The sequence below is a fragment of the Lysobacter sp. CA199 genome (genome assembly GCF_052078715.1).
Lineage (GTDB): Bacteria > Pseudomonadota > Gammaproteobacteria > Xanthomonadales > Xanthomonadaceae > Lysobacter.
The window spans coordinates 56,323-112,149 of record NZ_JBQJIL010000017.1 but is presented as its reverse complement, the minus strand read 5'-3'; the positions used below and the strand labels follow the sequence as shown (position 1 = coordinate 112,149).

Sequence of the window (55,827 nt, the reverse complement as noted above, 5' to 3'; positions counted from 1 at the left end):
GCGAGTTCCTGCCCACGCTGAGCGACGCCGATCGCGGCCGTTTCATCGGCGTGGTCATGGAGAAGGACAAAGGCGCCCTGAACTCGTGGCTGCAAGGCGATCGCCTGAACGGTCTGGTCGACAAGGGCCGCATCAGCGCCGACGATCGCCAGCGAGTGCTCGACGGTGTCGCTCGCGGCTACGCCGACAACAATATCCCTAAGGACAAAGCTGCCGAGTTCATCGACACCGAGAAGGAGTACAAGCCGTCTGCGGGTGGCGACGGCGGCGGCGATCCTGCGGCTCCCGTCGATGCGCCCTCCGATGTGCTCAGTGATGGTTTCAAGCAAGTCGGCGCCGACGACACGTTCGTCTACAAGGACATCAAGAACGTTTCCTACCCGGGCGAGTACGAGGACGGTTGGCTGCGGTTCGAAACCAACGCGGGCGAAAAATATGCGGTCAACCAGAACAACACGCCGGACGTCTATGCCCAGGCCGAGCGCAAGTACCTGGACCTGGGTCAGCAGACCATCGACAACGCGCGCGACCGCGCCGGCCTGGATCCCACCGCCGAGACCGACCTGTTCTCGCTGGAGACTACCGAAGAAGTCGACGGCCACAAGCTGAAAGTCGGCGACGCGGCGATGAAGCTGATGATCGACGAGATCAAAGACAAGGACGATCTTTACGAAGGCAGCCCGCAAGCCGAGTTCCTGCGCATGATCGAAGCGCGCAGCGCGGTGACTAGCGGAAAGTTCATCCATCCGGTGTACGAGAACCGCCACATCAACGTGGGCGGGCGCACCAAGACCGAGACGGAGAATCTGCTCAAGCTCGAACCGGCGGACATGAAGGAGATGCTCGACGAAGGAGCCATCAACCAAGAGCTCGACCAGGTCATGCGCGACGAGCAGGTCTCCGCGCTCTACCAGAAGAGTCTGAAGGCCGCCATCGACAAGATACCGCAGGACCAGCGCAACGAGATGGCCGACAAACTGGCCAAGGTCGTCGAGAGCGCGGACTACGTGGTCGAAGCCAGCAAACTTCCGGCCCACGACAAACCGCGCGCGCAGGCCGACGTGGAAGACGCCGTTTCGCAACTGGCCTTGCTCGATCCGGAGCGGGCCAAGAAGGCCGGGCAGACCTTCGCCGTCAACGCGCTGGCGCGCGACGTCGATTCGGCGTTCGGCGATCCCGAGTCGATCAAGCCCGAAGCCGAAGTGGACGCGGTCGAGGCCGGCCTGGGGGCGATCACCAACGGCATGGAAAAAGCCCAGCTGCCGCTCGACGTGAAGAACGGCATCGAGGATTTTCTGAAGAACGGCGGCGACGAGGCCAAGAGCGATTTCGCCAAAGTGTCCGCGCAACTGCGCCAGGACGGCTACGCGCCGGAAGACATCGACAAGGCCTTCGCCAACGTCGACTTCTCCAGCGACAAGAAGGAAACCATCCGTGGCCTGGTCGATGGCCTGTCGTCCAACGGCGTGCTGCCTGCGATCACCGGCGCGATCGGCATCGCCTCGACCGTGCGCAGTCTGGTCAACGACGGCTTCGGCGAAACGCCCGAGGAAAAACTCGCCGTCGCCGGCGGCTTGATGGGCATGATCGGCTCGCTGCCCGATACCGCCAAGCTGCTGACCCACCTCAAGGGCATCGACGGTTCGGCCCTGGACTTGTTGGGGGTAGACAAGCAGATCAAGGACAACATGGGCGTGGAGACCCGCTACGGCAACCAGGCCGTATCGGCGATCGGCGACAACGTGGCCAAGACCGAGATTCCACCGACCGATATCGCCAACGCCGACAAGATCGCCGAAGGTCTGGGCAATGCCGCGGGCGAGCCGGCGCAAGGCAATCTGTCGCGCATCTCCAAGTCCACGTTGGCGGTGTTGTCCGACTACAACGGCAAGGCCGGCGGCGTGCTCGGCGTGGTGACCGGCGGCATGGGCGCGGCTTCCGCGTTGTCCGGCGACGGCTCGCCGGCCGAAAAGGCCGAGGCCGTACTCGGCGTGGTGTCGGGCGCGCTCGATCTGGCGCCGGACGTGATGAAAGGCGCCAGCAAGTTCATCTCCGCCGTGGGCGGCAACGCCGCCGGCGCCGTCGCCGAACGCGCGGTCGGCGCCATCACCCGCGGTCTGGGGCCGATCGGCATCGCCCTGAGCGTGGTGTCCGAACTGGTCTCGGTGTTCGTCAACAACGCCAAGGACAAGAAGGAAGCCAAGGAACAGTACGAGTGGTTCTCCAAACTCGCAGAAGACGGCGTGACTCAGGGCGACTGGAATCTCAAGTACGACTACGCGGTCACCACCCTCAACAGCTTCGGTAATGCACGCGACTACATCAAGAACCTGCGCGAACTGCGCGGCGCCGATTGGGGCGGTCGGCAGGCGCCGGGCGATCGCAGCATCTTCGACTTCCATCGCGAGGAATTCGCCGACTTCAAGAGCAAGTGGGAGAAAGATCGCGGCGCCGCGACGTACGTGGAGTTCCTGGATCCGGACAAACGCGAAGCGGACTTCAAGCGCGAGAAGGAGCATATGGACGAGGTGGACGCCTACATGGATGCCCATCCCACTTACTTCCCGGGTTACAACGACTGGGTACTGGACCTGTAGGTCGGCCGGTTCCGCCCTCGCCGGCATCGGCATGCGGCGAGGCGGCGGTTACCAGGGCCGCCGAGACCGGCGTGCGTGCGACCGATCCCGCACCACGTCTCAATCTTCGCGCGCGCCCCTGCATAGACTCCGCCACGGGCCATGGCCCGCGGAGCCGTCCGGACGGTCGGTCCGCAATCGCAAACCAATGGAGGGTTTATGCAAGCGAACAAACTGTACGCGCTGGGTGCCTTGCTGTCGGTGTTGGCGCTGTCGCACAGCCAGCCGGCGCGCGCCGGCGACATGAGCAACGCGGTGCTGACCTGCTACGTCGACACCTTCGCCTTCGACACGCCCCAGGCGCACTCGTGCACCTCGATCTGGACCCCGGGCACGGCGAACAACCCGAGCGTGGCCTACTTCGAACTGACCGGGCTGGCTCCGGGCCGTTACTCCTACGCGTGGCGCGATCTGGAAAACAACACCGTGCCCGCGGGCTGCGGCAACCAGCATTACTGTTCGAAATCGATCAGCACCGAAACCCGCGGCGACGGCGAAGCCACGCTAGGGGTGACCATCACCGACCTGGACACCGGCGCGACCAGGAACGTGCAAGCCACCGCCTATTACTGGGATGGTTGGACCTGAGCGATGGTGAGGCGATATCGGCCGATGCGGTAAAAACGAAGGGCGCCGCGAGGCGCCCTTCGTCTTGCCGCTCGCTCGCAAGCGCGCCGAGCCGCGCTCAAACCACCCAATCGGGTTTGAAGTAGCGGGTCTTGCCGTCGCTGTTCAACAGCGGCCGATGGTATTTGCAGCCTTCGAAATAGTAGTGGCTGACCTGACTGTGGCGAGTGCGGCTCAGGTCGTTGCGGCGCGAACCGCCGTGCAGCAGGTTGGCGGCCCATACGAAGGCCTGGCCCTTGCGGATCGTGGCGAGCGCCGGCGGGATGCCCATCTTGGGCAGCTGGCGCTGGATGAATTCCTCGTACAAGGTGTATTCCGCCGTTGTGTCGAGCAGCGGCCCCAGCCCTTTCAATCTGTGGCGCAACGCCTTGGGAGAGAGCGGCGGGTACAACGGCTTGGGACGGCGCGCGCCCAGATCGGGTTCGGCGAACACGTCGGCCATGTTCCACTCGCGCAGTTTGTGGCTGCCGGGGTAATAGATCACCGCGCCGTTGTTCTCGTCGATGTCTTCCAATGCCACCCACACGCCGCACATGTAGCCGGCTGGAGCGGCGTTGAAATGCACGGTGTCGGAGTGCTCTTTCTGCTGGGTGCCTACGCGGAAGTTCAAGGTCTGGAACGGCAGCGGCTTGCGGCCATAGAGCTCTTCGAGGATGGCCAGCACGGCCGGTGCCTTGGCGATCTGCCTGGCGCCGGCGTCGCGACGCCAAGCATCAGCGATGCGCTGCTGATCCGGACCGTCGCCCAGCAGCAAGCCGTTGCCGATCCGCTCGACGACGCCGTCGATCACCGCCGTATCGATCTGCGGATCGATGACGAGGTACCCCTGGTCATCGAACTGTTGCTTCTGCTCGGGAGTCAGCACGACGGTTTCCTTATGTCGAAGGGCGGCGGCGGTCGGGTTCGGATGCGCGCGAACGCGACCGTATCCGTGCGACCTGTCGGCAGGTATGCGGTGAGCCACCGCGGGAATGCCGCAGGGCGGGTTGCGCGCATTCTACGAACAAGTCGGCGGCTGGCAATGACGGCGGCGACGCCAGGTCAGCCGCCATTTCAGAACCCGGACCGAGCCCGTGCAGGCACTCATCAGCCGGACGATCCGGGACTCTCCTTGCCGCCGAAAATGATCCGCGCATGCCGTTGATAGGTGAAGTAAGCCCACGACCAGTTGAGCATCAAGATCAAGCGGTTGCGGAAGCCGATCAGGAAGAACACGTGCGCGGCCAGCCAGAACGCCCAGGCCGCAAAGCCTGAGAATTTGAATCCGCGCAGGTCCACCACCGCGGCGCGGCGGCCGATGGTCGCCAGATTGCCGTAGTCGACGTAGCGGAACGGCGGCAAGGTGCGTCCGCTCAGCCGCGCGTGGATCGCGCGCGCGACGTAGCTGCCCATCTGCTTGGCGCCGGGAGCGACGCCGGGCACCGGTTGGCCGTTGGCTTGTCGGACGCTGGCCAGATCGCCGGCGACGAAGATCTCCGGGTGTCCGGGCACGCTGAGGTCGGGTTCCACCAGCACCCGTCCGGCGCGATCGCGCGGCGCTTCGAGCAAGGCGCCGAGCTTGGACGCGGCGACGCCTGCGGCCCACAGCACGGTGCGCGCGCGGACGAACTCCGCGCCCAGGGTGTAGCCCTGGGCGTCGATGCCGGCGACCGGCGTGCCAGTGACCACTTCCACGCCGAGCCGTTGCAACTGCGCGCGCGCTTTGTCCGACAGCGATTCGGGAAAGCTCGCGAGCACCCGCGGCCCGGCTTCGATCAGGCGCACGCGCGCCTGCGCCGGGTCGATGCGGCGGAATTCGCGGCGCAAGGTCTTGTGTGCGATCTCGGCGAGCGTGCCGGCCAACTCGACCCCGGTCGGGCCGCCGCCGACCACGGCGAAATGCAGCCAGGCGTCGCGTTCGGCGTCGGTGTCCGCGGCCTCGGCGCGCTCGAACGCCATCAGCACGCGACGGCGGATGTGCAGCGCGTCGTCGAGCGTCTTCAATCCCGGTGCGTCGTCGGCCCACTCATCGTGGCCGAAATAGGCATGGGTGGCGCCGCTGGCGAGCAGCAGGTAGTCGTAGCCGACGACGTCGCCGTCGGTGAGGGCGACGGTGCGCGCGGCCGCATCGATGCCGATCACTTCGCCCAGGCGCACTTCGACATTTTTCTGATTGCGCAGGATGTGACGCAGCGGCGCGGCGATGTCCGGCGCCGACAGGCCGGCGGTGGCGACCTGATACAGCAGCGGCTGAAACAGATGATGATTGCGGCGGTCGATCAGGGTGATGCGCACGTCAGCCGAGGCCAGCGCGCGCGTCGCCCACAATCCGCCGAAACCGCCGCCCACGACGACGACGTGTTTGCCCGAATCGTTCATGGCCGGCGCCCTCAACCGCGCAGACGCTGGGCGAGCTGGTCTTCCAGCTTGCGCTGATCGGCGGCGAAGCGGCGGATGCCGTCGGCGAGCTTGTCGGTGGCCATCGCGTCCTCGTTGTGCTGCCAGCGGAACGCCGATTCGGAGAGCTTGTCGCCGGCCGCCGCGCGCTGGCCGTCGTCGTTGAGCGCGCGAGGCACCGCGTCTTGCGCCGCTTCGAGTTCGCCGAGCAACTCGGGCGAAATCGTCAGGCGGTCGCAGCCGGCCAGCGCCAGCACCTGCCCGGTGTTGCGGAAGCTCGCGCCCATCACCACCGTGCCGTAGTCGTGGCGCTTGTAGTACTGCCAGATGCGGGTGACCGACTGCACGCCCGGATCGTCCTGCGGCGTCGCCGGCTTGGCCATGCCGTTGGCCAGGTGCCAGTCGAGGATGCGGCCGACGAAGGGCGAGATCAGGTACACGCCGGCCTGCGCGCAGGCCACGGCCTGAGCGAAGGAGAACAGCAGGGTCAGATTGCAGTGGATGCCTTCGCGCTCGAGCTGCTCGGCCGCGCGGATGCCTTCCCAGGTCGAGGCGACCTTGATCAGCAAACGGTCGCGGCCGATGCCGGCCTGATCGTAGAGCTCGACGATGCGGTGCGCCTGGGCCAGGGTGGCCTGAGTGTCGAAGCTCAATCGCGCATCGACTTCGGTGGACACGCGGCCGGGGATCAGCTTGAGGATCTCGCCGCCGATGGCCACCGCCAGGCGCAGGCCGGCGTCGCCGACGCGAGCGGCAGCATCGCCGCCTTGGGCGCCGGCGATGGCCGCGTCGATCAGCGGCGCATAGGCCGGCAGGCCGGCGGCCTTGAGCAGCAGCGAGGGATTGGTGGTCGCGTCGAGCGGGCGGAAGCGGGCGATGGCTTCGATGTCGCCGGTGTCGGCGACCACGGCGGACAGTTCGCGCAGTTGTTCGAGTTGATTGCTCATGGGGGAGTCGTTCGTATCGTCGTTGGATTCCGGGCCATTCTCGCCGATGCGGGTTAGCGCGTCATGAAGCGGGCCTATCTTCTGCTGCACGTCGCGGCGGCGGTTGCGCTAGGCTGGCCGCGACAAGGCCGGCCCGCGTCCGGGCGGCCGCAGGGAGGGCGCCCGGATGGCCGCGGAAGAAAAGCGCATCGCGCTGCTGATCGACGCCGACAACGCGCCGGCGGCGAAGATCGAAGTGATCCTGGCCGAAGTGGCGCGGTTCGGCGTGGCCAACGTGCGCCGCGCCTACGGCAACTGGAAAAGCCCGGGGCTGAAAAGCTGGGAGGCGGTGCTGCACGAGTACGCGATCCGGCCGATCCAGCAATTCGCCTACAGCAAGGGCAAGAACGCCTCGGACATGGCGATGGTGATCGACGCCATGGACCTGTTGTACGCGCGCAATCTGGACGGTTTCGCGATCGTGTCCAGCGACGCCGATTTCACCCCGCTGGTGATGCGGCTGCTGACCGACGGGGTCAAGGTGTACGGCTTCGGCGAGAAGAAGACGCCTGAGCCTTTCGTCAACGCCTGTTCCAAGTTCACCTACGTCGAAGGCCTGGGCCAGCTGCCCAGCGAAGACGCGCCGGCCGATGAGGCCGCGACCACGCCGCCGCGCAGCGCCAAGGAGATGCGCAGCGATACTCGCCTGGTGCGGATGCTGCGGCGCGCGGTCGAAGCGGTCGCCGGCGACGACGGCTGGGCGCACTTGGGTGCGGTCGGACACCAGATCGCCAATCAGGCCTCGTTCGATTCGCGCAATTACGGCTACCGCAAGCTCAGCGATCTGATCGATGCGATCGGCTTGTTCGAATCGCGCCGCGACAATCAGATCGTGTGGATTCGCGACAAAGCCAAGGGCGGCGGCGCCAAGCCGGCGGCGCAAGCCGCGCCGGCGGTCGCGGCGGCGAAGCCCGCGGCTGCGCCGGTTGCGAACAAGCCCAAGGTCAAGCCGAAGGCGTAGTTGCGTGGTGGGGGCGGATGGTTTTGTGGCTTGGCCTCGGTTGCGTCGTAGATGGGGTTTCGCGATCGCGGCTTGCGCCGCTCCTGCAGCGAGAATCGGATTACCCCGGTAGGAGCAGCGCAAGCCGCGACCGCGAAACCCAAAAACGACGCAACTGCGAAGCAACCGCGCAATTCAATACAAATCCGCCGGATCCACATCCAGCGACCAGCGCACCTTGCGCGCTTCCGGCGCGGCGTAGATCGCCGGCAGCGCGGCGTCCAGGGCGGCGTGCAGTTCGCGCCGATCCGGCGCCGACAGGATCAGCTGCGCGCGCAGATACCCGGCGCGTCGCGGCATCGGCGCTGGCACCGGGCCGTTGACCTCCAACGTGCCGCGCGCATCGCCGCCATGGCGCGCGCGTTGCGCGGCGGCGTCCTGGAACTCGCGCCGCGCCAGCGCCAGAAACGCATTGGCCGCCTCGACCTGTTGCGCTTCGGCGCGGATCAGCGCCATGTGCGCATACGGCGGAAAGCCGGCGGCTTCGCGCTGCGCCAGTTCGACTTCGGCGAAGGACGGATAACCGCCGGACAGCAGCGTGTGCAACAACTCGTGATCGGGGTGGTGGGTCTGCAGCATCACTTCGCCAAGCTTGTCGGCGCGGCCGGCGCGGCCGGCGACCTGGATCAACAACTGCGCGAGTTTTTCGCGCGCGCGGAAGTCGGCGCTGAACAAGCCTTCGTCGATGCCGACCACCGCGACCAGGGTCAGGTTCGGCAGATCGTGGCCCTTGGCGAGCATCTGCGTGCCGACCAGTACGCCGGGTTTGGTGCCGAATTCCTTGAGCAGGTTTTCCAGCGCGTCGCGTTTCTGCGTGCTGCCCCGGTCGATGCGCAGTACCGGGAAGTCGGGAAAGCGCGCGGCCAGCGATTCCTCGATCCGCTCGGTGCCGGCGCCTTGCGATTGCAGCGCCAGACCGCCGCAATCCGGGCAAGCATCGGGTGCCGGACGGCGGGTGCCGCAATGGTGGCATTGCAGACGCCGACCGCCGCCGTGCACGGTCATCGGCGTGCCCTTGAGCGGGGTGCTGCAACGCGGGCAGTGCGCGGTCCAGCCGCAGTCGTGACACAGCAGCACCGGGGCGTAGCCGCGCCGGTTCTTGAACACCAGCACCTGGCCGCCGGCGCGCAGTTCGCCGTGGATGCGTTCGATCAGTTCCGGCGACAGCCCGGCCTGCAGCGGACGCTTGCGCACATCGAGCACGCGCACCCGCGGCGGCTGCGCCTGGCCGGCGCGGCGCTTGAGCTGCAGATGGCCGTAGCGGCCGGCGTGGGCGTTGCGCAGCGACTCCAGCGACGGCGTAGCGCTGCCCAGCAGCACCGGCACGTCCAGCGCCTTGGCCCGGATCAGGGCGAAATCGCGGGCGTGGTAACGGATGCCGTCGAGCTGCTTGAAGCTGCCGTCGTGTTCTTCGTCGATCACGATCAGGCCCGGCTCGCGCAACGGCAGGAACACCGCCGAGCGGGTGCCGACCGCGACCCGCGCTTCGCCGCGCGCGAACGCGGCCCAGGTGCGCGCGCGTTCGCCGTCGCTCAGGCCCGAGTGCAGCGCGTGTACCGGCACGCCCAGGCGGGCGCGGAAGCGCGCCAGGGTCTGCGGGGTCAGGCCGATCTCGGGCACCAGCACCAGCGCCTGCTTGCCGCGCGCCAGGCAGTCGGCGATCGCGTGCAGGTAGACCTCGGTCTTGCCGCTGCCGGTGACGCCGTCGAGCAGGAAGCCGGTGAAGCCGCGTGCGGCCAGCACCGCGTCGACCGCGGCCTGCTGCTCGTCGTTGAGCGCCGGCCCGGGCCGCGGCGCGGGCGCGTGCTGGCCGGCCGGGACCGCGATGCGTTCGGCCTGTTCGCGCTTGGCCAGGGCGCGGGCGGCGCTGCGCCAGTCTTCCAGCAGATCATCCAGGCGGTCTTCGTCCAGGGCGCCGTGTTGGTGCAGCAGGTCGGCCAGCCGTCGCGGCTTGCCGGCGCGCAGGCCCTCGCGCGCGGTCGCTCCGGCCTCGCTCAGGCGCCAGGCCCAGGCGTGGGTGTCGGGCAACGGCTCGCCATGGCGCAACGGCCCGGGCAGGGCGGTCGCCAGCACCTCGCCGAGCGGGGCGTGGGTGTAGCGGGCCAGCCAGCGTAATGAGTTGAGCAGCTCGCCTTCGAGCAGCGGAGCGGGGTCGAGCCGGGCGATGACGCTTTTGAGCGCGGCCGGGTCGGCATCGGGCTCGGGCGCTCCGCGCTCGGCGACGATGCCGACCAGTTCGCGCGAGCCGAACGGCACCCGCACGCGCGCGCCGACCGGATCGACCGCGACGTGGTCGGCGGCTTCGGCCGGCGGCAGGTAGTCGAACAGCCGTGGCAGAGGAAGCGGCAAAGCGACACGCCAGACGGTCTGCGGCGGGGGGAAAAGGGCGTCGGGCATGGACTCAGTCTAGCGAGCGGGGCGGTTCGGCGGCAGGCGGGGCAGTTGCAGGCCATTGCTTCGGTTTATCTGACGAAAGTCACGCAACTAACGGGACGGGAAAGGAAATTTTCCTTATCCACACGGCCTGTGGATAAATCTGTGCATGGCGGGTCGGCAGCGATGCGCGAGAGCGTTTAAATAAGCCCTCGGGTTAGGTTGGTGAAAAAATCGCCAACAGGCTAAAATCCTTGTGTATCAAGGCTTTGATCGTGAAACATCGCTGTAATGAGGCCTGTGGAGCCAGCAAACTGAGGCCGGATGACGGTTCCATTACTGCTGTGCACAACCGGATTTGGCCGTAAGCCGCGTCCTGCTTCGCGCTGACGCGCCTGAGCGGTTTGTCAAGCAGTTTTGTGGGCCGCGCGCATCGCTATGATGCACCGTATGGTGAAGCCGTTCCGATGAGTTCCACGCCCCCCTCCGCCGCCCGGATCCCGGGCGCTTCCGCTCCCCGATCGAACGCCCCCGCCGCCTTGTCGGCCTTCCTGCGCGGGGTCGAACGGCGCGGCGCGGTGCTGGCCGAATTGCAGGCCGGCGATGCCGCCGCGGGCGATGCCGCGCTGGCTTCGGCCATGGCCGGGTTCCGTACCGTGGCCGCCGAATCGGCACTCAACGAGTGGCCGGCCCGGTTCTGGTCGCTGCTGTTGACCCAGCCCGGCTTGCGTCATCGCACGCCGGTGGCGATCGCGGTGGAAGCCACCGACCGCCTGGCCGAACTCGGCAGCGGCCCGCGCGCGGCCTTGTTGCTGCGCCTGGCCGCCGGCCTGGGCGAGAACGAAGCCGCGGCCGTGCTGGGCGTGGCCCCGCCGACCTACCGGCTGGCGCTGCAGCGCGCGCTGCAGCGGCATGCCGACGGACGCGCCGACCCGCAGGCCTGGCAGCAACTGCGCGAACAGGTTCACCGCCGGATCAAAACCTTGCCGGCCGAGCGCCTGGCCCGGCTCGGGCTGGCGCGCGAGGCCGCGCTGCAGGGCGCGGCGGTGACTGCATCTGCGGCGACCGCACGTCAAGTCGCGGCCCGGCGTCCGCGTCCGCGCTGGCTGATGCCGGTGCTGTGGATCCTGCTGGCCCTTTGCGCCCTGGCCTTCGCCGCGACGTTTTGGTCGCCCGGTGGCATCGTCGGCGGTTGGTTGAACGGCCCCGACGGGGTGGTGGTCAGCCCGTTGCCCGAGGCGGCGGCCCCGGCCGACCGCTACAGCCGCGAATCCGGGCTGATCGCCCACCGCGATTTCGACCTGCTGGCCGACCCGCAGGGCCAGGCCGCCTCCGACGATCTGGAATTCCGCAACTGGCTGGCCGCGCGCGACGCCGGCACCATCCCGGCCGAGGCCCCGGCGGTGCCGATGGAAGCCGAATCGCCTGCCGCGACCGTGCCGTCGGCCGGCAGCGAACCCCAGGGTTCTGAAACCGACACCCAGGAGGGCGAATGACGCCTCGCCTCTCTCCAACTGCGCGCCGCGGCCGTGTCGCGGCGCTCGCCCTGAGCCTCGCCCTGGCCGCATGGCTGCCCGTGCAGGCCCTGGCCCTGCCGCCGGATCTCAACGAAACCCTGCAGCGCCTGCCGCCCGAGGCCCAGGCCCGGCTGAAGGCCAACGGCCAGCGCTGGGACGGCTGGAACGAAGACCAGCGCCGCGAGTTCGGCCAGAGCGCCGCGCAATGGGGCGAACTCAGTGCCCAGCAGCGCGGCGAACGCCGCGAGCGCTACCAGGCTTGGCTGGCCCTGAGCCCAGACGAACGCGCCCAAGTGCAGGCCGCCGCCGCGCGCTACGCCGCGCTGCCGCCGGAACAACAACAGGCGCTGCGTGCGCAATTCGACGAGATCGACCGCAGCCAGCGCCGCGGCTGGCTGCTCGGCCCCGCGCTCGGTGCCGACTATCCGGCATTGCAGCCGCTGCTGGCGCAACTGCCCGAAGCCCAGCACGCGGCGATGCGCGCCGCTCTGCGCGGACTCACCGCCGCGCAACGTAAGGATCTGGCCGTGCTGGTACAACGCACCCAGCCGCAGGATCGCGAAAAGCTGCGCGCCGGCCTGCTCGGCGCGCCGGCGGAACAGCGCGGCGCGTGGTTGCAAGAGGCGCTGGCGCACTGAATCGTAAGCCTGTGATCGCAGTGGCGGATGTACACACCGGCGCGATGGGTGTGACATCCGGCTGCTAGATTCCGCGCGTCCTCATCCGGTGCGCGCCATGATCGTCGAATACATTCGCTACGCCCTCGCACCCGGCACGGCCGAGGCTTTCGAACGCGACTACGCCCGCGCCGCACTGGTACTGGATGGTTCGCCGCATTGTTTGGCCTACGAACTTTCGCGCTGCGTCGACGAACCCGAGCGCTACCTGCTGCGGATCGAGTGGGACAGCGCCGACGGCCATCTCAAGGGATTCCGCGGCAGCCCGGAATTCCGCGAGTTCTTCGCCGCGATCCGCGGCTATGTCGATGCGATCGAAGAGATGCGGCATTACGCGTTGACCGCGATCGTCGCGGCGAAAGCCGCGGCGGTTTGAGCGCAAGTATTTGTCGAATTCGATGCGCGAGCGCTCTTGTGGGAGGGGCTTGAGCCCCGACGCTCTTCGCTCAGTTTGCGATGCGCTCGCCTGTGGGCTACTCAGACCTGATCGGAAAGCGTCGGGGCTGAAGCCCCTCCCACAATAGATTTCGTGCTTTCGCTGTGACCGGCTAACCTGGATGCAGTCACGCGCAGAGCCGATCGACATGGATTTCGCCCAGTACCTTCGAAAAATCGAAAAGATCTACGCAAAACACGATGTCGCGTGGTCGGCGAAAGTCGGCGCTGCCGAATCGAAGATCGTCGCCGGCGAGAACACGCTGGGATTCGCACTCGATCCGGGCTTGCGCGCGGCGTGGGGCGCGATGGACGGTTCGGACGAGGATATCTGGCTGTTCGCCCGGCCCGACTATTTATCCAGCTATGAGTTTCTGTCCGTGACCGATGCTTTGGCCCAGCGCGAGAGCATGCGGCGACGGGCGGGCAAGTACGCGGGCTACGAAGACCCGGAGCCGCGCGATGCGCGGATCCGTCCGGGCTGGTTTCACGAGGGCTGGCTGCCGTTCGCCAACTTCGCCGGCGCGACCTTGATGCTGATCCAGGATTACTCCCCGGCCCCGGGCGGTCGCGCGGGGCAGATACTTTCCTTCAGCCACGATCCGGATCGGATCGAGTACGTCGCCGCGGATTTCGGCGATTACCTCAAGCGTTCGCTGAGCACGATCGAGGCCGATCCGGAAGAGTTTCTGCAGCTGTTCTGAGGCATCGGGTGGGTCGCTCCGAGGCATCGGAGCGTTCGCGTTCGACTCGCCCCGCGATCGCTTCAGCGCGCCGGCACCCGCAACACCCGCCGCGATGCGTTGAACTTCCCGCCGAAACGCGCGATGCCGTCGGCGCGCAGTCGCGGAGCGTGATCGCGCTGGTAGTCGTCGAACGAGGACTGATCGCGCAAGCGGTATTGCACGCACAGCGCGACGCGGCCGGGCTCGGCGGCCGGTTCGCTCACTTCGTGCAGGCTGGCGCCGAGAAAACCCGGCAGCGCGCAGATTTCGCGCATATGCGGACGCAGCCAGGCCAGATAGTCCTCGGCGATGCTCGCGTCGAGATCGAGATTGACTTCGTAGATCACGGCCTGAGCGACGCCATCGGCATCGCCGCAACCTGCGTTCGCGCCGCCGCTCACATCCGCACCACGGCCGCAACCGCCAGCGCCATCGCCGCGAACGTCATCAGGATGAAATACAGCGAGCCGACCACGCTGTAGCGCAGCAAGGTCAGCAACCAACCGTTGCCGTACACGCGCTTTTGCATGATCAGCAGATAGATCGGCATCCACGCCCACAACAAGCCGATCGCCATGCCGCTGATCCAGCCGAAGGCGCTCCAATGCGGGGTGATCGCGGCGCCGAGCAGCATCAGCGCGAAGATCGCCAGGATCGACAGGCACAGATAGACGTGGCTGTACAAGGCGATCGCCAGATGTTCCAGATAACCGCGCCCCGAGCCCAGATAGGCCAGTTTCAGCAGCAGCGCGAACAGCGGCACCATCAGGAACAGCGCGCTCGGTACCGCGCTGGCCAGCGCGCTCACGTAGCGCCACGGTTCCTTGGTCAGCCGCTGGAAATTGGCTTCGCCGCGGCCGATCTGGCGGTTGAGCCAGTCGTTGGCGAACTTCGGCCACCAGGTCACAGTCAGCGGATTGGTCTGCGCGTTCCACGGTTTGCCGTTGAAGCTCAGCGGATCGCCGACATCCTTGCACTCGGATTCGCCGTAACGCTCGGCGTCGGACTTGCGCGCGGCCGGGCCTTCGCTGGCGGTGGCGTGCGCGCGCTGCAATTGGGCGGCGCGGCAGCCGGCTTCGGCGTTGATCAGACGGATCTGGTTGCCTTGTTCGACCGCCGCGTCCGAGCCCGGCGCCAGCGTGGCCAGTTCCTCGCGCAGCGGCGCCACGCGCCGATCGCGCAGGGTTTCGACTTCGGCCAGGGTCTTGGCCGCCAGGATCGAATCGGGCGCGGGGGTGACCGCATCGTGCTGGCCCTGGGCCTTCTGCGCGGCGACCTGCGCGCCGTCGAGCTTTTGTTCCACGCGCAGCGCATCGATGCGCTTGTCGGCCTGGCGGTTCACCGCCTGGATCGAGGTATCGATGGCGTTGCGCGCCTTGGCCGGCACCGCGGCGCTGGCGGCCAGCAATCCCTTGACCGTGCGCGTGCGCAGTTCCTCGACTTCGGCGATGGTCTGCGCGTGCTTGATCTGCTTCTTGGTGTTGCCCAGCCGGACCGTGCTGCTCTGCATGCCGTTGATGTCGAGGAACTGGCTGTTCTCGTCGACATGGATCGCGAACTGGGCGACGAAGAAGGTCAGTACCGAGACGATCACGAACAACCGCAGCGGCGCGACATAGCGCACGCGCTGGCCGGCGATGTAGTTGCGGGCGACCCGGCCCGGAGAGAGCAGATCACGCAAAGTGCGAAAGATCCGCCCGTCCAGGTGCCAGAACGATTCGAACACCTCCTCCAGCGCGTGGCCGACGTGGCGGATCGGATTGACCACCGATTGGCCGCAGGCATGGCAGTAGTGGCCGTGCAGCTCGGCGTTGCAGTTTTCGCAGTGGGTCAGGCCGTGCTGGCTGTCCGCGCCGTGACCGGCAGACTGGCTGGCGCCTGAAGAAGAAGATTCGCTCATCGTGATTCGAGTAAGAGGCTCCCCGGCCTTCACTTTCGAGCGGGTAAGATAGCCGTCCGCCGCGACCCGGCGCCAGCGCCCTAGACCGGATGCGCGGCCGCAGTCGTGCTGTTGGTCTCTCCCATGTCTGCGTCATCCCCCTCTGTCTCCCGCGCCGGTCTGGCTGGGGAGATCCGTACTACCGCGGTTCTGGCCGCGCCGCTGGTCGCCGGCCACGTCTCCACCGGCTTGATCGGCTTCGTCGACAACACCTTGGCCGGCCACCACAGCACCACCACGCTCGCGTCGGTGACGATCGGCACGGCCTTGTGGTGGCTGCCGATGATGGTGCCGATCGGAACCTTGCTGTCGGTGCCGCCGTCGGTGTCGCAACTCGAAGGCGCCGGCCGCCGCGGCGAAATCGGCGCGCTGTTCCGTCAGGCCTTATGGATGGCGGTGCTGCTGAGTGTGTTTTTGTTTGCGTTTTTGACCTTGATCCCGCATACGCTGGGCGCGATGGGCATCGCGCCGGAAATCGTTCCCGGCGCGCGCGAGTTCCTGCACGGCATCCGCTGGGGCGTGCCGGCGCTGACACTGTTCTTCTGCATGCGCTATCTCAGCGAGGGCCTGCATTGGACCTTGCCGACGATGCTGCTCAGCGCGGGCGGTCTGTTGGTGCTGTTGCCGTTGGGCTACGTGCTGACCTTCGGCAAATTCGGCTTGCCGGAAATGGGCGCCGGCGGCCTGGGCATCGCCTCGGCGGCGATGCTGTGGGTGCAGGCGATCGGTTTCTTCCTGGTGTTGCGCAGCGCCAGGCGTTTCGCCGATCTGCGCCTGTTCGAGCGTTTCGACAAGCCGCATTGGCCGACCATCCGCGGTCTGCTCGCGACCGGTCTGCCGATCGGCGTGACGGTGTTGATGGAAGGCAGCTTGTTCATCGTCACCGCGCTGTTGATCGGACGGCTGGGCGAGATTCCGGCGTCGGCGCATCAGATCGCGATCAACCTCTCGGCGTTGTGCTTCATGGTGCCGATGGCGCTGGCCGAGGCGACCACGGTACGGGTCGGCCATGCGCTGGGCCGGGGCGACTACCTCGGCGTGCGCCACGCCGGCATGGCCGGCTACGCGATCGTGATCGGCACGCAGTTGCTGTCGGGCATTTTGCTGCTGACCGCGAACGATCTGCTGGTGAGCTTCTATACCGCCGACGCGGCGGTCGCGTCCCTGGCCGCGTCGCTGCTGCTGTATTCGGCGATGTTCCAGTTCCCCGACGGTATCCAGGTGCTCTCGGCCGGCGCGCTGCGCGGGCTCAAGGACACCCGGGTGCCGATGGTCCTGGCCGCGCTGGCCTATTGGGGCGTGGGCATGCCGGTCGGCGCCGGGCTCGGCCTGGGCCTGGGCTGGGGCCCGAAAGGCATGTGGATCGGCCTGATCGCCGGTCTGACCGTGGCTTCGGTGCTGCTGTGCGCCCGTTTCATCCGTTCCAGCCAGCCCGACCGGCTGGCCGCGCGGGTCGAGGCCGAGCATCCGCATGAGCTCGATCCGCATGAGACCGGCTGTACGTGAGGCAGGGATTGGGGATCCGGGACCGGCGCAGCCCGGGCGTGCCTTTACCAATCCCTAATCCCCAATCCCAATCCCAATCCCGTCGACACAGTTACGAATGGCGGGTGAAACCCGGCCCCGCGCCGGGTTAATCTGCGCACGTATACATGGAGCTGTGCCCAATGAACGATACCTCCCCGCGCCGGGGGCCTGTGCCGCGTTTTTTCATCGGTCTTTGGGACACGATGAACTTCACCCGGCGATTGGTCTTCAATCTGCTGTTCTTCGGTTTCCTGCTGTTCTTCCTGGCCATGCTGGTGATGGGCGGCGGCGCCAAGCCGTTGCAGGAACGGACCACCCTGGTGGTCGCGCCGGAAGGCAATCTGGTCGAGCAGTACAGCAGCGATCCGGCCTCGCGCGCGCTCAATCGCGCGTTCGGCGACAAGACCCCGGAAGTGCAGCTGCGCGACGTGGTCCGCGCGCTGGACGCGGCCAAGGACGACAAGCGCATCGAACGCGTGGTGCTGCGTCTGGACAAGCTGCAGGCCGCGGGCATGGCCTCGCTGCGCGAAGTCGCCGCGGCGGTCGCGCGGGTGCGCGCGAGCAAGAAGGAAGTCATCGCCTTCGCCGAAACCATGGATCAGAAGCAGTACCTGGTCGCCGCGCAGGCCAATGAGGTCTATCTCGACCCGATGGGCGCGATGATGCTCGAGGGCCTGGGCCGCTATCGCCAGTACTACCGCGAGGGCCTGCAGGACAAGCTCGGCGTGGATATCCACTTGTTCCGCGTGGGCGAGTTCAAGTCGGCCGCCGAGCCCTACATCCTCGATGCGGCTTCGGAAGAGTCCAAGACCGCCGACCTGTTCTGGATGAACGACCTGTGGTCGCGTTACCTCGACGACGTGGCCAAGGCGCGCAAGGTCAAAGCCGCCGACCTGATCGCGTCGATCGACGAACTGCCGCAGCGCCTGGACGCGGTCAAGGGCGATGTCGGCAAGTTCGCGCTCGGCCTGAAGCTGGTCGACGGGCTCAAGACCCGCGAAGAAGTCGATGATCTGCTGATCAAGCGCGGCGTCGCCGACGAGGACGCCGAGGGCGGTTACCGCCAGATCGCCATGGACGCCTACGTCGCCGGCCTGGATCGCCTGGTCAATCCGGCCGACCAGCGTCCGCAGGTCGCCATCGTGGTGGCCGAAGGCGAAATCAGCGGCGGCGAGCAGCCGCCGGGTTCGATCGGCGGCGTGTCGACCGCGGCGTTGCTGCGCGATGCGCGCGACGACGAGAACGTGAAGGCGCTGGTGCTGCGCGTGGATTCGCCCGGCGGCGAGGTGTTCGCTTCCGAGCAGATCCGCCGCGAGATCGTCGCGCTCAAGGCCGCCGGCAAGCCGGTGGTAGTGTCGATGGGCGATCTGGCCGCTTCGGGCGGTTACTGGATATCGATGAACGCCGACAAGATCTACGCCGATCCTTCGACCATTACCGGTTCGATCGGCATCTTCGGCATGATTCCGACCGTGCCGCGCGCGCTGGAGAAGATCGGCGTGCACACCGACGGCGTGGGCACCACCCGTTTCGCCGGCTCCTTCGACGTCACCCGTCCGCTGGCGCCGGAAGTCGGCCAGGTGATTCAGACCATCATCAACAAGGGCTACGCCGACTTCACCGGCCGTGTCGCCGCCGCGCGCAAGAAGCCGGTGGCCGACGTCGACGCGGTCGCGCGCGGCCGCGTGTGGAGCGGCGCGCAGGCCAAGGAACGCGGCCTGGTCGACGCGCTGGGCAGCCTGCAGAACGCGATCGACGATGTCGCCACGCGGGCCAAGCTCGGCAAGGCCGGGGACTACCGCGTGCGTTACGTGGAGAAGGTGCCGACTCCGTTCGAGCGCTTCTTCGCCAACTTCGCTTCCAGCAGCGCCGGCAGCGCCCTGCTGGGCCGCTCCGACCTCGCCCGCGGCCTGTTGGCCAAGGCGTTGCCGCAGACGGCTTCGGATCTGCGTTTCGTCGAAAGCGCGATCAAGCCCACCAGCGGCGTGCCGGTGAAGGCGCTGGCTTACTGCTTCTGCGAGCTGTAAGTCTCACGGCTCCTCTCCCGCGGAGCGGGGTGAGGGCCGCTGGCGACGCCGCGCACTGAGCGCAGCGCGTCGGGGCTGAAGCCCCTCCCACAAGAAACGTCAAGCCGACACAACCGACGGGCCGCATCGCGCGGCCCGTTTGCGTTTGCGCCAGCGCTCAGCCGCCGGCCGCTTCGATCGCATCGCGGGTCTGTTGCGCGCCCTGATCGACCGTGTCCTGCGCCGACTTGGCCTTGTCCAACGGCTGCTGGATCGCATCGCGCAGTTGCGTGGCCTGCGGCTCGACCGGGCGTTCCTTTTCCGGCGGCTGCGGCTTGGAGCAGGCGGCCAGCGCGCAGCACAGCGCGGCGCAGGCGAGGGCGGGTACGATCCGGTTCGGGTTCATCGCGGCATCCTCGGGGCGGTTCGGCCGTTATGCTACGCCGGTCGCGTGCCGCGCGGGTCGAACCGCGGCACGGCCGCGACATGGCGCTCATCGAATCAAGGCCATCGAGTCAAGTTCACAGAATCTGGAGAACCTCATGGATCCCAAGCGTTGGCGATTGGACGGACAGCTCGCGCTGGTCACCGGCGGCAGCGCCGGCATCGGCCGCGCGATCGCGCGCGAACTGCTGGGCTTCGGCGCCGACGTGCTGTTGGCCGCGCGCGACGCGACCGCGCTGGAATCGGCGCGGGCCGAATTGCTCGAGGACTTTCCCGAGCGCGACGTGCAGGGCTTCGTCGCCGACGTCGCCGACGACGAACAGCGGCGCGAACTGCTGGACTGGGTCGAGGACTTCGGCGAAGGCCTGCACATCCTGGTCAACAACGCCGGCGGCAACCTCAGCAAGCCGACCACCGACTACACCGAGGACGAGTGGCGGCATATCTTCGAGATCAATCTGTTCTCGGCCTTCGAACTGTCTCGCTACGCCTACGCTTTGCTGACCCGGCACGCGTCTTCGAGCATCGTCAACGTCGGCAGCGTGTCGGGCAATCTGCACGTGCGCACCGGTTCGCCTTACGGCATGAGCAAGGCGGCGATGCATCAGATGACCCGCAATCTGGCGGTGGAGTGGGCCGAGGACGGCGTGCGGGTCAACGCGGTGGCGCCGTGGTATATCCGCACCCGTCGTACCTCCGACAAGCTGGCCGATCCGGATTATCTCGACGAAGTATTGCTGCGCACGCCGCTGGGACGCATCGGCGAAGCCGAGGAAGTCGCCGCCGCGGTCGCGTTTCTGTGCTTGCCGGCGGCCGGTTACATCACCGGCGAATGCATCGCGGTCGATGGCGGGTTTCAGCGTTACGGGTTTTGAGTGCGCGGGCGTGAGCAAGCCGAAGCACGAACTCAGGCCGTCGAGGAAGGCGGCCGTATACCTGCCATTGGGTGTCGTCTTGTTGTTGATGCTGGTTCTCGCGGCGGCGGCGATGGATCCCTTCGTGCCATCGCCGGAAGCGGCCTGGCTCGGCCCGGCGGTGTTGCTGCTGGCCGCGGCGGCGACCTTGGCGCTGATCTTGGCGACGGCCGTCCGGTCGGATGAGTCGCAGCTGACGTCATGGGCCCACTGGCGCGACGCGGCGATCGGGATGCTGTTTTACGCAGGGTTTTTCTTCGTCCTGTACGTCGTGCTGCGCCTTTGCGTGCCGCTGCTGCTGCATCATCTGGCCGGCACGCGCCCGGCGGTACAGGTCGAAGCGGTGCAGGTGCACGAATCGATGTTGGTTCGCGGCTGCCGCAACGCGGCGGTGTTGCCGGGTGACAGCTTGTTGTTGCGCCGTCGGGTATGTCGGGTGCCGAAAAATCTCGTCGGCGCGCTGCGTGACAGCGGGCGCATCCAATTGCGCGGCACGCGTTCGTATTTCGGAATTCAGGTCGAGGACTACTCGGTCGCGCCGCCGTCGCGCTGATCGGGCGTTGCGGTGACGATGCGCGAACGCGGGGAGGGCGCGGGCGTGGCGCGCCGCGTTGGCGCCGGGGGTTGCGAGGCCCTTCCACAACAGACCTCGCGGGCGCGTGGAATCGGACATCGTCGCTTGCGGCTGCGGCTGCGGCTGCGGCTGCGGCTAGGGCTTCGGCTTCGAATCGAGCGAATCGAGCGAATCGAAATCCTGGTCCGATCCGAATCAGAGCCGCGGAATACCGCTGCTGCTTGGCGTTCTACTTACCGCAGGTACTCTCGGTCACGATACGCTGAATCCGTTCGACTTCCGCGGCCGAGGCGTCGCGGCTGTCGCTGCGGCCGAAGCGCAGCGCCGATTGCGCTTCGCGCAGGCGTTGTTTCCAGTTTTCGCACAGATGATCGTCGGCGATGCGCTGGCATTGGTCGCTGGTCATCTGGCAGGCCGTGCCGGCTCCGCTGCCGACGCTGCCCAGGCCGGTGGTCTGCAACGGCGCGCAGCGCTGCGGCGGATTGGCGTCGTCGTTGAGGTAACGGCTGCCATCGTAGATCCGGCATTCGTACAGCACCGGCGGCGGCAGGCGATCGGCGTCGGCGATGGTCGGAGCGGCCGGTTTGGGCGCGGGCTTGGGCGCCGCTTTGGGGGGCGGCGTGGCCACCGACGGCAATTGCGAGGACACCGGCGGATGCGGCGGCGGCGCGTTGGCCGGCGCGTACGGCGCGACCGGCTGGGTGATGAAGGTCGGCGGCGAGGACGACACCGGCGCGCCCTCGATCACGCGTTTTTCCTGTTGGCTGCCTTTCGGGCACGGCGTGTTGTTCTGCACCGTCAGCTGGCCCAGCGCGTCGGTGCAGCGGTAGATGACGATCTTTCCCTGGGCGTGCGCGCCGGCGCTGATCAGCAACACGAGGGACACGAACCACACGCGCATCAGTAAGCTCCGCAATCGGTGTTCAACTGCGCATCGATGACGCGCTGTTCCTGGGTGATCTGGGTGCGCTCGCTCTGCAGCGCGCTGTTGTAGCGGCGGTCGCCCTGGTAGCGCTGGTCGCGCAGGCGCGAACACACTTCCTGTTGCGGCAGTTGCCGGCATTCGTCGCGGACCAGCTGGCTGCCGTAGTAGACGCCGTAACCGTAATCGTAGCCGCCGGGATAGTAACCGCCCGAACGCGCAGTGGCGGCGTACTGGACGTTGCGGTGGCGTCCGGACACGGCGATGCTCGCGCTGGACTCGCCCAGACGCGGCGGCGGCGCGCCGATGCGATTGCCCAGGGTGTTGCGATCGGGGTAGTAGGGAAGGCCGTAGCCCAAGTCGACGATCGGCATCAGCCGCGGATTGCCGTCGCCGTTGCTGCTGGTGTACGAGCTGCCGTCGGGGCGCACGCAGTCGAACATCGGTTGCGGGTTGCGCAGCATCAGCACGCGCGGCCTGGAGTCGGCGGTCGGTCGCGGCGACGGCGCGGCCACGGCCTGGACGGCGCGCGGCGGCGGATCGACCGGCCGGGTCATGGTCACGGTCTGCTGTTGTTGGCCGCGCGCGCAGGGCGTGTCGCGCAAGCTCAATTGGCCGCGCTCATCGGTGCAGCGATAGATCAGCACATCGGCGGCCTGCGCGCCGCCGGACAGGGCGCCGCCCAGCAGCAATCCGGCCAGCGCGGCCAGGGCGAGGCGGTTACTGCGGAAAAGGGCAGAGTTCATGCGCGCATCTTGCGCCTGCGCTGCGTTACGGGAAAGTCGAATCCGGCCCTGGATCCGACTGCCGGCGCAGGCTCAGCGCCGCCAGACCAGAACCAACACGCCGCCGCCGACCATCAGCAGCCCCAGCCACTCGCGCGGACTGGGCCATTCGCCCAACAGCAGCACCGCGAACAACGCCGCCAGTACCACGCTGAGCTTGTCCACCGGCACCACCTGGGCGACGTCGCCGAGCTTGAGCGCGCGGTAGTAGCACAGCCACGAAGCGCCGGTCGCCAGCCCCGACAGCACCAGGAACAGCAGCGAACGTGTGGGCAGCGTGCGTGGATCGACCCATTGCCCGCTCAGCGGCACCAGCAACGCCAGGACCGCGACGATGACCAGGGTCCGCACCAGGGTGGCGTAGTCGGCGCTCACGCCCTGCACGCCGAGTTTGGCCAGCACCGCGGTCAGGGCCGCGAACACCGCCGACAACAAGGCCCAGGCCGCCCAGGCCGGTATCGAGTTCATGGCAAGGCTCCGCGATTGCGACCGGCCGAGCATAGCGGCACCGCCATGGCCGCACGGTCGTGCCGCGCGGCTCAGGCGCGCAGGACTTCGCCGGTTGCGGCCACCCGGATCGGCGTCGGCGCGGTCAGCCCGCCGGTCTCGCCGGTGCACACCCCGTCGGCCAGCGCGAGCAGGGCGCGATCGAGTTGGTCGCGCTGGAACGCCGGCGGCTGGCCGGCGAGATTGGCGCTGGTCGAGACGATCGGTCCGCCATGCGCCAGGCACAGCGCGCGCGCCTGCGGATGCGCGGTCACCCGCACCGCGACGCTGCGGTGCTGGCCGCTGATCCAGGCCGGTACCGCGGCGGTCGCCGGCACCGCCCAGGTGTTGGGGCCGGGCCAACTGCCGCGCACCGCCTCGCGGCGGTCGGGCGGCAGGACGTCCCAGTCGATCAGCGCATCGAATTGATCGGCCGACGCGGCGATCAGGATCACGCCCTTGTCCACCGGCCGGCGCTTGATCGCCAGCAGACGCAGCACCGCGGCCTCATCGAACGGATCGCAGCCGATGCCCCAGACCGCCTCGGTCGGGTAGACGACGATACCGCCGCGGGCGAGCGCGGCGGCGGCGAGTTCGAGGCTCAGATCGGGCATGCGGATAGGCGCGCAAGGGTCGATGCGACAGTGTCGCACGCACGCTCCGGCGCTGTGTCCACCGTCGATCGTGTCGCCGCCGGGCATCGCGGCCGCGCCTTCCAGGCACGGCTGCGATATCCGGGGCTGCTTTCAATGCCCGTGATGCGCGTGTTCGCTCGCGGCCGGTTTGGCCGAATCGGGCAAGCGCACGTCGAAGGCGAACGAGCGGTTGCCGCTGAGGAACACCCGGTTGCCGGCGTCCTTGGCCAGCACCTGGCCGCTGCGCTGCTCGCCGATGCGGGCGAACTTGGCGCGCGCATTGACCTGCTCGGCGACCCGGCGCGGCCAATCGGCGACCGAGGTTTCGCCCGCGCGCAGCACCGTCTCGATCTTTTCCGCGTCGCTGCCATCGGCGTTGAACACCCGCAAGGTCACCGACGTGCCGACCGGATAATCGTTGACCACGTTCAAGTTGCCCGACTCGCGCCACGGCGATTTCGCATCGGCGAGCGAGGCGTTGAAGTTGACGTCCATGCAGGTGTAGAAGGCTTCGGTCGAATCCGAGCGTTGCCAGGTGTTGTAGATCACGTGGCGTCCGCTGCGGCTCGGCAAGGTGCAGGTGATGTGGTAGTTGTTGCCCGCCGACAGCGGCACCGAGCCGGTCTTGCAGAACTGCTGCAGATCGCTCCAGCGCACGGCGCTGTTCGGATTCCAGCCTTGCCGGGTCACATAGAACGTCCAGTCCTTGGTCGCGTGCGGCGCGGTGGCATAGAAGGTGAAGGTGTAGCTCGAACCCGAGCGCACGGTGCTGGTCTGCCAATCGCTGCGGATCACGTCCAGACCGCGGAAGGTCGGGTTGTTGCCGCTGCACAGTTTGCCGTCGGGCACCACCGCCTGATGGTTGCTGTTGGCGTTGGCCTGGTTGATGCCGTTCCAGTCGTAGAACAGCTGCGAGCCGGCGACCGCCCAGGCGGCGCGGCAGGCCGGATCGGAGGGGTTTTCCTTGTTGCCCAGATAGCACTTGTAGATCCGGCTTTGCGGATTGACGAAGGTGCCGTGGGCGAAGACGGAAGAGGTCGGCAGCGCGGCGGCGCACACGGCGACGGCGGCGGAGAGCAGATAAAAACGATGAGCACGGTTCATGGCGACTCCTGTCGATGGGATAGGTGAACTACACCCCCCCAGCAGGTTTCGCGATGGCGACGGTTTGCGCGATTGATATCGCGTCTCGATGGGCTTGAGCCCGATGGCCGCGCCCTTATGCGGCCCCGATCCTATGGGCCGTGTCCGGCTGAATCTGTGCGGGCGGTCGCCTGAGCGGACATATGCGGCCACAGCCGGCGTCGGATAGTGCAAAACGGAAGCGGCGTCACGGCTTGGCCGCGCGGCTGCGACACTGTGTCGCTGGCGAATGTTGCGGCGCGTCGGGCCTGAAGGCCCTCCCACAAAAGACCTCGGGGCTATGGTTCGATGGTGTTCCGCCCGCAGCGCACCCGCGAAGTCTTTTGTGGGAGGGCCTTCAGGCCCGATACCCGAAGCCAGGCAACGGCCAAAAACGAAACGGGCGCCGAAACCGGCGCCCGCTTTGCATCGATGCCTCGCCGCGGCGACCTACTTGGCCGCGACTTTCTTGACGACTTTCTTCGCCGCTTTCTTGGTCGCGGCCTTCTTGGCGACGGTCTTGGTCGCTTTCTTGGCGGGTACCTTCTTAGCCGGCGCCTTCTTGGTCGCGGCTTTCTTCGCCGGCGTCTTGGTCTCGCCGTCGGCGCTCACCGCTTTCTTGGCGACTTTCTTGGCCGCCTTCTTGGCCGGCTCTTTCTTCGCCGCGGTCTTCTTGCCGAAACGCCCGCGCATCGGCTTGCCGGTGTCCTCCATCAGCTTGACCACTTCTTCCAGGGTCAGCGAAGCGGGCTCGCGGTCCTTGGGGATACGGCCATTGAGCTTGCCGTCGCTGATGTACGGGCCGAAGCGGCCGTTGAGCACCTGGATGTCGCTGCCGTCGAACTGCTTGATGATGCGGTTGCGCGCGATCTCTTCCTTCTCCTCGATCAGGAACACCGCGCGCGCCAGATCGATGGTGTAGGGATCGTCCTCTTTCTTCAGCGAGGCGTACACGCTGCCGCGCTTGGCGAACGCGCCGAAGCGGCCGATGCCGACGCTGACTTCCTCGTCCTTGTCCTGGCCGAGTTTGCGCGGCAGCTTGAACAGTTCCAGAGAATCTTCCAGCGAAATCGTGTGCATGCTCTGGCCCGGACGCAACGAGGCGAAGGTCGGCTTGTCCTCGTCCTCGGCGGTGCCGATCTGCGCATACGGCCCGTAACGGCCCAGGCGCACGCTGACCGGCTTGCCGCTCTTTGGATCGGTGCCGAGCTCGCGCGCGCCGGTGGCTTCGTTGCGATCGACCGATTCCTTCTTCTCTTCGACCAGTTGCTTGAACGGCGCCCAGAAGCGTTCCATCAACGGCACCCAGTCTTCTTCGCCGCGCGAGACCGCGTCGAGTTCGTCCTCGAGCTTGGCGGTGAAGTCGTAATCGACGTACTGGGTGAAATGCCCTGACAGGAACTTGGACACCGCGCGGCCGACGTCGGTCGGACGGAAGCGGCGGCTGTCGAGTTCGACGTACTTGCGGAACAACAGCGTCTGGATGATCGAGGCGTAGGTGGACGGACGGCCGATGCCGTATTCCTCCAGGGTCTTGACCAGCGACGCTTCCGAGAAGCGCGGCGGCGGCTCGGTGAAGTGCTGGTCGGTGTGGATCTTATCGACCGGAATGCGGTCGCCGACTTTCATCAGCGGCAGCTTGCGGCCCTCGTCTTCGTCCTCGGCGGCCTTGGCGTCCTTGCCTTCCTCGTACACGGCCAGGAAGCCCGGATCGATCACCGTGGTGCCCGAAGCGCGGAAGCTGTGTTCGGAGCCGGCGGCCAGATCGACGCTGACGGTGTTGAGCGTGGCCGGCACCATCTGCGATGCGACCGCGCGCTTCCAGATCAGCTCGTACAGGCGGCGCGCGTCGTCGTCGAGGAAGCGCGCCATCTGCGACGGCGTGTGCAACGCGGCGGTCGGACGGATCGCTTCGTGCGCTTCCTGCGCGTTCTTGGACTTGGTCTGGTAGGTATTGGGCTTGTCCGGCAGCGCCTTGGTGCCGAAATCGCGGGCGATCACGTCGCGGATCTCGCTGACCGCGTCCTGCGACAGGTTCACCGAGTCGGTACGCATATAGCTGATCAGGCCGACCGTGCCCTCGTCGCCCAGCGCCACGCCTTCGTACAGCTTCTGCGCCACGCGCATGGTGCGCGAGGTGGTGAAGCCGAGCTTGCGCGAGGCTTCCTGCTGCAGGGTCGAGGTGGTGAACGGCGGCGCCGGACGGCGCTTGCGTTCCTTGCTGGTGACGTCGGTGACGTGCAGCGCGCCGTTGGCGGCAGTCACAATCCGCTTGCGCGCGTCCTCGGCGGTCTCGCCGTCGGTGATGGTGAACTGCTCGAATTTCTTGCCGTCGAACTTGTTGAGCTTGGCGGTGAAGGCCTGCTGCGGATGCGCGCACTCGGCTTCGATCGACCAGTACTCGCGGGCGACGAAGGCTTCGATCTCTTCTTCGCGCTCGACGATCATGCGCAGCGCCGGCGACTGCACCCGGCCGGCGGACAGGCCGCGCTGGACCTTGCGCCACAGCACCGGCGACAGATTGAAGCCGACCAGGTAGTCGAGGGCGCGTCGCGCCTGCTGCGCATCGACCAGATCGCTGGCGATGGCGCGCGGCTGGCTCATCGCTTCCTTGATCGCGCGCGGCGTGATCTCGGTGAACACCACCCGCTGCAGCGGCTTGCCTTCGAGCAGGCCGCGCTCGCGCAGGATCTCGCCGATGTGCCAGCTGATCGCCTCGCCTTCGCGGTCCGGGTCGGTCGCCAGGAAGAGGTTGTCGGCGCTCTTGGCGGCCTTGGCGATCGCGTCTACGTGTTTTTCGTTCTTCTCGATGACGGCGTAGTCCATCGCGAAGTGATTGTCGGGATCGACCGCACCCTCTTTCGGCACCAGGTCGCGGACATGGCCGTAGGAGGCCAGGACGGTGAAGTCCTTGCCGAGGTACTTGTTGATCGTCTTGGCCTTGGCGGGCGACTCGACGATGAGGAGGTTCTTGGCCATGGGTACTCCGCAGGACCCGGGGGCGGGCGCTGCTCGACTGCTTGCTCGGGTTGGGGCGGCACGCGGGCCGGGGCCCAGCGGGGCGGGGTTTAAGAAGGCGACGCCCGCAGCGTTCGGCCGCGGGCGTTCAGGTTTCCTTTTTCTAGTGGAATCATGAGGCGGCCGCGGCTGTCAAGCTCGGCCTCCCGGAAACATCAATAAAGTGGCACCGAAACGCTTGAAGGGGGCGTGATGGAGTGTGCCCGGTTCAGGTTTCAGCGCGCTGTGACGCCCTTGGACGGCCTCATCAACGCTCCATCATCGCCGAGAAGAAGCCGAATGCGGCGACGCCGACCGCCAACACCCAGATCAGGCCGCCGAGGATCAGCACCACCCAGGCCACCGGGCCCAGGTCGCGCTGCTGCATCTCCGGCCGGGTAGTGTAGGCGTAACGGTCCACCACCTCGGTCTTGGCGACGATGTCGTGCAGGCCGCGCTTGCGGTCGGTGAAGGCGACCAGCAGGAAACCCACGCCCAGGCTCAGGTAGGACAGCAGGCTGGCGGCCCAGCGGCCGAGCGCGCGCAGACGGGTCAGGCGCCGGCCCTGGGCGTCGGCGACCTTGATCCCGACCGCCAGCTTGCCCAGCGTGGACTGCATCGAGGAGGACTCGAAGCCGACGTAGTAACACACGCTGATCAGGCCGTAGATCAGCGGCACCACGCCCATCATCAGCGCGCCGAGGACGCCCGGGTTCTTGCCTATTTCGCCGAACATGCCCAGGGCGAACACGGCGACGAACAGGGCGGTGCTGATCCCGTAATAAGTGAAGGTGATCAGCGTCGAATCGATCATGTACGCCGCCAATCGCTTCCAGAAGCCGGCCGCGACCACTTCGAAACCATGCACGACATCGGTGTTCTCGGCCACGCCGGCGCGCGGCGCGGCGTAGGGCGAGTCGGATGCGGTCGCGGTGATGGATTGTGCCGGCGCGGCGACGCCCTGGGCCGGCGGGGCGGGTCCCTCGGCGGCGGACGTGGCCGCCGGAGCGCTCGCCGCATCGGAGGCGGGTGCGCGAACGGTCGGGACTTCGGTCGGTGCGGCCCGAGGGTCGGCGCGGTCCTCGATCCGGGTTACGGCGGCGTCGATCGCGGCGGCGGCGCGCGTGCCGATCGCCTCGACGGCAGGCGCGGCCGCGGCGGGGGTGAAGCCGCTGTCGGCGAGCAACTCGCCGGCCAGCTCGCGCCACGGACGCCATTGGCTCAGGCCGTCGCGCCAGACCAGGGTGTCGGCGGTCAACTCGCCGTTGCGGTGGCGTTCGACCATCCCGGCGCCCTCCAGCGGCCCGTGCCGGTTGCGTTCGCTGTCGCTGTAGTACCACTGGGTCATCGCGGAATCTCGGTCTCGGTCGGTGCGAAGCGGCGCCATGATGCCACCCCCGGCCAAGCCGCGATCACGCCAGGCCGGCCTTCCGCTTGATCCGGGCCAGCATCGCGATGCCTCGTTTCAGTTGCGGCAGGCCTGCGGCAGCCAGCTCGGCCGTTCGAGATCGGAGGTGCAGGTCCAGGTGCCGTTGGTGGGGTCGTAGGACTGCCAGATCTTCTTGCCATCCAGGAGTTCGTTGTTGAACCCGCGCAGCTCGGTCTGGATGGCGCAGTGGCCGTTCTCCTCGAACCGGCCGAATTCGACCGAGGCGATCTGCGGGCTGGCGTAGGCGATCGCTGCGAGGAAGCTCGGCGAATCGTTGGTGGGGCAGGCCTCGTTCTGGTGGTAGTGCTCGGCGACCTGGGTCTTGTAGGCGCCGGTGGCGGCCAGCGCGGCGGAGACCTTGGCGCGGAAGCTGTAGTCCTGATACGCAGGCAGGGCGATCGCGGCCAGGATGCCCACCACCGGGATGGCGACGACGGCGAGCACGATCAGCGCGATCATGCAGCCCGACAGGCCGCGCTTGGGCGGCGCCTCGGCTTGGCGGCGGGCGACATGGGCCGGCGCGTAGTCGGCCGGACTGACGCTGCGCTGGGCGTGGGATTGGGCGTGTTCGGGCGCGGTCGCGTCAGTGCCGTAGTCCGGCGCTGCGGGCAGCGGCGGCGGCACGGCTGGCGGCGACGACAGCTCCTGGTCCAGTTCCAATTCGGCCGACAAGCGTTCCAGCGGCTGCCATTCGCGCAGGCCTTCGCGCCACAGCAGTGTGTCGCGGCCGATACGTCCAGCGCGGAAGTGGCCGCGGATCGCGTCGGCATCGATCGGTCCGACGCGGCCCTGGGCCGGGTCGTGGTAGTACCAGTTGGTCATGTCTTTCCCCGTGATCTTGCGAGCTTCCCTGTCGGTCCAGCGCCGGCGCCACGGCCGCATGAAGCATGCGTTGAAGTGGCGTCCAGGCGCGCGAAATCATCCCGTGGCATGCGCGCGCGGGATGAAACTAGCACGGAGTTCGCAAAACGCGGTGTGCCCGGCACGGACGGCGCGGATTGCGCGACGGAAGGAGACGGTGAGGGCCTGCGCGAGGCCCGGCGAAGCAATTGCGAGGCGCGCGGCTGGCGCGCGCCGTACAGGCCGGCAGGACGCGGCCGGCGTCAGTGCACCGGCTCGGGTTCGTCGGCGAACATCTGCGTTTCCATCCAGGCGTAGGCAGCCTCGGAGCCGGGCTGGTTGAACAGCACCATCAGCACGACCCATTTGAGGTCGTCCAGGTCCAGTTCTTCCTGATCCAGCGCCATCGCCCGATCGAGCACGAGTTCGCGCTGATCGGCGTCGAGGATGCCGTGCTGCTCCAGGAACATCAGGAAGCCGCGGCATTCGACATCGAGCTTGTCGAGTTCCGGGCCGAAATAGATCCGGGTCGGGCCGCCCGCGCGCGGTGCACTGACGCTGGGCCGTTGCTGGGCCAGCGCATCCAGCCATTCGATGGCTTTGTTGATCTCGGCGGGGCTGAAACCGGCCTGGCCCAATTCGTCGAACAGGGGGCCGCTGCGGAGCGAATCGCGGTCGCGGACCAGGTCCGCATCGTCGGTGAAGTAATGCTCGAACAGGTACAGCAGGACGTCCAGAATGCTCTCTTTCATTTCCCTCGGCCTGCGCCGCATGCGGCGCGGTGGGTCAGGAGTTGCTGATTGGCCGGGTGAACCGCCGGTGGGTGGCACCGATTCGAGTTCAGCGGATACGGATTTCAGCAATCGCCTAATCAGAGATTTTAGCGATTGCGGAAGTAACGGCCGTGCAGCGCCGCGACGCGACCCTCAAGCTCCATGACCAGCAGCATGGAGGACAGTTCCGCGGTCGTCAATCCAGTACGTTCAACGAGTTGATCCATACCGGTAGGGTCGTGGCCCAGCGCGTTCCACAAGGACTGGTAGTCCGGATCGGCGAAATCGGGTGGCTCGACGGCTCCTGAGACGGGGCTGGAACCATCCTGACCGCCGTCTGTGACCGCCGCGTGGCCGGGCTTAATGGGGGCGCCCAGGCGCCGGCGCAAGCCGTCGGCCAGCTCGGCGGCCAGCGGCGCCAGCGCCGCGGCGACCTCCGAGGCGCTTTCGACCAGGCCGGCGCCTTCGCGGATCAGGCGATGGCAGCCGCGCGCGAGCGGGTTGTGGATCGAGCCGGGTACGGCGAAGACCTCGCGTCCGCATTCGGCCGACAGGCGCGCGGTGATCAGCGCACCGGAACGCTCGGCGGCCTCGATCACCAGGGTCCCCAGGCTCAGGCCAGCCAGAATGCGGTTGCGGCTGGGGAAGTGTTCAGCGCGGGCGGCGGTACCAGGCGGGTATTCGCTGACCACCGCGCCGTGCGCGGCGATGCGTGCGAGCAGTTCGCCGTGGCGGCGCGGATACGCCAGGTCCGGGCCGGTGCCGAGCACCGCCACGGTCAGGCCGGCGGCGGCCAGGGCCGCCTGGTGCGCGGCGGCGTCGATGCCCGCGGCCAAGCCGCTGACGACCGCCAGGCCGGTGCGGGCGAGGGCGCGGGCGAAGTCGGCGGCGTTGTCGCGTCCGCCCGGGGTCGGCGAACGGCTGCCGACCACCGCCACCGCCGGATGCCACAGCAGGCCGGGCTCGCCGGCGACGAACAGCGCCAGCGGCGGGTTGGGCGCGCGCCGCAGCAGGGCCGGGTAATCGGGGCTGGCCCATTCGATCAGATGGTGGCCGGCCTGGTCCAGCCAGGCGATCAGGCGCTGATGGGTGTCGGCCGGCCAGCCCATCGCTGCCCAGGCGGCTTGATCGGGCGGCGCGCGCAGGCGGGCGATCTGTTGCGGCGACAGCCCGGCCGCAGTCCATGCCGACACGCCTGCCGCGAGCGCGGACGCGGCATCGCCGTGTTGCTCAAGCAACGTGCGGCGGACCGCGCTGGAGCCGCCAGCGGCGAGCAGGCTCAACAACGCGAGTGGATCGGCGGACGGGTTCGGGCGGGTCATGGCCTCAGCCTAGCCCGCGAACGACGAAGGCGCCCGAAGGCGCCGTCGCGTTCAACCGTAGGAAAAGCCCGCGGGCTTTTCCGGACTCAGTACGGCGAGTCGGGATGCTTGAGCTCGTAGCCGACCTTGGTCGGACGCACCGCGTCCATGATCAGGGCATAGCTGACCTTGTCGAAGGTGCGGAACACCATCGCATGGCCGGAGAACTCATCGGGCAGGCGCACGCGCGAGTTTTTGCCGACCAGGGTCGGATCGCGGTCCGGACCGACCTTGACCCGGTCCACCGCGCGGCTGCCCACGCGCCAGGCCGAGAACACGGTGCCGTTGTCGATGCCGTCGCGGGAGCCGACCGACAGCGCGATCACGTCGCGCGGACCGCCGTTCTTGATCAGGTCGGCCACCGCCATGACCTGGGCGCGACCGTAGTCGAACTGAGCCTTGGGCGGATGCGGGAAGAACTGCAGATCGTAGGGCTGCGCTTCGACCGGAATCAGGCGATCGCCGACGCGGATTTCGCGGCCGGTGTCGTCGATCACCAGAGTCGAGGCCTGCATGCCGCCGACGGCGCCGCGGCTCAGGGTGCCGGTGGAAACCTGCATCAGCTCATAGCCGAGCAGTTCGCGGCCCTTGTCCGGCACGACCACGTCGGTCCAGATGGCTTCGAAGTCGACCGTGCGCTTGCCGCGGAAGTCCAGGTCTGCGGCGCGCATGATGTCGCAGCAGGCCACGCGGTCCAGGCGGGTGTAGCGCTGGGTCGGACGGACCACGGCGTAACGGGTGCCCGGGCTCTGATCCGGCAGGCCCTTGATGTAGGCGACCTGGCCCTGAGTGATCCGCAGGCGGTCTTCTTCGAGGCCGACCACGTAGGGCAGCTGCTCGAACTGGTCGACCACGCGCAGGTTCTTCAGGAACGGTTCGATCTCCGACAGCGGCACGCCGCTGATCGGAGCTTCCTGGCGCGGACCGGGCTGGACCTGGGCCGCGGCGACGCGGTCCAGGTACGCCAGCGAGATCACGTCGCCGGGATAGATGAGATGCGGATTCTTGATCTGCGGATTGGCCTGCCAAATCTCCGGCCACAGCCACGGCTTCTTGAGGAAGCGGGCTGAAATATCCCACAGGGTGTCGCCCCGCTTCACCGTGTAGGCGTCGGGGTGGTCGCCACGCATTTCCGCCGCGAGGGCGTAAGTGGCAACAGTCAGCAACGCAGCGGCGCAAACCGCGCGGATCGGTTTAAACATGGCGGCCATCTACCTGATTCCCCTTCCAGGTTTCCCTCTGCGGGCACCCGGACTATAGCCCAGAAGACGCGAACACTAGCAGGCCTTTGCAGCCTATAACGGGGGTACAATGCAACCAAAGCTTGCGTATGTGACCCACGCCCCCATTTTCGGTGCCCTATGGCCCTCTTACCCATTCTCGAGTTCCCCGACCCCCGTCTACGCACCAAAGCGACGACGGTAGATCTCGCGCGCGTGACCCAGCCGGAGTTCCAGCGTTTGCTCGACGACATGTTCGAGACGATGTACGAATGCCCCGGCATCGGACTGGCCGCGAGCCAAGTCGACGTGCATCAGCGCTTCATGGTGATCGATATTTCGGAAGAAAAAAACCAGCCGCAGGTGTTCATCAATCCCGAAATCGTCGCCCGCGCCGGCGAACAGGTGTATCAGGAAGGCTGCCTGTCGGTGCCTGGCATCTTCGCCGACGTGACCCGCGCCAACGAGATCACAATCAAGGCCGTGGGCCGCGACGGTCAGCCCTTCGAGCTGAGCACCGACGGTTTGCTGGCGGTGTGCATCCAGCACGAGATGGATCATCTGGAAGGCAAGCTGTTCGTCGACTACCTCTCGCCGCTCAAGCGCGAGATGGTGCGCAAGAAGTTGACCAAGCAGCGGCGGCAGTCGGCTTAAGGGCCGGGATTCGGGATTGGGGATTCGCGATTCGTTCGAGCATTACGGCGCGAACGGACAGATCGAGCCCGGATACTGAGTTCGGCCTGGACGCTCTCACAATCGCAGCGGCCAAGCCGCTGCTTTTGCTTTTACCAATCCCCAATCCCGAATCCCTGCTCTCATGCGCCTAGTTTTCGCCGGTACCCCCGACTTCGCCGTTCCCGCCCTGCGTGCGGCCACGCAGAAGGGCGAGGTGGTGGCCGTCTACACCCAGCCCGACCGGCCGGCCGGTCGCGGACGCGAGATGTCGATCTCGCCGGTCAAGCGCGAGGCGCTGCTGCGCGGGATTCCGGTGCTGCAGCCGGAGAACTTCAAGGCTGCGGTTTCGCGCGAGGCGCTGCGCGCGCTGCAGCCCGACCTGATGATCGTGGTGGCCTACGGTCTGATCCTGCCGCAGTCGGTGCTCGATATTCCGACCTACGGCTGCTGGAACCTGCACGCCTCGCTGCTGCCGCGCTGGCGCGGCGCCGCGCCGATCCAGCGCGCGATCGAGGCCGGCGACAGCGAAACCGGCGTGTGCCTGATGCAGATGGAAAAAGGCCTGGACACCGGTCCGGTGCTGTTGGCCCAGACCACCGAAATCGGCGAGAACGAAACCGGCGGGCAGTTGCACGATCGCCTGGCCGAACTCGGCGCGCAGGCGCTCAGCGACGGCCTGGGCCTGTTGCGCGCGGACCTGCGCCTGAAGCCGTGGATCCAGCCCGAACAGGGCGCGACGTATGCGCATAAACTCGACAAGGCCGAGGCGCGGCTGGACTGGAGCGGTCCGGCCAACGCGCTGGCCAACAAGGTGCGCGCATTCAACCCCTGGCCGATGGCCGATGCGCTGATCGCCGGCGAGCGCGTGCGCGTGCACGGCGCGATCGCGTTGCCGCTGGAGCACGGCGTCGAACCGGGCACGGTGCTGCAGGCCGGCCGCGAAGGCATCGACATCGCCTGCGGCGAAGGCGCGCTGCGCATTCGCGTATTGCAGCGCGAAGGCGGCAAGGCGATCACCGCCGCGGATTATTTGAACGGCCGCCGCGATCTCGCGGCGGCGCGCTGACATGAGCGCCGGACGCGAACCGCCGAAGGGTCCGCCGGGCGACGGCGAAGCACGGCCGGCGCGCGGTCGGGTGCGTAATCTGGGCACGCTGGATGCGGCGCGCGCGGTCGGTGCGAAGACGAGCGGCGCGAAGACATCGAACGAGGGCGCAGCGAAAGCGGGCAGATTGGAGCGGCGCGAAGCGCAGCGCAGCGATTCGAAACGTAACGATTCCAAACCGCCCGATTCGAAGCGACGCGGCCCGGGTCAGCGCGGTGCCGGCCCGCGTACTGCCGGGGGACGCGATGTGGTCAAGCGCGATGCCGTCAAGCACGATTCCGGCGCCCGTAACGCCGATCGGCCGGTTTCGACCGCGAACGCCTCCAAACGCGCCGCGAGCGACAAGCCGGTGTACACCGGACCGGGTTCGTTACGGCTGGCCTACGCCAAGCGCGACTTCGAAAAGCGCCGCGCCGACAAGCGCGCCGCCGAACGACGCGGCGATGGCGGGCGCCCGGACACGAGCGTCGCCGAAAACAGCGCTGGCATTGCGACCGTCCAGCCTGCAGCGCAACCGCGTCGCTCCGGCCCGCGTGCGGCGCCACGGTCGCGTCCGGCAGCTTCCGCCGGCGGCTCGCGCGACCCCTATTCGCGTCATCGCGGCGGCGGCGCATCGAATCGCCTATCGGCGCTGCCCGAAAGCGAGCAGCCAGGCGCGCCGTCGCGCGCCATCGCCGCGCGCGTGCTCGACGCGGTGCTGCACCGCGGCCGTTCGCTGAAGGCCGAACTCGCCAGCGCCTTGCCGGCCTTGGCCGACCCGCGCGATCGCGCGCTGGTCGAAGCGATCTGTTTCGCGGTGCTGCGCCAGCCGCTGCGCTTTGATGCCGCGCTCACCGCCTGGATGCCGCGGCCGCTGTCCTCGCGCGACGGCGAATTGCGTGCGCTGCTGTACGTCGGGCTGGCCCAGCTCGATCCGCTGCAACTGGCCGCGCATGCCGCGCTGGATGCGACGGTTGAGGCTGCGCGCCTGCTCGGTCATTCGCATCAGGCCGGACTGGTCAACGCGCTGCTGCGCCGCGCCCAGCGCGACGGCCTGCCGGCCGCCGAGCACTCGCATTGGCCGAGCTGGCTGCGCGGACTGGTGCGCAAGGACTGGCCCGAGCATTTCGACGCCATCCTGGCGCAAAGCGCGATCCCGGCGCCGATGTGGCTGCGCGTCAACCGCGCGCAGATCGCCCGTGAGGACTATCTGGTCTCGCTGAAGCAGGCCGGAATCGAAGCGGTCGCGCCGGAGGACTTGCCCGATGCGCTGCGCCTGGATACGCCGCTGCCGGTGGCCGCGCTGCCCGGTTTCGCCGACGGCGAGGTTTCGGTGCAGGACGCCTCCGCTCAGCGTGTCGCCGACGCATTGGCGCCGGCGCCCGGCGCGCGCGCGCTCGACGCCTGCGCCGCCCCCGGCGGCAAGAGCGCGCACTTGCTCGAACGCGATCCCAGCCTGCGCCTGACCGCGCTCGACATCGATGCCGGCCGCCTGCAGCGCGTGCGCTCGACCCTGCAGCGGACCGGCGTCGCGATCGAACGCGTGGAGCTGCAGGCGGCCGACGCCACCGATCTGGACAGCTGGTGGGACGGCGTGCCGTTCGACGCGGTGCTGCTGGACGCGCCGTGTTCGGCCACTGGCATCGTGCGCCGCCAGCCGGACGTGGTGTTGCATCGGCGCGAATCCGACATCGCCGCCTTGACCGCATTGCAGGCGCGTTTGTTGGACGCGCTGTGGCGGACGCTCGCGCCGGGCGGGGTGTTGCTGTATGCGACTTGTTCGATTCTGCGCCAGGAGAACGACGGACAGGTGCGTGCGTTCCTGGATCGCACCGCCGACGCGAGGATCGATGCATTGGACGCGACTCATGGTCGCGACTGCGAAGTCGGCCGCCAGCGCCTGCCCGGCGAGGACGGCGGCGACGGTTTCTTCTACGCTCGCCTGCGCCGGGCCCAGTGAACCGCCGCGCCGATCGGCGCCGGGGCGGTCCGGCGCGTTGATCCGCAGGTGGGGCCGGCCGATGGCCCGCGCGGCGGCGGCCGGACGCCTTGCGGATGAGTCGGCGTCCAAGCGGGGTCCGGCCATCTCCTCCCAGTCAAAACCGCTGCGTATCATGGTCGCGCATGCTCAAGAACGCCCTTTCCCGCCAAGGCTGGTTGTTTTGGATCGTCGCTTGGCTGGTCTTAGGGGCCGGGCTGGGGTTGCGCGATCCCTGGCCGGCCGACGAGCCGCGTTTCGCCCTGGCCGCCAAGCAGATGGTGGACAGCGGCCAGTGGCTGTTCCCGCAGCGCGGGATCGAGTTGTACTCGGACAAGCCGCCGATGTTCATGTGGACGCAGGCGCTGTCCTATCTCATCACCGGGCACTGGCGCGTCGCGTTCCTGCTGCCCTCGCTGCTGGCGGCGCTGGGGACGCTGTGGTGCGTGGTCGATCTCGGCCGCAGGCTATGGACGCGGCGGGTGGGCTACTACGCCGGTTGGGCGCTGCTGCTGACCCTGCATTTCGTCTATCAGGCCAAGAAGGCGCAGATCGATCCCTCGGTGGTGTTCTGGATCACCTTGGCCAACTACGGTTTGCTGCGGCACTTGCTGACCGGACCGGCCTGGCGCTGGTGGGCGCTGGGCTGGTTCGCCGCCGGCGTGGGCGTGATCACCAAGGGCGTGGGCGCGATCGCGCTGCTGATGCTGGTGCCGGTCGCGTTGGCGGCGCTGCTGCGTCCGCTGCAGGCGCGGCTGGCTCCGGGCGGCCTGGGCGCGCGTGCGCTGGCCTGGGTGCGCATGCCGGTGCGCGCCGGCGTCGGCGATCCGCGCTTCTGGCTGGGGCCGCTGGCGTTGCTGATCGCGGTCTCGCTGTGGCTGGTGCCGATGGCGCTGGCGGCCACGCACAACACCGGGCCCGGTTACCGGTTCTATCTGCACGACATCCTGTTCCGGCAGACCGCCGGTCGTTATACCCAGTCCTGGGATCACCACCAGCCGGTCTGGTACCACGTCGGGGTGATGCTCTCGATGTGGCTGCCGCTGATGCTGGCGCTGCCGTGGGCCTTGCGCGCCTGGGGCCGGCGCCTGGGCCGCGCGGATCCGCGTTACCTGCTGCCGCTGGCGTGGTGGGCGCTGGTGATCGTGTTTTTCTCGATCCCGCACGGCAAGCGCGACGTCTACATCCTGCCGGCGCTGCCGATGGCCTGCCTGATGTTCGCGCCGCTGCTGCCGGGCATCCTGCGCCGGGCCTGGCCGCGGCGCCTGGCGCTGGGGTTCGCCGCGCTGTTGACCCTGGCGATGCTCGGCGTCGGTCTGTCGATGTGGTTCGGCGATCCCGCGTTCGAGCTCAGGACGATCGCCGAACGCGGCTTCACCGACGGCGGCCGCGCGCTGGAGGCGGGCATCCTCGCGATCGGCGCCTGGGGCGCGGCCTGTGTGTTGTGGTTCGGCCGCCGCCGCCCGGTCCAGGCGATGGTGGCGATGCTGTGCGGGCTGTGGGTGTTGTACGGTTTGCTGATCGCTCCGGTGCTCAACGATTCGTCCTCGGCGCGCGGGGTGATGAGCGCCGCCGGCCGGCGCATCGGCGCGGACGCCGAGCTCGGCCTGGTCGCCTGGAAGGAACAGAATCTGCTGATGGCGCCGCAGGGTACGCAAAACTTCGGTTTTCGGATCAGTTGGCAGACCCAGCTGGAGCGCGGTCTGGCCTGGCAGGAACAGGCGCCGCGCACCCGCTGGCTGCTCGTGCAGGAGCCGGCGCTGCCGGCTTGCGTGAACCGCAGCGCAGCTCAGTGGATCGGCCGGTCTAACCGACGCGTCTGGTGGCTGGTACCGTACCGGGCGCGCGCGGGATGTCCGGCGGCGCCGCCGTTGGCCGAACATGAAGACGACCACCGGTTCGAAGAGTGGGATTGATCCACGCCCCAACCCCTGCCAAGGTTTCCATGTCCGGTTCGTTTCTCGCCATCAACGCCGCATTCGAGGGCGAGTCGCCGCGCCAGCGCTATGCCCGTCGGGTCCTGGAAATCGGCCTGTTCTGTCTGCCGGCGCTGCTGATCTCCACGCCCTGGGGGCTCAATCCGTTCACCGCCTTCGCGCTGATCGCCTTCGCGCTGACGCCCGGGCGCATCGTGCAGGCTTGGCGACAGGTCGGCCGCGAGCTGCGCTGGCTGGTCGCGATGGTCCTGGTCGTCGTCGCCGTGGTGGTGTATTCGAAGCTGCATTTCGAAGTGCGCTGGCGCGAGGCCGACAATCGCATGCGGCTGCTGACGCTGCCGTTCTTCGCGTTGATGGTCTATGCCTACCGGCCGTCGCGGCGCTGGCTGTGGGCGGGCGCGCTGGTGGGGCTGGCGGGCGCGTTCGGGGTGGCCCTGTATCAGTTCGGCGAAGGCGTCGAGCGCGCGTTCGGGTGGACCGCGAACGCGATCGTGTTCGCCGACGCGCTGATCGCGCTGATCGTGGTGGCGGTGTTCACCCGCCCGCCCGGCGAGCTGCTGTGGACCACGCTGGCCTGCGCGCTGGGCGTCGGCGCGGTCGCGCTGAGCGGCAGTCGCGGGGTTTGGCCGGGGTTGGCGATCGTGCTGATCGTGGGCCTGATCGTCAGCGGCGGCCGCGCGCGCAAACTTTCGTGGACGGTGCTGATGACGCTGGCAGTGGGTCTGGCGGTGAGTTGGTGGATCGGCCCGCTCGCTCAGCACATGCGCATCCATGAACTGGTCTCGGACATGGACCGGGTGCAGAAGGGCAACGACCACGAATCCTCGCTGGGCGCGCGCATGACTCTGCTGGAGTTGGCCGGCGACACCTTCGTCGAGCATCCGCTCGCCGGCGTGGGCTTGGGCAGCTTCGACAAGGTGGTGCGGGCCACGCCGCAATGCGCGCCGCCGGCGCCGCGGGAGGGGTTCTGCAAGCTCGGCCACGCGCACAGCGACGTCCCCGAATGGGCCGCGACCATGGGCGTGCCCGGGTTGATCGCGATCCTGGGCATCTACCTGGTTCCGCTGGCGCTGTTCGCGCGACGCCTGCGCGCGGCGCCCGGCGGCGCTTCGCGCAGCACCGCATTGGGAGGCTTGGTGCTGGTGCTGGTCTACATCGTCTGCGGCCTGACCCAGTCGATGTTCGCGCATCAGCTCGTCGCATCGTTCTACGCGGTGATGATCGGCGCGATGTACGGCTTTGCCTTGCGCGAATCCTAGGACCAGCCGCTGTAGCAGCGGTGCGAGCCGCGAACAACCGCAGCTGTGTACGAAAGCGAAAGCTCCCGAAGCAACGGCCAATCGGCATATAGATAGCCAGAAGCGACGCTTGAAACGTAGGGCTTCGGCGAAAACGCTTGCGTACACCTCTGCGGTTGGTCGCGGTTCGCACCGTCCCTACCTGCAGACCGCGCTCAATCGCGCGGTGGCGGGTCTTCGCGCACCGGCGTGGTCACCGGCTGTCCGTGCTGCAGCAGCCACAGCATGATGGTCTTCTGCCGCACGTAGTTGGCGCGCACGTAGGCATAGATCAGGCCATGCCAGCCGTCGAGAAATCCCGCGCGCAACACGTAGCCGCGCCAGAAACGCCAGGCCGGCGCCAGCACCAGCTTGGCCAGGGTCGCGCGCTTGCCGCGCGTATGATCGTGCTCGGCCATCATCCGCGCGTAGCGCTCGGTCTTGCTCAGCTGTTGTTCCAGCGAGCGGTACGGGTAGTGGATCAGATCGCCGGACAGGATCACGACCGCGCCGTCGACGCTCGCCGCCTCGTGCACCTCGCGCTTGCCGCGCCAACCGCCGCGACGGCGGTCGAACAGGCGCAGCACGCGGTCGGGATAGGCGTTGCCGTGACGCAGGAAACGGCCGAAGTAATCGGACAGGCGCGCGAATCGATAGCCGGCGGCGTCGGCGAAACCGCGGTCGCGCGCGGCCAGGATCGCCGCGCGCAGCGAATCGTCGACGCGTTCGTCGGCGTCCAGGCACAGCACCCAGTCGTGCGCGGCTTGCTCGATCGCGTATTGCTTCTGGCTGCGGAAGCCGTCGAATCGCCGCTGCAACACGCGCGCGCCGGCGCCCTGGGCGATGGCTACGGTGGCGTCGGTGGAATGCGAATCCACCACCACGATCTCGTCGCAGAACGCCAGCGAACGCAGGCAATCGCCGATCCGGTCGGCCTCGTTGAAGGCGATGATGCAGGCCGACACGCGCGGGCGTGCGGCGTCGGCGGCGTGTTCGGCGGGGCGAGGACTGTCGATGGCGGCGATCCGGCGGGGCGGCGTTCGCAAGAATACCGCCTGCGGCCGGCAAGCCCGCGCCAGGCCCGGGTCGGAGCGTGCCCCGATCCGGGCGTTCACGCCCTGGCTTTCCGGCGGCCGTGGATAATGCCTGAGCCGGTGCGTCCGCCGTGCCCTGTCTGGAGACTTCATGGCCGATTACCTGCTTTTCGCGACCGAACGCTACGCGCTGCCGATCCTGCAGCCGCTGGCGCAGGCGTTGCACGCGGCCGGACACGTCGCCCACGCCTGGTTCGCCGACGGCGCGGCGGCCTCGCAACTGCCCGCGCCGGTGCGCATGCTCGAACCAGGCAAGACCGGCTTGCGTGCCGCGGTCGCGCTCAAGCCGCGCGCAGTGTTCAGCGCCGCCAATTGGGTGCCGCCGTTCATCTCCGGCGCCAAGGTGCAGTTGTTCCATGGTTTCAACGTTGAAAAACGCGAAGACGCGCGCGGCCATTTCCGCGTGCGCGGTTTGTTCGATCTGTATTGCACGCAAGGTCCGGCGACCACCGCGCCGTTCCGCGCGCTGGCCGAGCAGGCCGGCCATTTCGCCGTGGTCGAAACCGGCTGGTCCAAGCTCGATCCGTTGTTCCGCGACGACGACGGCGGCGCGGCCCGATGGCGCCGCCTGGCCGGCCGCCGGCCGACGGTGTTGTTCGCCTCGACCTTCACCGAGCGCTTGAGCGCGGCGCCGCATCTGTTCGAAGCGATCCGCGCGCAGATCGCCGAAGGCGAACGCTACTGGCTGCTGACCCTGCATCCCAAATGCGCGCCGGAGCTGTTCGAACGCTACCGCTCCCTGGCCGGGCCCAACGCGACCTTCGTGGAAACCGAGGATCTGATCGCCGCCCAGCGCGCGGCCGACGTGCTGGTCGCCGATACCACCTCGGTGGTGTCCGAATTCGTGGTCCAGCGCAAGCCGGTGGTGACCTTCCGCAATCGCTCGCCCAAATCGCACATGCTTGATTTCGACGATCCGACGGGCTTGGGCGAGCAGCTCGAACATGCCTTCGCGCCGAGCCCGGAATTGCAGGCGGCGATCGACGCCTATGCCGATGCCATTCATCCCTACCGCGACGGGCGTTCGTCGGAGCGGGTGATCGCGGCGACCGAGGATCTGCTCGCCGGGCGCCTGGGGCGTTTGCGCAAGCGGCCGTTCACCGCTTTGTTGCGCGGTCTGCAGATCCGCAGGGAGCTGGGCTACTGGGGCCCGACCGGCTGAGCCGGCCAGGCCCGCGCCGGTCGCCGCGCGTCGCGCGCGTTCAGCGCCGCGGATGCTGACGCTGCAGCAGCCACAGCCGTATCGTTTTCTGACGCGCGGTGTACGCGGTGACGTAGGCGTAGATCAGCCCGGGCCAGCCGTCGAGAAAGCCGCCGCGCAACACATAGCCGCGCCAGAAGCGCCAGGCGGGCGACAGCACCAGCCGTCCCAGCGAGGCGCGCTGCCCGCGCGCGTGGGCGTGCTCGGCCATCATCTGCGCGTACTGCCGGCCCTTGGCCAACTGGTGTTCGAACGAGCGGAACGGCAGGTGCAGCAGATCGCCGTTCAAGGTCCCCACCGCGCCGTCGACGCTGGCGGTCTCGTGGATTTCGCGATCGCCGCGCCAGCCGCCGCGGCGACGGTCGAACAGGCGCAGCTTGCGATCCGGGTAGGCGTTGCCGTGCCGCAGATAGCGACCGAAATAGCTCGACAGCCGGGCGAATCGGTAACCGGCGGCGTCGGCGAAGCCGCGCTCGCGTTCGCGTTCGATCGAGGCGCGCAGCGCCGCGTCCACCCGTTCATCGGCGTCCAGGCACAGCACCCAGTCGTGCCGCGCCTGTTCGACCGCGAACTGTTTCTGACTGCGGAAGCCGTCGAAGGCCCGTGAAATGACCCGCGCGCCCATGCGCTCGGCGATCTGGCGGGTGAGATCGGTGGAATGCGAATCCACCACCACGATCTCGTCGCAGAACGCCAGCGAGGCCAGGCAGTCGCCGATGCGGTCGGCTTCGTTGTAGGCGATCACCGTGGCCGATAATGTGACGCGTGAGGTATGTTGCGATGAACTGGAGCGGTCCGGTAACTGCATCGTCGTATTGGGCCGTTAGTGTGATCGCGCCGTAGCAGGGGAGGTGTCGCGAGCCAGGGTGGCGCGGCGCCGTTGCGGCTTGATGTCCGTCATTAGGGGCCGTCGCCATGAACGCACCGCTCGCCGCGAGCGTGATATTCACAACTTACAACCAACCGGCGTGGTTGGAGAAGGTGCTGCTGGGCTTCGCCGCGCAGAATCGCCTGGATTTCGAGGTGTTGATCGCCGACGACGGCAGCGGCGACAGCACCCGCGAAGTGGTCGAGAGCCTGCGCCCGGACATGCCGGTGCCGATGCGCCACCTGTGGCAGCCCGACCTGGGTTTTCGCAAGTGCGAGGCGCTCAACATGGCCATCCGCGCCAGCCGCAGCGACTATCTGATCTTCACCGACGGCGACTGCATTGCGCGCGCGGATTTCGTCGACACCCACCTGCGTTTGCGCGAACCGGGCCGGTTCCTGTCCGGCGGTTATCACAAGCTGCCGATGCGCACGAGTCTGAGCATCGGCGCGGAGGACATCGCCAGCGGCCGTTGCTTCGACGTGGGCTGGTTGCGCCAGCACGGCATGCAGGCCTCGCGCCGAGACCTCAAGCTGAGCGCGGGTCCGCGGCTGGGCTGGTGGCTGGACCTGCTGAGCCCGGCGCGGGCGAGCTGGAACGGCCACGGCGCCTCGGGTTGGAAGCACGACATTCTCGCGATCAACGGCTTCGATGAGCGCATGCGTTACGGCGGCCAGGATCGCGAGTTCGGCGAACGCCTGGAGAACGCCGGCGTGCGCGGCAAGCGCATCCGCCATCGCGCCAGCGCCTTGCACCTGGATCATCCGCGCGGCTACGCCACCGACGAAAGCATCGCCTACAACCGGCGGTTGCGCGCGCAGACCCGGCTCGAGCGCCGCACCTGGACCGAATTCGGCATCGATCAACAACCCGCCGCGGCGCGACCGCCGCTGGTGTTGACCGGTTCGCCCGTGCCGGCGGGCTGAGACGTCGCCTGCAAGCCGCCGCGCTTACCAGCGCAGCGGCCGTTCGGCCAACGCCGCCGACAAGCGTTCGTAGATCCGCCGCGCTTCCGGCTCGGGCAGGAAGCGGATGCGCAAGGCCGGGCCCAGCGCGCCCGCGCCGGCGGTGTCCACCCACAAGGTCGCGGTGCCGCAGCGGCGGTCGATCGGCGAACGGGTGAGCTGCAGGGCCTGCAGCTTGTCGAGCTCGGCGAAGCGCCAGTAACGGCGCCACCAGCCCTCGCGCGTGGCGATGACTTCGGCGCCCAGGGCGTAGCCGATGCGCTGCGCCTGCCGGCGCGCCTTGAACGCCGCCCACGGCAGCCACAGCAGTGCCAGCAGGCTCCATCCGCCCAGGTGCCAGTGCAGCGCGAACGCCGCCAGCAGCGCCCACGGCACGTCCGGCAGGAACAGCCGCCACCACGCCGCCTCGGGCAGCCCGCGCCATTCCAGCGCATCCCAACCGGCGCGCGGCAGCAGGTGATCGATCAGGCCGGTGCAGGTCGCAGGCGGTGCGATCGGCGCCAATTCCTTGAGCGCCCGGCCTTCGTCGTGCCCGTCGCCGCCGACCGTGTCCACCGCCAGCCGGCGGCGCTTGAGCCATCGGTGCAGCAGGCCTTCCTCCAGGGTCCAGGCCTGGATCCGCCGGCGCGGCACGGTGGTGCGCCAACGTCCGAGCAGACCGCGCTCGGCGGTCAGCCGGCGCCCTTGTTCGCTCAGCTCGAATCCGTAGTAGCGCAGCAGGGCCAGGATCACCGACAAGGTCTTCAGGGCGACGGCGACGAAGGCGATCACGCCCACGGCCAGCATCGCGTAACCGGTGGTCTCCAGGTGATAGCCCTCGACCCGTCCGAACAACCAGCTCGCGCCGTGGCGCAACACCGGCTCAGGCACTCGGCCGTTGAAATCCGGCACGGCCTGCATCGCCGCGGCCAGGCCCGCGCCGACCAGCACCAGGCCACCGTTCGAAACCAGTCCCAGGCGCAGCACTTCAGCCGGCGACAACCGCAGCAGCGAGTCCACCGGTTCCTCGACCGCATCGGCCGGGGCATCGCCGCGCCGCCGCACCAGCGTTTCCAGGGCCAGCGCGTCGGCGAGCTTGAGCACCCGCATCTGCGCTTCGTGTTCCTTGCTGCCGGCCGATTCCAACCGCACCTCGGCCACGCCGAACAAGCGATGCAGCATGGTCTGCTGCACCGCCACGTTCTGGATGCGCACGAACGGAATCACCCGCAGGCTGCGGGTGAACAGTCCGCTGCGGATCACCAGGCCGTTGGCGCCGACGCCGTAGCGATAGGTCGCGTAGCGCCACAACGCGACCACCACCAGCACCGCCACGCCGACCAGCGACCACAGTTCGTTGCGGTCGCCGCGGCCGACGAACACCAGGATCAGCAGCGGCACGATGTACTGCTTGAGGTGCTGGATCAGCACGAACAACCACGACATCGGATGCAGGCGCCGGCCGGCGGCCGGTTCGTCCGCGGCCTGCGCGGCCGTCGCGGGCGGGCGCTCGAACTCGGACGCGCTCATCGGTCCTCGTCGTCCTCGTGATCGAGCTGGCGGCCCAGGCGTTCGCGCAGGCGTTGCGCGTCGTCGGCATCGAGATGATCGATCGCCACCGCGCTATGGCGGGTGCCGGCGGTATGCACCACCAGCGTGGCCAGCCGGCGCATGCGTTGCAGCGGGCCGTGCTTGAGATCCAGATGCTGCACCCGGGTCAGCGGCACCAGGGTTTCGCGCTGCCAGGCCACGCCGCGCCGCACCGCGAAGCCGTGCGCGTCGAGCCGCCACAAAGTGTTGCGATAACGGCGGAAGCCGATCCACATGCCGATGCCGGCGCCGAACAGGGCGCCGCTCAAACCGCTGGCCAAGGCCGCGGGCTTGCCGATCAGCAGCACGCCGAGGATGGTCGCGGCGCTGGCGAACACCAGCGCCAGCGCCAGGCTGATGTCGATGGTGCACAAGGGAATGGCGCGCGCCGGCAGGCGTTGCCAATCGTCGTTGCGCGGTTCGGCAGCGGCCGCCGCCGGGGGGGCCGCGTCGGGCGCGGCAACCTCGCTCGGCGCGGTGGGCGCGACCGGCGTGGTCGGCTGCGGCATCGCGCCGGATGCCGGATCGGACGCCGGAGCGTGCGCCGGATCGGATGCGGTGGAGTCTGCGGGCGGGATTTGCGTCATCGTGCGGCCGGAACCAGGGGCGTGGGGCAGTGTAGCCGCGCGCGACACGACGGAACTGCGCTGCGTGTGTAATGAACGTGCCGTGCGCGGCTCAATGCCGGTCGGTTTCGATCGAGCGGTACGGGTTGTCCTTGCCGTCGCCGGAAGGCCGCAGCGTGTAGCGCTTGTACGTCCACTGGTACTGCGCCGGATCGCGCCGTGCGATGCGTTCCACCGCGGCATTGAGCGCCGCGCAGGCGCGCCGCGGATCTGGGTCGGCGATGCCCTCCGGCGCGGCTTCGATGCGCAGCGCGAAGCCGGGTTCGCCGACATGGCTGTCGATGCGCTCGCAATAGGCGAACAGCACCGTCGCGCCGGTGCGTTCGGCCAGGCGGCCGAGCAGGGTCATGGTCAGCGCCGGCACGCCGAAGAACGGCGCGAACTCGCCGTCGCCGGCCTTGGGCTGCTGATCTGGCAGGATGCCGACCACGCCGCCGGTGCTCAGACGCTTCCACAACTGGCGCACGGCGGCGCCCTCGGCGCGCACCTGGGTCACCCGCTGCGCGTCGGAGTCGGCGCGGACCAGGTTCAAGAACGCCTCGCCGACCGCCGAATCCGGCGGCCGGTACAGGATCGCCAGCGGGGTGCGCCAGGCCAGCCACTGGTTCAGCAGCTCCCAATTGCCGTAGTGCGGCGCGGCCACGATCAGGCCCTTGCCCGCGGCCAAGGCCGCGTCGAACAGCTCGGTTCCATGCTGCTCTCTGAGCAGAAGCAGATTCTCCGCGTGCGGCCGGGTCCACAGCCGCAAGGTTTCCACCGCCTGGCGCGCCGTGGTGCGCACGATCGCGCGCTGCCATTGCTCGCGTTCGGCCGGCAACAGTTCGGGGTAGGCCAGGCTCAGGTTGACCCGCGCGACCCGGGCTTCGCGGCCGTCGCGGCGCTGCCAGACCGTGGCGACGGCGTCGCCCAGCCGACGCTGCCACGCATCGGGCAGGCGGCCGATCAGGCCGGCGAAAAAGTACAGCACACGGGCGGCGAATCGGGTCATGCAGCGAGTGTAGCCGCTGCGTATTCCGGGCCGCCGCGCCCGAGCCGGCCGGAGCGATGACGTTGGCCCACAGAAGCCTGCGCGATGCAGGCTTTACACTGGCGTTCCCCCTCCAGATCGACGGCAGCGACGCATGCTCAGCCTCATCCAGCGCGTGACCCGGGCCAGCGTGGCGGTCGACGGCGAAACCGTCGGCGCGATCGGCCCCGGTCTGCTGGCCCTGGTCGGGGTTGAACCCGGCGACGGCGAACCCCAAATCGCGCGCATGGCCGAACGGCTGCTCGGATACCGTGTATTTGCCGATGAGGCCGGTCGCATGAACCGCGGCCTGGCCGATACCGGCGGCGGGCTGCTGTTGGTCAGCCAGTTCACCCTGGCGGCCGACACCAGCAGCGGCATGCGTCCGGGCTTCAGTACGGCCGCGGTCCTGGGCCTGGCTGAACCGCTATTCAACCGTTTGGTCGAAACCTGCCGACAACGTCACGCCCCAGGGGTGGAAACCGGTCGGTTCGGCGCCCATATGGTCGTCAGCCTGGTCAACGACGGCCCGGTCACCTTTCTCCTCCGGTCCTGATCCGACCGCCGCCCTGCCGCGTAGTCCCGGCCGGGCCGCCCGGACCTGATATACTGGAGCGTTCCCTACCCTCAATAGCGCGGTGGCGCAGCCCATGGCCAACGAACGTCAGCCCCCTCCGTCCGATATCAAGCTCCTGATCAGCAAGGGCTTGGAGCAGGGCTATCTGACCTATGCCGAGGTCAACGATCACCTGCCCGACGATCTCGTCGACGCGGAACAGATCGAAGACATCATCGGCATGATCAACGGCATGGGCATCGAGGTGCACGAAGTTGCCCCCGATGCCGAAACGCTGCTGCTCGCCGACGGCAATACCGGTAACCGCGAAGTCGACGATACCGCCGCTGAAGAAGCAGCGGCCGCGTTGACCGCACTCGACGGCGAAGGCGGCCGAACCACCGACCCGGTGCGCATGTACATGCGCGAAATGGGCACGGTGGAACTGCTGACCCGCGAAGGCGAAATCGCCATCGCCAAGCGCATCGAAGAAGGCCTCAATCAGGTCCAGGCTTCGCTCGCTCTGTTCCCGGCGACCATCCAGCTGATCCTGGACGATTACGAAACCCACAAGGGCGGCAAGAAGCGTCTTGCCGAGATCGTGGTCGGCTTCAACGATCACCTCGACGAAGAACCCGAACCGCCGGCGCCGCCGGTGGTGGTGGCCGACGCCGATGCCGAAGCGGACGACGACGAAGAAGTCGAAGCCGCCGGCGACGATGCCGATGCGGAAGAAGTCACCTCGGGCCCGGATCCGGTCGAAGTGGCGTCGCGCATGGAAACCATCGCCGACCTGCACGGCAAGTTCCTCAAGGCCGGCGCCAAGAACGGTGCGGGCCACAAGACCGTCACCAAGCTGCGCGAAGAAATCGCCGCAGTGTTCATCACCTTGAAGCTGCCGCTGGCCCTGACCGATTCGCTGGTGCGCAACCTGCGCGAGGTGGTCGGCAAGATCAAGGACCACGAGCGCAAGATCCTCGATCTGACGACCCGCGTCGCCAAGATGCCGCGCAAGGACTTCATCCGCGCCTGGGAAGGCAACCAGACCAATCTGGAGTGGGTGGACGAGCTGCTCAAGCGCAAGCAGAAGTGGTCCTCGGGCCTGCGCGACGTCAAGGATCAGATCATCGCCGAGCAACAGGCCACGATCGAAATCGAACAAGCCTCGCTGCTGACCTTGAACGACATCAAGGAAATCAGCCGCGCGATGGCCTACGGCGAAGCCAAGGCGCGCAAGGCCAAGAAGGAAATGGTCGAGGCCAACCTGCGTCTGGTGATCTCCATCGCCAAGAAGTACACCAACCGCGGCCTGCAGTTCCTCGACCTCATCCAGGAAGGCAACATCGGCCTGATGAAGGCCGTGGACAAGTTCGAATTCCGCCGCGGCTTCAAGTTCTCGACCTACGCCACCTGGTGGATCCGTCAGGCCATCACCCGTTCGATCGCCGATCAGGCCCGCACCATCCGTATTCCGGTGCACATGATCGAAACGATCAACAAGCTCAACCGCATCTCGCGCCAGATGTTGCAGCAGTACGGTCGCGAGGCCACGCCGGAAGAGTTGGCGAAAGAAATGGACATGCCGGAGGACAAGATCCGGAAAGTCATGAAGATCGCCAAGGAGCCCATCTCGATGGAGACTCCGATCGGCGACGACGAGGACTCGCATCTGGGCGACTTCATCGAGGACACCAACGTGGAGTCCCCGGTGGAAGCGACCACCAACATCAACCTCTCCGAGACGGTCCGCGACGTGCTCGCTGGCCTGACCCCGCGCGAGGCCAAGGTGTTGCGTATGCGTTTCGGCATCGACATGAACACCGATCACACGCTGGAAGAAGTCGGCAAGCAGTTCGACGTGACCCGCGAGCGCATCCGTCAGATCGAAGCCAAGGCGCTGCGCAAGCTGCGTCATCCGAGCCGCTCGGAACAGCTGCGCAGCTTCCTCGATATCGATTGATCCCGCGCAGGCGATAAGCAACAAGAAACAGGCCCCGGAAACGGGGCCTGTTTCGTTTTGGGGATTGGGTTACGCTCTATGAGGAACCGGCAGCGGCGAACTACGGACGCTTGATGGATCGGCCGTTCGCCGATGCCGCGCCAGCATAGCGATCCTGTTCGCGGAGGATGTCATGGAGCAGACGAGTCCTTGTCACGCATCGTCTTACGCACCGCCGATGCCGGCCGCGCCGGTAGTGGACCGAGCGTCCGATCCCGCGCGCGCTTGGTTCAGCGTCAAGGCGATCGTGGTCGCCAGCCTGTTTGCGCCGCTCATGGGCGGCGTGTTGATGATCGCCGTGAATTACCTTGCGCAGCAGCGCAGAGTGCTTGCTGTGTGCACGGCGGTGCTGGCCTTCGTGGTGCTCGGTCCGTTGCTGTGGGCAATCGCCTACACCGTGCGTGTCCTGGGCTACAACCATTCGCCCGCCGCGGCGACGTCGGGCATCGTATCGTGCGTGCTGCTCGCGCCGTTGATCGTGTGGGCGCTGGCCTGTTGGGCGCAGGGCCCGGAAATAGCGGATCGGCTCAGATGGGGATTGCCCATGCGTTCGGGGTCGAGTTGTATGCTCGCGATCGCGGCGGGGTGGGCGCTGCTCATTCTCGACTTGGCGTTGCTGATCGGGGCGCTGCGCTTTTTCCGCATGAGCGGAGGCTGAGATGGCGAATACGCAGAGGACCGCAAGCGCAGACCCGCAGGACCGGCGTCTGTTCGGTTGGTGGGCCATCGCCGTCGCCAGTGTGTTCGCCGGGCTCATGGCCGGCGCATGGATGCTCGCGTGCAACTACGCGGCCCTGGGGCGCCGTCGCGCGGCCTGGCTGACCGGGGTGGCGGCCGTGCTGGTGGTCGGCCCGGCAGGCGTGTACGCGATGCTCATGTGTTTCCTCTTGAGCCTGGATTACTTCGGCGGCGACGGCGGCCTGGCCTGCGCCGCGTTCTTGCTCGCCCAGCCGCTGCTGGCGCTGGCATGGGCGGCACTGGCGCAAGGCGGTGCGATCAAGGCGCGTTTGGCCGCTGGGTTGCCGATGCGGTCGGGCTGGCATGCGGTAGCGATCGTGCTGGCGATCTGGGCGCTGGCGGTGTTGGTCTGTGCGGTGTTGTGGGCGGCGTTCGGTACGTATTTTCTGACCGGGCCCGACTGAAGTCTTGCCGATGGCCGGTCGGGCGACACGATCGGCCGGAGCGATGCATGATCGATGCGGGTCAAACAGGAGTTCCATTGCGATGAGCGCACCTGAGCTTTCTCCATCGTCGGTCGCGCGGGGCGAGGCATCGCCCGATCCGGGCCGGCCGTTGTTCGGCCTGATCGCCATTGCCGTTGTCAGCATCCTCGGCAGTGTCCTCGCGGCCATTTGGCTGATGTCGATGAACTACGCGGCGTTGCGTCAACACGGCGCGGCCTGGGTGTTGCGGTTGGTGGTCGTGCCTGTGGTGGCGTTCGCCGCGATCCATGCCTTCGGCTACGCGGTCAACTCGCAGGGGGCATCGCGGGTCACCGTGGTGCTGACCTACCTGGTGATCCTGCCGGCGGCCGCGTATCTGTTCGCCGACTGGGCGCAAGGCGGGGCGATCCGGGCGCGCGCCGCCGCCGGTTTGCCGGCGCGGCCGCTGTGGCAGGCGGTGTTGGTCGCGTTGGCGTTCGTGGCGCTCGCGTTCGTGTTTCCCTTGATCTTGCTGCTGATGTTCACGGTGGTCGGCTTGGTCGAGGCGTCGGTGTGAGCGGTCCAACGCCCGATACCACGGAGGCCAAACCGGTGACCGATGTCGATCCGTATCGCCCACCGGGGGTGGGTATCCGGCGGCCCGATGGCGCCGATGAGGAGCTCGCCTTGTTCGGCCTGCCCGCGATCGCTCTGGCTACTGCGATAGGCAGCGTTTTTGCCGGCACAGTGCTGATCGCGTTGAACTACACCGCGCAGAAGCGGCGGGGCCTGGGATGGGTGGTGGCCTTGCTGTTTGGCCCCTTGCTGACGACAGTGGCGTTGAGTGCGTTGCTGATCGGCTCGCGAATCTTACACATCGCGCCGATGACGTTGCTGGTGGGAGTCTGGCTGGCGCAGCCGCCGGTGATGACGGCGCTCGCCGCGCTGCTGCAAGGGGCCGCGATCAAACAGCGTAGGCGGGCCGGCCGGCGGATGGCACCGAACGCGCTTGCCTTCGTGATCGCGATGGTGCTGTTGCCGGTGCTTGCGCTGTTCGCCGCACCGGCCAGTGCGATCTTGGCGGGCGTGATCTCGCGTGCGTTGACCGATTGACGCCGCGGGATCGCGCCTGCGATCCCGCGCGTCGATCACGCGCCAGCCGCTTCAGCCGTAGAAAAACTGTTCGTGCACGATCTTGCCGTTTTCCACCCGGTACACCGCGACTTCCGCCACGGCCATGCGGCCCCGGCTCTTGTAGGTCGCGTCGATGCCCATGGCCAGGGTGAACCAGTTGCCGCCGACCACCGCGTCGCTGCACCAACTGTCGTGCAGTTCGGCGATGTCGTCCTGGAATACGCGGCCCTTCTCGCGGATCGCATCGGCGCCGGTGACGTTGCCGAGCGGGCCGGTATCGAAGCCGGCGGCTTCGACGCTGACCGCGTCGTCGGCGTAGAGCTCGTCGGTGATCTGCTTGTGCTTGCCTTCTCGGCACAGCGCGACGTAACGATCGGCGATTTGCTGGATGTCCATGCGGATGCTCCGTGGGAGGAGCGGCCAGGATAGGCGGATGTGCGTTGGCGTTCCGTCAGCGGCAGTTGGCGTCGGCAAGCATTCCGACGAGCGGGAGATGAAGGCCCCTCGTAGGAGCGGCGCAAGCCGCGACCGCGAAACCACGCTTACGGCGTATGTGCGGTTTCGCGGTCGCGGCTTGCGCCGCTCCTACGAGGGGGCTTCGAGTTTTGCGGAGCTAGCGCTCGAAATTTCGGGGTTTAGGTGGTTTGCGCTTGCGTGCGTCGCTTCGGTTGGTCGCGGCTTGCGCCGCTCCTACAGGGGGATTTCAAGCAGGGCTCAGGTTTCGCGCAGCAGGCGCATCACTTCGTAGCATGCGCCCATGGTGTGGTAATCGGTCTTGCCGGCCGGGCTCTTCTCGTCGCTGTACTTGCCGTTGCGCCGGTCGAGGATGCGGTACCAGGCGCCGTAGCGGTGGTCGACCATGTGCTGCCAGGCGTAGGCCCACAGTTTGTCGTACCACTGCCAGTACAAGTTCTCGCCGGTGCGCGCGCCGAGCAGGGCCGCGGTCGCCAGCGATTCGGCCTGGACCCAGAAGTACTTGTCGTCGTCGCAGACCGATCCGTCCGGGGCGAAGCCGTAGACCAGTCCGCCGAATTCGCCGTCCCACGAACGCGCGACCGCCACGTCGAACAGATGCCGTGCGGTCGGCACCAGCCAGCCCGGCGCATCGCCGCGCGCGGACAGGTGACGGTCGAGAATCAGCAGCAGCTTCGCCCATTCGGTCTGATGGCCGGGCTGAAAGCCCCAAGGGCGGAACAGATGCTTGGGATCGTCGCGGTGGTAATCCCAGTCGATGTTCCAATCGCGGTCGTAGTGTTCCCACACCAGTCCCTCGGCCTTGGCCGCCTGGCGCTGGGTCATGTTGTGCGCCAACGTCAACGCGCGATCGAGGTAGCGCGCTTGGCCGCTGGCCTCGAACGCCGCCAGCATCGCCTCGCACATGTGCATGTTGGCGTTCTGGCCGCGATAGTCGGTGAAGTTCCAGTCGGCGTCGGCTTCGTCGCGGTACAGGCCGTGCGGGGCTTCCCAGAAACGCGTTTCCAGCAGCTCCCAGATTTCGTCCATCCACGCCGCGGCCTCATCGATGCCGGCCTTGAGCGCGGTGGAGTAGGCCAGCAGCACGAAGGCGCCGCCGTAGCAGTGGTTCATGCGATCTTCGGGCGCGCCGTCGCGGATCGTCCAGGCGTAGCCGCCGGTGTCAGGGTTGCGGTGTTTCTCGCGCAGATAGCGCAGGCCGTGGCGCGCGCGTTCGCGGTAGTCCTCGCGGCCGAACTCGATCGCCGCCATCGCATAGTTGAAGACGAAGCGTGTGCTGCTGACCAAATGACGATGCGATGCATCGTAGACCGAGCCGTCGTCGCGAAAGTAGTGGAAGAACCCGCCGTTCGCGTCGAGCGCGACCGGATCGTAGAACGCCATCGTGTCCTGGATATGCGCGCGCAGCACGTCGGCATCGCGGAAGTCGGGCAGCGGGTGCAACGGTAGATTCATGATTGTTCCTGCATCAGTCGTTCAACGTCGGCCGCGCTGGGCATCGCCGCGAACGCGCCGTGACGGGTGGTGGCCAGCGCGCCGGCGGCGGCGGCATAGCGCAGCGCGCCGACCAGGTCGTCGTCGCGCTGCAGGAAGTCGGAGAAGTTGGATGCGTCCACGCCCAGGTCGGCGAGACGCTGCAACAGGCCGCCGACGAAGGCGTCGCCCGCGCCGGTGGTGTCGCTGGGCGCGACCTTGAACGTCGGCGCTTCGCCGTGTCGGGTGCGGGTGTGCCAGCGGATCGGGGTGGCGCCGTCGGTGATGAGCACGCATCGCGCGTAGCCGTGCCACAGACGTTGCAGCGCCGCTTCCTCGCCGCCGAGGTGGCGGGCCAGGAATTCGAATTCGCTGCCGCACAGTTTGATCAGGTCCGCTTCGAGCAGCGCGGCCAACAGCCGCGGCGCGGGGTCGACGTCGGACGGCCACAGCGACGGCCGCAGGTTCATGTCCATGCTGACCAGTGCGCCGGCCATGCGCGCGCGGCGCATGCCGGCCAGCGTGGTCGCGGCGATCGCTTCTTCGGTCAGGCTGTTGGAGCACACGTGGAACACGCCGGCGTCGGCGAAGCTGTCGGCGCGGAAATCCGAATCGCGGAACAGCAGGTCGGCCGCCGGCGGGCGATAGAAACTGAAGCTGCGTTCGCCGTCGCCGTCGAGCGAGACGAAGGCCAACGCGGTCTTGGCCTGCGCCGTGCGCAGGATATGCCGGGTGTCCACGCCGTAGCGATCGAACTGCTCGGCGATGAAGTCGCCGAACATGTCTTCGCCGAGCATGCCCAGAAAGCGCGCATTGCCGCCCAACCGCGCGGCCGCGACCGCGACGTTGGCCGGCGCGCCGCCGGCGTACTCGACGAAGTGACGCGGCTCGCCCGAGGCGCCGCCGGGACGGGCGAGAAAATCGATCAGCGCTTCGCCGAAGCAGACGATGGCGGGATTAGGGCCCGCGGAGGGCGAAGCCGACGGTGCAACGGACATCAATGCATTACTCCTGAAGCTTGCGCGCTGGAGTGCTGGCCCTGGCCGGCGCGGATGCGCGCGCCGCTCAGGCCGTACCAGACGATGAAGGCGTAGCAGATCAACGGAATCACGAACGAGTGCTGGATGCCGATGCGATCCGACAGCGCGCCCTGCAACAGCGGAACCACCGCGCCGCCGACGATGCCCATGATCAGCAGGCTGGAGGCCTTGCTGGTCATCGGCCCCAAGCCTTCGATGGCGATGGTGAAGATGGTCGGGAACATGATCGAGTTGAACAAGCCGATCGCCAGCACCGTCCACATCGCGATCGTGCCCTTGGTGCCCATGGTCAGCGCCAGCAGCACGATCACCACGATCGCCGCCAGCGCCAGCAGACGGCGCGCGTCGAAGCGCTGCAACAGCGCCGCGCCGATGAAGCGGCCGACCATCGCGCCGCCCCAGT

51 protein-coding genes (2 of these 51 cut by a window edge) are annotated in these 55,827 nt (G+C 67.8%); 24 read left to right on the top strand and 27 right to left on the bottom strand.

Going from position 1 to position 55,827, the window contains the following annotated elements:
* On the top strand, positions 1-2,597 hold the 3' portion of the coding sequence (locus tag ACTOWJ_RS27255) for a hypothetical protein (protein WP_441337773.1). Its footprint begins 175 nt before the window's first position; the window shows 2,597 of its 2,772 coding nt (coding positions 176-2,772); its start codon lies off the left edge, out of view; its stop codon occupies positions 2,595-2,597.
* A gap of 198 nt (positions 2,598-2,795) precedes the next feature.
* Positions 2,796-3,224: a hypothetical protein gene (locus ACTOWJ_RS27250; RefSeq protein ID WP_441337772.1), complete on the top strand. Its 429-nt coding sequence runs from the start codon at positions 2,796-2,798 to the stop codon at positions 3,222-3,224.
* 97 nt (positions 3,225-3,321) lie between these two features.
* Here ACTOWJ_RS27250 and ACTOWJ_RS27245 read toward each other — a convergent pair whose 3' ends face one another.
* The 3 genes from ACTOWJ_RS27245 to tal all read right to left on the bottom strand — a co-directional run bounded on the left by ACTOWJ_RS27245 (position 3,322) and on the right by tal (position 6,586).
* Positions 3,322-4,128, bottom strand: a complete 807-nt coding sequence (locus ACTOWJ_RS27245) for a phytanoyl-CoA dioxygenase family protein (RefSeq protein WP_441337771.1) — start codon at positions 4,126-4,128, stop codon at positions 3,322-3,324.
* A 221-nt stretch (positions 4,129-4,349) separates the two neighbouring features.
* Positions 4,350-5,621, bottom strand: coding sequence for an NAD(P)/FAD-dependent oxidoreductase (locus ACTOWJ_RS27240; protein WP_441337770.1), 1,272 nt, complete (start codon positions 5,619-5,621; stop codon positions 4,350-4,352).
* Between the two features lie 11 nt (positions 5,622-5,632).
* A complete protein-coding gene (tal, locus tag ACTOWJ_RS27235; protein ID WP_441337769.1) occupies positions 5,633-6,586 on the bottom strand; it encodes a transaldolase in 954 nt (317 codons plus the stop codon).
* A 166-nt stretch (positions 6,587-6,752) separates the two neighbouring features.
* Here tal and ACTOWJ_RS27230 point away from each other — a divergent pair, with 166 nt between their 5' ends.
* Positions 6,753-7,586 (top strand): NYN domain-containing protein, encoded by an 834-nt coding sequence (locus tag ACTOWJ_RS27230; RefSeq protein WP_441337768.1) that lies wholly within the window; start codon positions 6,753-6,755, stop codon positions 7,584-7,586.
* A 174-nt stretch (positions 7,587-7,760) separates the two neighbouring features.
* Here ACTOWJ_RS27230 and ACTOWJ_RS27225 read toward each other — a convergent pair whose 3' ends face one another.
* Positions 7,761-10,022 (bottom strand): primosomal protein N', encoded by a 2,262-nt coding sequence (locus tag ACTOWJ_RS27225; RefSeq protein WP_441337767.1) that lies wholly within the window; start codon positions 10,020-10,022, stop codon positions 7,761-7,763.
* 443 nt (positions 10,023-10,465) lie between these two features.
* Here ACTOWJ_RS27225 and ACTOWJ_RS27220 point away from each other — a divergent pair, with 443 nt between their 5' ends.
* The 4 genes from ACTOWJ_RS27220 to ACTOWJ_RS27205 all read left to right on the top strand — a co-directional run bounded on the left by ACTOWJ_RS27220 (position 10,466) and on the right by ACTOWJ_RS27205 (position 13,331).
* Positions 10,466-11,494, top strand: a complete 1,029-nt coding sequence (locus ACTOWJ_RS27220) for a hypothetical protein (RefSeq protein WP_441337766.1) — start codon at positions 10,466-10,468, stop codon at positions 11,492-11,494.
* The gene (locus ACTOWJ_RS27215) at positions 11,491-12,153 is read left to right on the top strand and encodes a DUF3106 domain-containing protein (RefSeq protein WP_441337765.1); all 663 of its coding nucleotides are present in this window, start codon (positions 11,491-11,493) and stop codon (positions 12,151-12,153) included. Before ACTOWJ_RS27220 ends, ACTOWJ_RS27215 begins: the two co-directional genes overlap by 4 nt.
* Before the next feature lie 97 nt (positions 12,154-12,250).
* Positions 12,251-12,568 carry an antibiotic biosynthesis monooxygenase family protein gene (locus ACTOWJ_RS27210; RefSeq protein ID WP_441337764.1) on the top strand — a complete coding sequence of 106 codons (318 nt, stop codon included), beginning with the start codon at positions 12,251-12,253 and terminating at the stop codon, positions 12,566-12,568.
* A gap of 181 nt (positions 12,569-12,749) precedes the next feature.
* Positions 12,750-13,331 carry an SMI1/KNR4 family protein gene (locus ACTOWJ_RS27205; protein WP_441337763.1) on the top strand — a complete coding sequence of 194 codons (582 nt, stop codon included), beginning with the start codon at positions 12,750-12,752 and terminating at the stop codon, positions 13,329-13,331.
* A 62-nt stretch (positions 13,332-13,393) separates the two neighbouring features.
* Here the strand turns inward: ACTOWJ_RS27205 and ACTOWJ_RS27200 are convergent, their stop codons facing one another.
* The gene (locus ACTOWJ_RS27200) at positions 13,394-13,753 is read right to left on the bottom strand and encodes a DUF4286 family protein (protein WP_441337762.1); all 360 of its coding nucleotides are present in this window, start codon (positions 13,751-13,753) and stop codon (positions 13,394-13,396) included.
* Positions 13,750-15,252 (bottom strand): DUF3667 domain-containing protein, encoded by a 1,503-nt coding sequence (locus ACTOWJ_RS27195; protein WP_441337761.1) that lies wholly within the window; start codon positions 15,250-15,252, stop codon positions 13,750-13,752. Before ACTOWJ_RS27195 ends, ACTOWJ_RS27200 begins: the two co-directional genes overlap by 4 nt.
* Positions 15,253-15,375: 123 nt before the next feature.
* Here ACTOWJ_RS27195 and ACTOWJ_RS27190 point away from each other — a divergent pair, with 123 nt between their 5' ends.
* Together ACTOWJ_RS27190 and sppA are read left to right on the top strand one after the other, a co-directional pair.
* Positions 15,376-16,797 carry an MATE family efflux transporter gene (locus ACTOWJ_RS27190; RefSeq protein WP_441337760.1) on the top strand — a complete coding sequence of 474 codons (1,422 nt, stop codon included), beginning with the start codon at positions 15,376-15,378 and terminating at the stop codon, positions 16,795-16,797.
* Between the two features lie 161 nt (positions 16,798-16,958).
* Entirely contained in the window at positions 16,959-18,845 is a 1,887-nt protein-coding gene (gene sppA, locus ACTOWJ_RS27185; protein WP_441337759.1) for a signal peptide peptidase SppA, read from the top strand.
* A gap of 157 nt (positions 18,846-19,002) precedes the next feature.
* On the opposite strand, the gene ACTOWJ_RS27180 is transcribed toward sppA, so the two are convergent.
* Entirely contained in the window at positions 19,003-19,230 is a 228-nt protein-coding gene (locus ACTOWJ_RS27180; protein WP_441337758.1) for a hypothetical protein, read from the bottom strand.
* Positions 19,231-19,366: 136 nt separating this feature from the next.
* Here ACTOWJ_RS27180 and ACTOWJ_RS27175 point away from each other — a divergent pair, with 136 nt between their 5' ends.
* Positions 19,367-20,143 (top strand): SDR family oxidoreductase, encoded by a 777-nt coding sequence (locus ACTOWJ_RS27175; RefSeq protein ID WP_441337757.1) that lies wholly within the window; start codon positions 19,367-19,369, stop codon positions 20,141-20,143.
* Positions 20,144-20,153: 10 nt separating this feature from the next.
* Positions 20,154-20,735, top strand: coding sequence for a hypothetical protein (locus ACTOWJ_RS27170; protein ID WP_441337756.1), 582 nt, complete (start codon positions 20,154-20,156; stop codon positions 20,733-20,735).
* A gap of 250 nt (positions 20,736-20,985) precedes the next feature.
* On the opposite strand, the gene ACTOWJ_RS27165 is transcribed toward ACTOWJ_RS27170, so the two are convergent.
* The 11 genes from ACTOWJ_RS27165 to ACTOWJ_RS27115 all read right to left on the bottom strand — a co-directional run bounded on the left by ACTOWJ_RS27165 (position 20,986) and on the right by ACTOWJ_RS27115 (position 33,308).
* Positions 20,986-21,657 carry a DUF4124 domain-containing protein gene (locus tag ACTOWJ_RS27165; protein WP_441337755.1) on the bottom strand — a complete coding sequence of 224 codons (672 nt, stop codon included), beginning with the start codon at positions 21,655-21,657 and terminating at the stop codon, positions 20,986-20,988.
* Positions 21,657-22,424, bottom strand: a complete 768-nt coding sequence (locus ACTOWJ_RS27160; RefSeq protein ID WP_441337754.1) for a DUF4124 domain-containing protein — start codon at positions 22,422-22,424, stop codon at positions 21,657-21,659. Before ACTOWJ_RS27160 ends, ACTOWJ_RS27165 begins: the two co-directional genes overlap by 1 nt.
* 72 nt (positions 22,425-22,496) lie before the next feature.
* Positions 22,497-22,931, bottom strand: a complete 435-nt coding sequence (locus tag ACTOWJ_RS27155; RefSeq protein WP_441337753.1) for an EamA family transporter — start codon at positions 22,929-22,931, stop codon at positions 22,497-22,499.
* A 71-nt stretch (positions 22,932-23,002) separates the two neighbouring features.
* A complete protein-coding gene (locus tag ACTOWJ_RS27150) occupies positions 23,003-23,563 on the bottom strand; it encodes a Sua5/YciO/YrdC/YwlC family protein (RefSeq protein WP_441337752.1) in 561 nt (186 codons plus the stop codon).
* Positions 23,564-23,695: 132 nt separating this feature from the next.
* A complete protein-coding gene (locus ACTOWJ_RS27145) occupies positions 23,696-24,688 on the bottom strand; it encodes a lytic polysaccharide monooxygenase (RefSeq protein WP_441337751.1) in 993 nt (330 codons plus the stop codon).
* Between the two features lie 468 nt (positions 24,689-25,156).
* The gene (locus ACTOWJ_RS27140) at positions 25,157-27,685 is read right to left on the bottom strand and encodes a DNA topoisomerase I (RefSeq protein WP_441337750.1); all 2,529 of its coding nucleotides are present in this window, start codon (positions 27,683-27,685) and stop codon (positions 25,157-25,159) included.
* Positions 27,686-27,971: 286 nt separating this feature from the next.
* Positions 27,972-29,051 carry an RDD family protein gene (locus tag ACTOWJ_RS27135; protein ID WP_441337749.1) on the bottom strand — a complete coding sequence of 360 codons (1,080 nt, stop codon included), beginning with the start codon at positions 29,049-29,051 and terminating at the stop codon, positions 27,972-27,974.
* 117 nt (positions 29,052-29,168) lie between these two features.
* The gene (locus ACTOWJ_RS27130; RefSeq protein ID WP_441337748.1) at positions 29,169-29,954 is read right to left on the bottom strand and encodes a pilin; all 786 of its coding nucleotides are present in this window, start codon (positions 29,952-29,954) and stop codon (positions 29,169-29,171) included.
* Between the two features lie 281 nt (positions 29,955-30,235).
* Positions 30,236-30,724 (bottom strand): DUF494 family protein, encoded by a 489-nt coding sequence (locus ACTOWJ_RS27125; protein WP_441337747.1) that lies wholly within the window; start codon positions 30,722-30,724, stop codon positions 30,236-30,238.
* A 128-nt stretch (positions 30,725-30,852) separates the two neighbouring features.
* Positions 30,853-32,067, bottom strand: a complete 1,215-nt coding sequence (gene dprA / locus ACTOWJ_RS27120; RefSeq protein ID WP_441337746.1) for a DNA-processing protein DprA — start codon at positions 32,065-32,067, stop codon at positions 30,853-30,855.
* Positions 32,068-32,153: 86 nt separating this feature from the next.
* Positions 32,154-33,308 (bottom strand): LysM peptidoglycan-binding domain-containing protein, encoded by a 1,155-nt coding sequence (locus ACTOWJ_RS27115; RefSeq protein ID WP_441337745.1) that lies wholly within the window; start codon positions 33,306-33,308, stop codon positions 32,154-32,156.
* Positions 33,309-33,467: 159 nt separating this feature from the next.
* Between ACTOWJ_RS27115 and def the strand changes: the two genes are divergently transcribed.
* The 5 genes from def to ACTOWJ_RS27090 all read left to right on the top strand — a co-directional run bounded on the left by def (position 33,468) and on the right by ACTOWJ_RS27090 (position 40,259).
* On the top strand, positions 33,468-33,980 hold the full coding sequence (gene def, locus ACTOWJ_RS27110; RefSeq protein ID WP_441337744.1) for a peptide deformylase: 513 nt from the start codon (positions 33,468-33,470) through the stop codon (positions 33,978-33,980).
* 163 nt (positions 33,981-34,143) lie between these two features.
* Complete coding sequence (gene fmt / locus ACTOWJ_RS27105; RefSeq protein WP_441337743.1) at positions 34,144-35,067, top strand: methionyl-tRNA formyltransferase; 924 nt, start codon at positions 34,144-34,146, stop codon at positions 35,065-35,067.
* A 670-nt stretch (positions 35,068-35,737) separates the two neighbouring features.
* Positions 35,738-37,045 carry a 16S rRNA (cytosine(967)-C(5))-methyltransferase RsmB gene (rsmB, locus tag ACTOWJ_RS27100; protein WP_441337785.1) on the top strand — a complete coding sequence of 436 codons (1,308 nt, stop codon included), beginning with the start codon at positions 35,738-35,740 and terminating at the stop codon, positions 37,043-37,045.
* A 164-nt stretch (positions 37,046-37,209) separates the two neighbouring features.
* Complete coding sequence (locus ACTOWJ_RS27095; protein WP_441337742.1) at positions 37,210-38,979, top strand: ArnT family glycosyltransferase; 1,770 nt, start codon at positions 37,210-37,212, stop codon at positions 38,977-38,979.
* Between the two features lie 29 nt (positions 38,980-39,008).
* A complete protein-coding gene (locus ACTOWJ_RS27090) occupies positions 39,009-40,259 on the top strand; it encodes an O-antigen ligase family protein (RefSeq protein ID WP_441337741.1) in 1,251 nt (416 codons plus the stop codon).
* Positions 40,260-40,453: 194 nt separating this feature from the next.
* On the opposite strand, the gene ACTOWJ_RS27085 is transcribed toward ACTOWJ_RS27090, so the two are convergent.
* Positions 40,454-41,293 (bottom strand): glycosyltransferase family 2 protein, encoded by an 840-nt coding sequence (locus ACTOWJ_RS27085; protein ID WP_441337784.1) that lies wholly within the window; start codon positions 41,291-41,293, stop codon positions 40,454-40,456.
* A 169-nt stretch (positions 41,294-41,462) separates the two neighbouring features.
* Here ACTOWJ_RS27085 and ACTOWJ_RS27080 point away from each other — a divergent pair, with 169 nt between their 5' ends.
* Positions 41,463-42,533 carry a CDP-glycerol glycerophosphotransferase gene (locus ACTOWJ_RS27080; RefSeq protein ID WP_441337740.1) on the top strand — a complete coding sequence of 357 codons (1,071 nt, stop codon included), beginning with the start codon at positions 41,463-41,465 and terminating at the stop codon, positions 42,531-42,533.
* A gap of 40 nt (positions 42,534-42,573) precedes the next feature.
* Here the strand turns inward: ACTOWJ_RS27080 and ACTOWJ_RS27075 are convergent, their stop codons facing one another.
* Positions 42,574-43,380 carry a glycosyltransferase family 2 protein gene (locus ACTOWJ_RS27075; RefSeq protein ID WP_441337739.1) on the bottom strand — a complete coding sequence of 269 codons (807 nt, stop codon included), beginning with the start codon at positions 43,378-43,380 and terminating at the stop codon, positions 42,574-42,576.
* A gap of 107 nt (positions 43,381-43,487) precedes the next feature.
* On the opposite strand from ACTOWJ_RS27075, the gene ACTOWJ_RS27070 reads away from it, so the two are divergent.
* Positions 43,488-44,366: a glycosyltransferase family 2 protein gene (locus tag ACTOWJ_RS27070; RefSeq protein ID WP_441337738.1), complete on the top strand. Its 879-nt coding sequence runs from the start codon at positions 43,488-43,490 to the stop codon at positions 44,364-44,366.
* Between the two features lie 24 nt (positions 44,367-44,390).
* Here ACTOWJ_RS27070 and ACTOWJ_RS27065 read toward each other — a convergent pair whose 3' ends face one another.
* From ACTOWJ_RS27065 to ACTOWJ_RS27055, 3 genes are all read right to left on the bottom strand, one after another.
* Positions 44,391-45,914 (bottom strand): PH domain-containing protein, encoded by a 1,524-nt coding sequence (locus ACTOWJ_RS27065; protein ID WP_441337737.1) that lies wholly within the window; start codon positions 45,912-45,914, stop codon positions 44,391-44,393.
* Positions 45,911-46,561, bottom strand: coding sequence for a PH domain-containing protein (locus ACTOWJ_RS27060; RefSeq protein WP_441337736.1), 651 nt, complete (start codon positions 46,559-46,561; stop codon positions 45,911-45,913). Before ACTOWJ_RS27060 ends, ACTOWJ_RS27065 begins: the two co-directional genes overlap by 4 nt.
* Positions 46,562-46,652: 91 nt before the next feature.
* Positions 46,653-47,588, bottom strand: coding sequence for a lauroyl acyltransferase (locus ACTOWJ_RS27055; RefSeq protein ID WP_441337735.1), 936 nt, complete (start codon positions 47,586-47,588; stop codon positions 46,653-46,655).
* A 133-nt stretch (positions 47,589-47,721) separates the two neighbouring features.
* Here ACTOWJ_RS27055 and dtd point away from each other — a divergent pair, with 133 nt between their 5' ends.
* From dtd to ACTOWJ_RS27025, 6 genes are all read left to right on the top strand, one after another.
* Entirely contained in the window at positions 47,722-48,162 is a 441-nt protein-coding gene (dtd, locus tag ACTOWJ_RS27050) for a D-aminoacyl-tRNA deacylase (RefSeq protein WP_441337734.1), read from the top strand.
* A gap of 94 nt (positions 48,163-48,256) precedes the next feature.
* Positions 48,257-50,122, top strand: coding sequence for an RNA polymerase sigma factor RpoD (gene rpoD, locus ACTOWJ_RS27045; RefSeq protein WP_441337733.1), 1,866 nt, complete (start codon positions 48,257-48,259; stop codon positions 50,120-50,122).
* Between the two features lie 217 nt (positions 50,123-50,339).
* Positions 50,340-50,819 carry a hypothetical protein gene (locus ACTOWJ_RS27040; RefSeq protein WP_441337732.1) on the top strand — a complete coding sequence of 160 codons (480 nt, stop codon included), beginning with the start codon at positions 50,340-50,342 and terminating at the stop codon, positions 50,817-50,819.
* A gap of 1 nt (position 50,820) precedes the next feature.
* The gene (locus ACTOWJ_RS27035; protein ID WP_441337731.1) at positions 50,821-51,303 is read left to right on the top strand and encodes a hypothetical protein; all 483 of its coding nucleotides are present in this window, start codon (positions 50,821-50,823) and stop codon (positions 51,301-51,303) included.
* Positions 51,304-51,385: 82 nt separating this feature from the next.
* On the top strand, positions 51,386-51,880 hold the full coding sequence (locus tag ACTOWJ_RS27030) for a hypothetical protein (RefSeq protein ID WP_441337730.1): 495 nt from the start codon (positions 51,386-51,388) through the stop codon (positions 51,878-51,880).
* 35 nt (positions 51,881-51,915) lie between these two features.
* Positions 51,916-52,416 carry a hypothetical protein gene (locus tag ACTOWJ_RS27025; protein ID WP_441337729.1) on the top strand — a complete coding sequence of 167 codons (501 nt, stop codon included), beginning with the start codon at positions 51,916-51,918 and terminating at the stop codon, positions 52,414-52,416.
* Between the two features lie 51 nt (positions 52,417-52,467).
* On the opposite strand, the gene ACTOWJ_RS27020 is transcribed toward ACTOWJ_RS27025, so the two are convergent.
* The 4 genes from ACTOWJ_RS27020 to ACTOWJ_RS27005 form a co-directional block, all read right to left on the bottom strand.
* Complete coding sequence (locus ACTOWJ_RS27020; RefSeq protein WP_441337728.1) at positions 52,468-52,833, bottom strand: SnoaL-like domain-containing protein; 366 nt, start codon at positions 52,831-52,833, stop codon at positions 52,468-52,470.
* A 318-nt stretch (positions 52,834-53,151) separates the two neighbouring features.
* Complete coding sequence (locus tag ACTOWJ_RS27015; RefSeq protein ID WP_441337727.1) at positions 53,152-54,366, bottom strand: AGE family epimerase/isomerase; 1,215 nt, start codon at positions 54,364-54,366, stop codon at positions 53,152-53,154.
* On the bottom strand, positions 54,363-55,382 hold the full coding sequence (locus tag ACTOWJ_RS27010; RefSeq protein WP_441337726.1) for a carbohydrate kinase family protein: 1,020 nt from the start codon (positions 55,380-55,382) through the stop codon (positions 54,363-54,365). Before ACTOWJ_RS27010 ends, ACTOWJ_RS27015 begins: the two co-directional genes overlap by 4 nt.
* Positions 55,382-55,827 carry the end of a sugar MFS transporter gene (locus ACTOWJ_RS27005; RefSeq protein WP_441337725.1) on the bottom strand. Its footprint extends 853 nt past the window's final position, so the window shows 446 of its 1,299 coding nt (coding positions 854-1,299); the start codon falls outside the window, past its right edge; the stop codon is at positions 55,382-55,384. The genes ACTOWJ_RS27010 and ACTOWJ_RS27005 overlap by 1 nt, the downstream gene beginning before the upstream one ends.

Coding starts and splice junctions, on each gene's coding strand:
- ACTOWJ_RS27250 (WP_441337772.1), top strand. CDS start 2,796: ATGCAAGCGAACAAACTGTACGCGCTGGGTGCCTTGCTGTCGGTGTTG.
- ACTOWJ_RS27240 (WP_441337770.1), bottom strand. CDS start 5,621: ATGAACGATTCGGGCAAACACGTCGTCGTCGTGGGCGGCGGTTTCGGC.
- tal (WP_441337769.1), bottom strand. CDS start 6,586: ATGAGCAATCAACTCGAACAACTGCGCGAACTGTCCGCCGTGGTCGCC.
- ACTOWJ_RS27230 (WP_441337768.1), top strand. CDS start 6,753: ATGGCCGCGGAAGAAAAGCGCATCGCGCTGCTGATCGACGCCGACAAC.
- ACTOWJ_RS27225 (WP_441337767.1), bottom strand. CDS start 10,022: ATGCCCGACGCCCTTTTCCCCCCGCCGCAGACCGTCTGGCGTGTCGCT.
- ACTOWJ_RS27220 (WP_441337766.1), top strand. CDS start 10,466: ATGAGTTCCACGCCCCCCTCCGCCGCCCGGATCCCGGGCGCTTCCGCT.
- ACTOWJ_RS27215 (WP_441337765.1), top strand. CDS start 11,491: ATGACGCCTCGCCTCTCTCCAACTGCGCGCCGCGGCCGTGTCGCGGCG.
- ACTOWJ_RS27210 (WP_441337764.1), top strand. CDS start 12,251: ATGATCGTCGAATACATTCGCTACGCCCTCGCACCCGGCACGGCCGAG.
- ACTOWJ_RS27205 (WP_441337763.1), top strand. CDS start 12,750: ATGCAGTCACGCGCAGAGCCGATCGACATGGATTTCGCCCAGTACCTT.
- ACTOWJ_RS27195 (WP_441337761.1), bottom strand. CDS start 15,252: ATGAGCGAATCTTCTTCTTCAGGCGCCAGCCAGTCTGCCGGTCACGGC.
- ACTOWJ_RS27190 (WP_441337760.1), top strand. CDS start 15,376: ATGTCTGCGTCATCCCCCTCTGTCTCCCGCGCCGGTCTGGCTGGGGAG.
- sppA (WP_441337759.1), top strand. CDS start 16,959: ATGAACGATACCTCCCCGCGCCGGGGGCCTGTGCCGCGTTTTTTCATC.
- ACTOWJ_RS27180 (WP_441337758.1), bottom strand. CDS start 19,230: ATGAACCCGAACCGGATCGTACCCGCCCTCGCCTGCGCCGCGCTGTGC.
- ACTOWJ_RS27175 (WP_441337757.1), top strand. CDS start 19,367: ATGGATCCCAAGCGTTGGCGATTGGACGGACAGCTCGCGCTGGTCACC.
- ACTOWJ_RS27165 (WP_441337755.1), bottom strand. CDS start 21,657: ATGCGCGTGTGGTTCGTGTCCCTCGTGTTGCTGATCAGCGCCGGCGCG.
- ACTOWJ_RS27160 (WP_441337754.1), bottom strand. CDS start 22,424: ATGAACTCTGCCCTTTTCCGCAGTAACCGCCTCGCCCTGGCCGCGCTG.
- ACTOWJ_RS27155 (WP_441337753.1), bottom strand. CDS start 22,931: ATGAACTCGATACCGGCCTGGGCGGCCTGGGCCTTGTTGTCGGCGGTG.
- ACTOWJ_RS27150 (WP_441337752.1), bottom strand. CDS start 23,563: ATGCCCGATCTGAGCCTCGAACTCGCCGCCGCCGCGCTCGCCCGCGGC.
- ACTOWJ_RS27145 (WP_441337751.1), bottom strand. CDS start 24,688: ATGAACCGTGCTCATCGTTTTTATCTGCTCTCCGCCGCCGTCGCCGTG.
- ACTOWJ_RS27140 (WP_441337750.1), bottom strand. CDS start 27,685: ATGGCCAAGAACCTCCTCATCGTCGAGTCGCCCGCCAAGGCCAAGACG.
- ACTOWJ_RS27135 (WP_441337749.1), bottom strand. CDS start 29,051: ATGACCCAGTGGTACTACAGCGACAGCGAACGCAACCGGCACGGGCCG.
- ACTOWJ_RS27130 (WP_441337748.1), bottom strand. CDS start 29,954: ATGACCAACTGGTACTACCACGACCCGGCCCAGGGCCGCGTCGGACCG.
- ACTOWJ_RS27125 (WP_441337747.1), bottom strand. CDS start 30,724: ATGAAAGAGAGCATTCTGGACGTCCTGCTGTACCTGTTCGAGCATTAC.
- dprA (WP_441337746.1), bottom strand. CDS start 32,067: ATGACCCGCCCGAACCCGTCCGCCGATCCACTCGCGTTGTTGAGCCTG.
- ACTOWJ_RS27115 (WP_441337745.1), bottom strand. CDS start 33,308: ATGTTTAAACCGATCCGCGCGGTTTGCGCCGCTGCGTTGCTGACTGTT.
- def (WP_441337744.1), top strand. CDS start 33,468: ATGGCCCTCTTACCCATTCTCGAGTTCCCCGACCCCCGTCTACGCACC.
- fmt (WP_441337743.1), top strand. CDS start 34,144: ATGCGCCTAGTTTTCGCCGGTACCCCCGACTTCGCCGTTCCCGCCCTG.
- ACTOWJ_RS27095 (WP_441337742.1), top strand. CDS start 37,210: ATGCTCAAGAACGCCCTTTCCCGCCAAGGCTGGTTGTTTTGGATCGTC.
- ACTOWJ_RS27090 (WP_441337741.1), top strand. CDS start 39,009: ATGTCCGGTTCGTTTCTCGCCATCAACGCCGCATTCGAGGGCGAGTCG.
- ACTOWJ_RS27080 (WP_441337740.1), top strand. CDS start 41,463: ATGGCCGATTACCTGCTTTTCGCGACCGAACGCTACGCGCTGCCGATC.
- ACTOWJ_RS27075 (WP_441337739.1), bottom strand. CDS start 43,380: ATGCAGTTACCGGACCGCTCCAGTTCATCGCAACATACCTCACGCGTC.
- ACTOWJ_RS27070 (WP_441337738.1), top strand. CDS start 43,488: ATGAACGCACCGCTCGCCGCGAGCGTGATATTCACAACTTACAACCAA.
- ACTOWJ_RS27065 (WP_441337737.1), bottom strand. CDS start 45,914: ATGAGCGCGTCCGAGTTCGAGCGCCCGCCCGCGACGGCCGCGCAGGCC.
- ACTOWJ_RS27060 (WP_441337736.1), bottom strand. CDS start 46,561: ATGACGCAAATCCCGCCCGCAGACTCCACCGCATCCGATCCGGCGCAC.
- ACTOWJ_RS27055 (WP_441337735.1), bottom strand. CDS start 47,588: ATGACCCGATTCGCCGCCCGTGTGCTGTACTTTTTCGCCGGCCTGATC.
- dtd (WP_441337734.1), top strand. CDS start 47,722: ATGCTCAGCCTCATCCAGCGCGTGACCCGGGCCAGCGTGGCGGTCGAC.
- rpoD (WP_441337733.1), top strand. CDS start 48,257: ATGGCCAACGAACGTCAGCCCCCTCCGTCCGATATCAAGCTCCTGATC.
- ACTOWJ_RS27040 (WP_441337732.1), top strand. CDS start 50,340: ATGCCGGCCGCGCCGGTAGTGGACCGAGCGTCCGATCCCGCGCGCGCT.
- ACTOWJ_RS27035 (WP_441337731.1), top strand. CDS start 50,821: ATGGCGAATACGCAGAGGACCGCAAGCGCAGACCCGCAGGACCGGCGT.
- ACTOWJ_RS27030 (WP_441337730.1), top strand. CDS start 51,386: ATGAGCGCACCTGAGCTTTCTCCATCGTCGGTCGCGCGGGGCGAGGCA.
- ACTOWJ_RS27020 (WP_441337728.1), bottom strand. CDS start 52,833: ATGGACATCCAGCAAATCGCCGATCGTTACGTCGCGCTGTGCCGAGAA.
- ACTOWJ_RS27015 (WP_441337727.1), bottom strand. CDS start 54,366: ATGAATCTACCGTTGCACCCGCTGCCCGACTTCCGCGATGCCGACGTG.
- ACTOWJ_RS27010 (WP_441337726.1), bottom strand. CDS start 55,382: ATGTCCGTTGCACCGTCGGCTTCGCCCTCCGCGGGCCCTAATCCCGCC.